We start from the raw sequence: 54,996 nt of genomic DNA, 5'->3' as shown, positions 1-54,996 counted from the left end.
CGCCAGTATTGGGGGAAAGCGCCGGGAAATTTCCCATAACAGAGTCATAATTGAAATGTCATACATTGGCTATCCCTCAGATATGCGGGGGATTTTGTGAGTGAGTGGCGGCAGTTCCTGCCGGTAACGAGTGAACGTGAGGCAAGATTGTTGGGTCTCACGCTGTTCAGGCCTAATGAAGGCCGATAGCGTCGCTGTTGTAGGCGCAGGGGTTCCATCCCCAAAGAGCCTGTGCTCGACCTTTGCAACTGCAATGGCGGCGTCTATTTTTTCAGGTGTTTTTTGAAGTCTTGTTCCGTACGCCGATGCGATTTAGACCCGGCCCATGGCAAAGCTGTATTTTAACTATTCAACCATGAACGCGGGCAAATCGACCGTGTTGCTGCAGGCCTCGCACAACTATCGTGAGCGCGGCATGGAAACTTACCTGATGACGGCAGCCGTTGACGGGCGCGCCGGCCAAGGACGTATCGCATCGCGTATCGGGATTTCGGAACAGGCAGACACCTTTCGACTCGATGATGATGTGTTTGTGATGATTGATGCCCGCCTAAAACGCGGCGCCGTCGCCTGTGTTTTTATTGATGAGGCTCAGTTTTTGTCTGAGGATCAAGTCTGGCAACTGGCCCGCGCCGTCGATGACCTGAATGTCCCGGTTCTGGCCTACGGGCTGCGCGTCGACTTTCAGGGCAAGTTGTTTCCCGGTTCTGCCGCACTGTTGGCCCTGGCCGATGAAATGCGCGAGGTTCGCACCATCTGCAAATGCGGGCGCAAAGCCACTATGGTGATTCGTCAGGACGCGAACGGCAATGCAATCACCGAAGGCGCGCAGGTGCAGATCGGCGGGAATGAGACCTATGTCTCACTTTGCCGAAAACACTGGCGCGAGGCTGTCGGCGACTAGTTTCAGACACAGACCCAAAGTGTGTTCAGTGCATACGGCCGCCCAACGGCACCTTGCCATCCGGTCCGATCAGCATGATCTCACCGTTTTCGTCGGGTAGACCCAGAACCAGAACTTCGGACATAAATTTGCCAATCTGGCGCGGCGGAAAATTGACCACGGCCATGACCTGCTTGCCCACCAAAGTGGCGGGATCGTAATGGGCTGTGATCTGGGCCGAGGTTTTTCGCTCGCCAATCTCATCACCAAAATCAATCCACATCTTGATCGCGGGCTTGCGGGCCTCGGGATAGGGTTCGGCACGGATGACCTCACCCACCCGGATATCCACTTTAAGAAAATCATCAAAGCTGATTTCAGGCACGAGACAATTCCTTTGACCGGTCCGTCGCGGCTTTGACCGCGCGGTGCATAAGATCGGGGAAGCCGTCCTTCTCATCCATCAACACCTCAAGCGCAGCCTGAGTGGTGCCGTTGGGTGAGGTGACGTTGACGCGTAGCTGCGCCGGGTCGTCTTCTGCAGCGATGGCCAAAGCCCCTGCGCCGGCAACCGTAGACTTGGCCAGTTTCATCGCCAGATCATCCGGCAACCCTTGCGCTGCACCGGCAGCCGCCAGTGTTTCAATCAAATGGAACACATAGGCCGGGCCCGAACCGCTGACACCTGTGACCGCATCAATCTGCGCCTCTTCCGACAGTCTGACAGTTTCGCCAATCGCGACAAGAAGGTCCTCGGCCAGGTTCAGGTCCTCCTCGCTTACATGCGCATTTCCAATCATCGCCGTGATCCCCCGCCGGATCGCCGCCGGTGTGTTGGGCATTGCACGAATGATCGGGGTGCCTGCGCCCAAAACGCTCTCGAATGTTGCAATCGACGTGCCGGCAGCGACAGACACGAACAGGCTGCCACCACCGCCCAGCACCTGAATGGCAGGCAGAGCATCCCCCATCATCTGCGGTTTAACGGCAACCAGAACAACAGCAGGCGCGTTCGGCAATGTGGTGTTGATATGAACGCCCTGCGCCCGCAGCCAATCTGAGGGATAAGGATCGATCACCCAAACGGATGAAGCGGGCAGACCGTGTTCCAGCCAACCCGCCAACATCGCGGACCCCATCTTTCCGCAACCCAAAAGCACCAGGCCGTTTTCGGCCACGCGCGACATGTCCATGATTGCCCCTCCCCTTACATATCGGTTCGGGGCAAAGCATTACGCCCGGCCGTATGCCTCTGCAATGGCAACCTGTATCGCATCTTCCGGATCGCGATTGCCCCATGTGACCAGTTGAATTGCGGGGTAGTAGCGTTCAGCGCTCATGACCGCAGCTGAGATCATGGTGTTGATCTGATCCGGGCTGGCCATCTGGCCACCAGCCAGAACCAGGCCATAACGGTAAACCATCAGCTTCTGGTTTGCCCAGTAGGTAAACGCACCCGCCCAGCACTGATCGTTCATCTTGTTCAGCAGCTCATAAAGCTCACTCTCACGCTCGGATGGGGGTTCCATCTCGAACGAACAGACCATGCGCAGTGTTTCGTCATAGTTCGACCAGGCCAGCGTGATTGAATATGTCCGCCACTGTCCTTCAACCGCCATGGCGATCTGGTCGTCACCGATGCGATCAAAATCCCAGTCGTGATGTTCGGCCAGGTGCTCAACAATATCGATTGGATGAAGGTCTTCTTCGAGAAACTGCTCGGAAAGGGCCATAATGCCACCTCACTAATCTCTAGCATGTTGGGGCTGGCAGCGCCCCAGCGCTAGTTGCCTGCTCTACAAGCCGGGCTTCCCCCGTAGGCCTGTACTAAATATGGTGCGACGCGAGGCGAGTTCTGGCAACCCTATTTCTTGGGGATAACAGCAATAAGTTGTGGACAGCTGGCAACGACGATCAAAATATTGGCGTTGGATGCAGCTTTGTCTTGATTAAATCCTGCAAGGCGGCAAGATACACAGCACCGCACAAACCGGGAAAGGTCTGCGCGGTGCTCGGTGTTTTCAGAAAATCAAACGTGTGGGCGCTATTTGTCCAGTTTCGCCTCAAGCGCGGCGATGCGGGCTTCGAGCGCCGTGTTCTCCTCGCGCGCTTTCTGAGCCATCGCGCGCACCGCATCAAACTCTTCCCGCGTTACGAAATCCCGGTCTGCCAGCCAGCGGTCCAGCATTGATTTCATCGCGTTCTCGGCCTCTTCCCGCGCGCCCTGCGCCACGCCCATGGCGTTGGTCATCAACTGAGAGACATCGTCGAGGATCTTGTTGCGGGTTTGCATGGCTTTACTCCGATAACGCTGTTGCTCTCTATATGGGGGATGATTGGCGCAGGCTCAAGGTTGACTTGCCATGCAAACCCCGGGCAATGAGACGCACATGCAGGCTGTTCTGAATTTCCCCGATCTGTCACCCGAACTCTTCTCGATCTCATTGTTCGGGATGGAGTTCGCTCTGAGGTGGTACGCATTGGCCTATATCGCGGGCATCCTGATCGCCTGGCGAATGGCTGTCATTGCCTTGCGGCGGCCTGCATTGTGGCGCAACGATGCACCGCCGATGCAGCCCGAACAGTTGGAGGACCTGATGACCTGGATCATTCTAGGCGTCATCCTCGGTGGGCGCCTTGGCTTCGTTCTGTTTTATCAACCAGCCTACTACCTAGCGCACCCGGTGGATATTCTGAAAGTCTGGCAAGGCGGCATGGCATTTCATGGCGGTCTGTTGGGGGTCATCGTTGCGTCTTACCTCTATGCGCGTCGTCATGCCCTGCCGATCCTGTCGCTGGGTGATCTGGTGGCCTATGCTGTGCCGCCCGGCCTGTTGCTGGGACGTTTGGCCAACTTCACCAACGCCGAATTATGGGGTCGCCCGAGCGAGCTGCCCTGGGCCGTGATCTTCCCCGGCACTGCCGCGCAGGATTGCCCAGGCGTCGTTGCGGGCTTTTGCGCGCGTCATCCATCGCAGCTTTATGAAGCCGCACTTGAAGGGTTGATCTTGGGTGCCGTGCTTCTGTGGCTGGTCTATCGCCGCGGTGCCTTTCGCAAACCCGGCCTGATCATGGGCGTGTTCCTCGCGGGCTATGGTGCCTCACGGTTCATTGTCGAGTTCTTTCGGCAGCCGGATGCTCAGTTCGTCTCACCCGGCAACCCGTTGGGCTTGGCCTGGCAGGTCGGAGGCTACGGCCTGACAATGGGCCAGGTATTATCGCTTCCGATGATCGCCATTGGCCTGTGGTTTGCCCTGCGTGCCCGGCGGGCGGCATGACGCTAAAGGACCATCTGATCGGTCGCATTCACCATGATGGCCCGATGAGCGTGGCTGACTTCATGTCTGAATGCCTGCTGCATCCCACGCTGGGTTACTACAGCACGCGCGACCCGTTTGGGGCGCAAGGGGATTTCATTACCGCCCCCGAGATCAGTCAGATGTTCGGAGAACTGATCGGTCTGTCACTTGCACAAAGCTGGATGGATCAAGGTTGCCCGAGCCCGTTTACATTGGCCGAGCTTGGCCCCGGACGCGGGACTTTGATGTCCGATATACTGCGCGCCACCCGGCAGGTTCCAGGGTTTCACGAAGCAGCACAGATGTATCTGGTCGAAGCTTCGCCCGCGCTTAGACAGGTTCAGGCGAAAACGCTGGGCCAGTACACGCCCAATTGGATCGGCGCTACCACCGAACTGCCCGAACAGCCCCTGTACCTGGTCGCTAATGAGTTCTTTGACGCCCTGCCCATTCGCCAGTTCATCCGAGAGGGCGAAGGTTGGCGAGAACGACGGATTGGCGTGACTGAAGACGGCCTTGCATTCGGTCTGGGGCCTAACACGCCTCAGATTGCCTTGAACGACCGGCTGGGCGACACCAACGATGGTGACCTTGTCGAAATATGCGTGGCCGCAACACCGATCGTGACGGATATCGCCACCTGCATCACCTCCTATGGCGGAGTGGCTTTGATCATAGACTACGGCGATTGGCGCTCGCTGGGCGATACGCTGCAAGCCGTTAAAGCGCATGAGAAGGTTAAACCGTTGGACAATCCGGGTCAGTCTGATCTGACCTCGCATGTTGATTTTGAGCCGCTGGCAATGGCGGCCCGTGCTTCAGGATGCGCGCATACCCGGCTGACGCCACAAGGCGTGTTTCTGGAACGATTGGGGATCACCGCACGCGCGCAGGCATTGACAAAAAACCTGAACGTGCCAGAGCAGAAACGCCTTATCAGCGCACATCGCCGGTTGACGCATCCTGATGAAATGGGAAACCTGTTCAAAGTGCTGGGCCTGTACCCTGCACAATCAGCACCACCGCCGGGACTGGAGCCATGACACTGGAAATCTTGACCTCCGACATGCTGTCGCCCGTGCGGCACGGGTTCTTTACACGACGAGGCGGCGCGTCTTCTGGTATCTTTGCCGGTTTGAATTGCGGGCACGGATCGTCGGATCAGACACAAGCTGTTGCGCTGAACCGAAACAGGGTCGCGGCAGCCATGGAAGTGACGCCTGAGCGGCTGATTGGCATTCATCAGGTCCATTCACCAACCGTTCTGACAATTGATGCGCCGTTACAGGGCGAGAAACCCAAAGCTGATGCAATTGTTACCGCAACTCCCGATCTTGCGCTGACCATACTGACCGCCGATTGCCAACCGGTTCTTTTTGCCGATCCCGAGGCTAAAGTAATCGGTGCCGCCCATGCCGGATGGCGTGGGGCGCTGGACGGCGTGCTGGAAGCAACGCTTGACGCGATGGAGGCGTTGGGCGCGCAACGTGCAAACATCCGCGCCGCAATCGGACCATCCATCTCGCAGCGCGCCTACGAAGTCGGCCCCGAGTTTCTGGATGATTTTCTGGCAGAGTCCCCGAATAACAGCCGTTTCTTTGCAAATGGGCAGGAAGATCGGATGCAATTTGACCTGCCAGCATTTGGACTTCACCGGCTGCGCCAGGCGGGCGTTGGCCAGGCCGAATGGACCCGGCATTGCACCTATTCCGACCCTGACCGGTTCTATTCCTACCGACGCGCAACCCATTCGAAAGAAGCGGATTACGGCCGTTTGATTTCGGCGATCCGGTTATAGAAATAGTTCCAATTAAGGCGAAACCGCCACCTTTCCGCCACAATCATTGTGTTTATCTGAGGGCAGAATCGTAGTGTTTTTGCCAGTGTTCAGATCGTTACCTGACGTCCACGCAAGTGGACTCTGGCGCTTCAAATTGGAGGAGTTGCCAAACTTCACTTTCAGTCCTGATTTTATCCCGGATAAGCCACAACTCTGCCGCAAAACGGCGTGATCTTGGTGGCATAAGGGAAAAAGGGCAGTAAGCCCTATCAATACAGGATCAGAGAATGAAATCGAAAACTCGCTTTCTAAACGCGGTCTTAGCCGCGGCGCAGGACCAGAAACTGGAAATGCCATGGAAACGGGTTTCAAGCCATTCTGTCAGGGTCGCCCGCCGGTTGATGGCGCGACGCTGAACCAGAAAACCACCAGGACCAAGCTGCCGGTCCTGCGTTGGAGTGCGTATCGGGAATGCTTCGGCCCGGTTTACGTGGGATCGCCATACAACAGCGATCCTTTGTTCAGGAGTGTGTGTGCGGGCAATTTGCGCCCGCAAAGTACGAGTTTGCCTGGGGGGTCAATGTGTTGACCAATGGAAAGCGAAGGATTTGTCGCTGTGCACCGCCGTCATTGGCAGTGTCCAAGGGTTCCTCATTTATTTCAGGGCAAAGAACTATTCCGTTGGACGGGCCTGTACGGGGGTATGCCTCGTCTGTTCGGATATTAGAAAGGAAGGAATATAAGTGACTATTCCTAGCTCACTGGCCCGTGCGGCCCGCAATGCGGTTGATACATCCGCCTTGCTGCGCGAGGTTCCAAGACAAGCATCAAAGCCAAAGGCGCAACTGCGCCGGTATGAGGTAAGCACTCTGCTCGACAATGGGGATGTCGCGCAAACACGCCATATTGCACCAGCATTGCCCATGTTCGAAGACGCATTTTGCGCCTTCTCGCGTGGATCGCTGGTGGAAACCGAACATGGCCCTCTGGCTATTGAAGACCTTATGCCGGGGGACACCGTTCTGACCCAAGATGGGTCGTCGGAAACCGTGGTCTGGAAAGGGTCAGTCACTCTCATCCCAGGGCGCGAAGATTCGTATGGGCGCACACGTCCTCTGACACGGATCATGGCGGATACGTTCGGCATGCAGAAGCCTTTGTCCGGTGTGATCGCCGGCCCGGCGGCGCGATTGCTGGGCACGCCGGGGCATCTGCGGCACATTTATGGGGACGGGCCGGTTCTGACACCAGCGTCAGAGTTTCAGGACGGCATGAACGTCATTGAAACAATGCCGCCAACTCCGGTAGAGTTGTTTCACATTTGCCTGAAGAAGCATTCGGTCATTCGCGTTGATGGGTTGCAGTTTGAAACCTATCACCCGGGGGTAAACGCGGTTCGTTTGATCAGCCATTCCCTACGGTCGATCTATTTGAATCTGTTCGCGCATGTCGAAACACTGAACGATTTCGGCCCGTTGCTGATGCCGCGCGCCGGTGACGGAGAGGTCGACGCTCTGACGGCGTGAAATTTACATACTACTGCAGAGCGGGGGCATCATGCAGATTTTACTAAGCTGGATTGTATCCTTGGCGGTGGCGGCAATGCTGCCACCCTGCCAGCCACATCCAAAACAGACGCGGTTCACGCGGTACGGTTCATACGCTCTTCCAGAACGTCGAATGGTACGCCTGGCTCGTCTTTTGCGCCTCGGATAACGAGCGAGGTTTTTACGCTGGCCACGTTCGGCGTCGTCAGCAGTTCACCCGTCAGGAATTGCTGAAAGCTGCTCAGGTCGGGGGCGACGCATTTCAGAATGAAATCCACCTCGCCGTTGAGCATGTGGCATTCACGGACCAGCGGCCATTCGCGGCAACGTTCTTCGAATGCGCGCAGTTCGGATTCAGCCTGGCTGTCCAGGCCGACCATGGCAAAAACCTGAACTTCAAATCCCAATTCACGCGCGTTTACCGCTGCGTGGTAGCTGTTGATATAGCCTGAGTCTTCCAAAGTGCGCACGCGGCGTAAACACGGCGGCGCTGAGATACCGACACGTTTGGCAAGCTCAACATTGGTCATCCGACCGTCAGCCTGCAGCTCTGCCAGAATCTTGCGATCAATCTCATCCAGCCGTGTGGTGACCATAAAGTGCTCCTGATTTTTCGGTTCTTATATCAGCACCCTCCGCTTGCGCAATAATCTTTCGCTGTTGCGCAATATTCTTTGTTTTCAGATCGCAACTACCACCAAGCCCCTGCCCCGTTCGTGAACAGGAAAGGGCTTTAAGCCCTGCGCGCACGCCGCTATATCGGTGCGACGGGCGAAACGCCCAAGTCAGACAGTTCGAGCGGGGGTACCATGGCCGAGACACGACACACCAAGGTTCTGATCATCGGATCGGGACCTGCAGGATATACCGCAGGCGTTTATGCCAGCCGGGCCATGTTGGAACCCATTCTGGTGCAAGGTATCGAACCGGGTGGTCAGCTGACCACCACGACCGAGGTCGAGAACTGGCCCGGCGATACCGAGGTTCAGGGCCCTGATCTGATGGTACGCATGCAGGATCATGCCAAAGCCATGGGCTGTGAGGTGATCGGTGATATCATTAGCGATCTGGACCTCAGCAAGCGCCCCTTTACCGCCAAGGGCGACAGCGGCACCATCTATACCGCGGATGCGGTTATTCTGGCCACAGGCGCCCGCGCCAAATGGCTTGGTCTGCCATCGGAAGAGAAATTCAAGGGCTTTGGCGTCTCGGCCTGCGCAACCTGCGACGGTTTCTTCTATCGCGGGCAAGAGATCGTTGTGATCGGAGGCGGCAACACTGCTGTGGAAGAGGCTTTGTTCCTGACCAACTTTGCCAGCAAAGTGACCCTGATCCACCGCCGGGATGAACTGCGCGCCGAGAAAATCCTGCAAGATCGCCTGTTCAAAAACGAAAAGATCGAGCCCCTTTGGTTCCACCAATTGGAAGAAGTCGTTGGAACGGATGCGCCACTGGGTGTTGAAGGCGTTCGGGTCAAAAACGTTCAGACCGGCGATATCACCGAGATCCCTTGCAAGGGTGTTTTCGTCGCCATCGGCCACGCACCCGCCAACGAGTTGGTCAAAGACACACTGGAAACACACATGGGCGGCTATGTCGTGACCAAGCCGGGCTCGACCGAAACCTCAATCCCAGGTGTGTTTGCTGCGGGCGATCTGACCGATCACATCTACCGCCAGGCCGTCACCAGCGCGGGCATGGGCTGCATGGCCGCCCTGGATGCCGAGCGTTTTCTGGCCGAACAGGAATAGAAAGGCGCGCAGAGGTTTCGGGGCACGTCGAACTCTCTGCCCTTTTACCTTCTGCGGTTCAGGTCGGCTTGACCCGTGCAAGCCTGCCCCTCACACTCCACCCTAACGAAGCATTCGCGGGTACCGGCATTGGATAACGCACTTTGGCGCGGCGGGTGGGCAGCCCAGCTACGGATTGGCAGCGGCCTGATCCTGTTTGTTTTCGCGTTTTTTCACTTTATCAATATCGGGCTGGGCCTGTTTCACACCGACTATCTGCACGGGATGCAGGATGGTCGCAAGGCGATCACCCGACACAATGCCGTCAGCCTGCTGTTCTATGCCGCGCTGATCCTTCACGCGGCCCTTGCGGTGATCTCGGTCATCCAGCGCAGAACATTGCGGATGCCGTTCAGTTCAGCATTGCAGATTGTGCTGGGGTTATTGATCCCGCTGCAATTGATTTCGCACATCGTGCATACCCGCATCGCGCATGAGGTGTTCGACGTCAACGATGAGATGGGGTACATCATCATACTGATGTGGCCCAGCTCAGCCATCTGGATGCAAAGCCTGCTGCTGCTGATCGTCTGGATACATGGCTGTATCGGCCTTCATATGTGGCTGCGCCTGACCAGTTGGTGGTCAAAAACCGTTCCCTATCTGATCGGCGTAGCTGTTTTTGTGCCCTCTTTCGCATTGGCCGGTGTCTTAACTGAGGGCCGGCGCATCTGGGTGGATTTCGCAGATGAGTTTCTGCGTGAGCAATACATTGAGCACTATAACTGGCCATCGCCTGAAACCTTCGGCGTCCTGCTTACTATGAAGAACAACGCCGTTCTGGGCTTTCTGATCACGCTCGGCGCATGCGGGGTCTTCTTTCTGGGCCGCAAGCTTTGGCGTCGCAGGCATTCGGTGCGGATCGCCTATGCGCAAGGCCCGGATGTGGTTGCAGAAAAAGGCATGACATTGCTTGAAATATCTCAAGCCAACGGCATCCCACACACGGCGCTGTGCGGAGGCAAGGGGCGTTGCACCACATGCCGTGTCATTGTCGAAGATGGCAGCGAAGGGCTGGATGCCCCCAGTGAGGTCGAGGCCCGCAGCCTGGCTGCGGTGGGTGCCTCGCCCCAAACCCGACTCGCCTGCCAAATCCGCCCAACCGATCCTCTAACTGTGTTTCGCGTCTTTCGCCCGGATGGCGAGCGGAATCGAGGGCATGCCAGCCAAGGACAAGAACGGCAATTGGCCGTGCTGTTTTTGGACATGCGGGGTTTTACGGCGCGTACGACCGGGCAGCTTCCTTACGACATCGTCTTTCTGTTGAACCGGTTCTTTGACGCCATAGTCCCGGCCATCACCGATGCGGGCGGCGTAGTCGACAAATACATGGGTGATGGGTTGTTGGCCGTGTTTAACAAAGCCAACGCCGCCGTCTCTGCCAAATCAGGGCTAGACGCTGCGATTGAAATCAGCCTTGCTCTGGAAGGTTTCAACCAACGCCTCGCAGCCGAAGGAAGCCCGGGCATTCGTATCGGAATGGGCCTGCATCTAGGTGATCTGGTGCTGGGTGAAATCGGCGCCGCAGGGCACGCATCGCACACCATTATCGGCGATGCTGTCAATGTCGCCAGCCGCCTTGAAAGCGAGACCAAAGCACTTGGGGTCGAACTGCTGGTGTCGAAGGAATTGCTGCAAGCGGCAGAAGTGGCAATCAATCCCGAGCAGATCCAATTGTTCCAGCTACGTGGCGTGACCGAACCGGTTCCCGCCGTGCCTGTTACACGTGCCGCAGAGCTAAGCGACCTCACCACCAGAGAAGAACAAGCATCCTCTGCCTGATTGCATCGCGCTACCGAAACAGAACCACGGTCGCCTTTGGTATTGTGTACGGGAAAATCCTTCCATTTCCGGGGAAATCAGCGCATATCGTCCTTTGTTTCGCGACGGTGGTGGACTTCGGGTAAGAGTCGGGGCAAATCCGCCTCGAAACGGCCGAGAATCACCGGCAAATTTACACTGTGACAAGAGTATTCTGATGACGATGTTAAGTAATCTGGCTCCGATCCCCGAACTGTATGTATCGTATGACTCGGCCCAGAAGTTGAAAGTTGAAGCCGCCGATCTGACAAGCTGGGACCTGAGCCCGCGCCAGATCTGCGATCTGGAGCTGTTGATGAACGGCGGGTTCAACCCGCTCAAAGGTTTCCTGAGCGAAGCCGACTATGACAACGTCGTCGAGAACATGCGCTTGGCCGATGGCACCTTGTGGCCCATGCCCATCACGCTGGACGTTAACGAAGACTTTGCCCAAGGGATTGAGCTGGGCCAGGATATCGCCCTGCGCGATCAGGAGGGCGTGATCCTTGGCACCATGACTGTGACCGACCGATGGACACCGGACAAGTCGCGTGAGGCCGAGAAAGTCTTTGGCGCTGATGACGATGCACACCCTGCGGTTAACTACCTGCACAACGCGGCTGGCAAGGTCTATTTGGGCGGTCCCGTTGTCGGCATCCAGCAGCCGGTGCACTATGATTTCCGCGCCCGTCGGGATACACCGAATGAACTGCGCGCCTATTTCCGCAAGCTGGGCTGGCGCCGCATCGTGGCCTTCCAGACACGCAACCCCCTGCACCGCGCGCACCAGGAACTGACCTTCCGCGCCGCCAAGGAAGCGCAGGCAAACCTGCTGATCCATCCGGTTGTCGGCATGACCAAGCCGGGCGACGTCGATCACTTCACCCGCGTCCGCTGCTATGAGGCGGTGCTGGACAAATACCCGGCCTCGACCACGTCGATGAGCCTGCTGAACCTGGCCATGCGCATGGCTGGCCCGCGTGAGGCAGTGTGGCACGGCCTGATCCGCGCAAACCACGGCTGCACCCACTTCATCGTCGGGCGCGACCATGCAGGGCCTGGCAAAAACTCGGCTGGTGAGGATTTCTATGGGCCTTATGACGCACAGGACCTGTTCCGCAAACACCAGGATGAAATCGGCATCGAAATGGTCGACTTCAAACATATGGTCTATGTGCAGGAACGCGCCCAGTACGAACCAAATGACGAGATTCTGGATAAGGATAATGTCACCATCCTGAACATCTCGGGCACCGAGTTGCGCCGCCGCTTGTCCGAGGGGCTTGAAATCCCAGAATGGTTCAGCTTCCCCGAAGTTGTCACAGAACTGCGCAAGACCAAGCCGCCGCGCAGCCAGCAGGGCTTTACCGTGTTCTTCACAGGTTTCTCAGGGAGCGGAAAATCCACCATTGCCAACGCGTTGATGGTCAAGCTGATGGAGATGGGTGGCCGCCCGGTAACCCTGCTGGATGGTGACATCGTGCGGAAGAATTTGTCTTCGGAACTGGGCTTCTCGAAAGAGCACCGCGACCTGAACATTCGCCGCATCGGGTATGTCGCGTCTGAGATCACCAAAAACGGTGGCATCGCCATCTGCGCGCCGATTGCGCCCTATGCCACTACCCGTCGCGCCGTGCGCGAAGAGATCGAGCAGTTCGGTGCCTTCTGCGAGGTCCATGTGGCGACCAGTATCGAGGAATGCGAACGCCGCGACCGTAAGGGGCTCTATAAGCTGGCCCGCGAAGGTAAGATCAAGGAATTCACCGGGATCTCAGATCCTTACGACGTTCCCCAAAACCCTGAACTGAGCGTCGAGACCGAGAATGTCGAGGTCGACAATTGCGCCCACCAGGTCCTGCTAAAACTGGAAAGCATGGGCCTGATCGCCGGGTAACATACCAGAATACAAAAAGCCCCCGCCTAGACCGGGGCTTTTCTTTTGGCTGAACCCAAAATGCGGTCACATCTGATCGGGCAAGTCCACCTGTCCGCGCATCAGCACATGTCCACGCCCTGCGACCTTGATTCCGGTCATCGCCTCAGATGGCCCAACGCGGGTTACGGTCGCCTGACCGGGGCGGCCCATGTCATGCCCCTGCTCTGCGATGAAACTGTCTTTTGCCATCAACCCGTGTTTCCAAAGATAGGCGGCCATCGCACCAGTCGCTGATCCGGTAAACGGGTCCTCGGGCGGGCTGGGAGGGGCCAGCAAGAGACGCGAGAATGTATCGCCCTGAGGCGTTGCACCCTGCAAGGTCACCAGAAACGGCTCGGCCATGTCCGAACCGGAAAACCCGGCAGCGGCGGCAACTTTGCGCAATGGCCCTACATCAAGCCGTGCTGCGCGCAACGCCTCGTGATCTCGCAGAACCGTTATGCAAAAGGGCAGCCCGGTTGAAACGAACTGAGGCGGAGATACAATGGCACTTTCTGGCACCCCGATGGTCGTGGCAACGAGGTCAGCAGGTACATACGCACCGAACTCTGGCGCGACCTGGGTCATCTCGATCTCGTCCCCATTCAACTTGATCGCCACAAGCCCCGCACCTGTTTCAAGTGTCAGAGCATCGCCCGAGATCAAACCACGCGACCGCATCGCAGCCACTGTTGCGATTGTCGGATGTCCGGCAAAGGGTATCTCGCGACTGGCCAGAAAATACCGCACCTGAATATCGGCAACATCAGATGGCCCGGTGAAGGTGCATTCCACCAGTGAGGTCTCGCGGACATAGGCCATGCAAACATCCGCTGGCAGAACCGCGCCATCGTGGACAACGGCGCATCCGTTGCCTCCAAAGGCGCGGTCACTGAAGGCATCCACCCAATCAAAGTCAAACCAGCTCATCACGCGGCCTCCGAACACAGGAAAAAACGGCGGGGTTCGCCGGTTTCAAACCATCGCGCGTGTCATTGGGATTGTCACGCGCAAATCAGGCGTAAAGGGGGCCCTCAGTGAACGGCCACCGGAGACAGATCATGCTGTCGCGCCAGAACAAAGGCCAGCTTGCGGTCGGCGACTAGCGCCAATTGCTGACCATCGGAATCGTGCACGGCATAAAGCTGATCCAGATCACCTGCCTGATCCTGCAGATCGCTTGGCAGATCGGCAACCTCGACCGTTTTGACATAAACGATACGGTCGCCTTCGGTGTTGATTTCAATCGGTGTATTCATTGCTCTTACCCCTTCCGTATGTTGATTGTCTGCACCACGGTTTCCGGCACGGCGCGGGTTAGATCCACATGCAGCAGACCGTTCTCCATGATCGCCTCGCCCACCTCGACACCATCGGCCAGCACGAACATGCGCTGAAACTGGCGCGCCGCGATGCCACGGTGCAGGAAGATGCGCCCCTCGCTATCGTCACGCTGACGGCCACGGATCACAAGTTGGCGATCCTCGATGGTGATCGACAAGTCTTCTTCGGCAAACCCGGCCACAGCCAGAGTAATCCGGTACGAAAAATCCGACGTCTGTTCGATATTGTAGGGCGGGTACCCTTCATTGCCGGCCTTTGCAGACCGTTCCAAAAGGCGTTCCAACTGCTCGAACCCCAAAAGATGCGGGTATGAGCCAAGAGTAAGTTTTGACACGTTTTCTCGTCCTTTATTGCCAAAGCGACGTGTGGTGCGGCCCCGTTCTGGCAACCGCGCACTATAGAATATGGGAAGAATCCAGGATGTCCACAAGGTCTGGCGTGATAACGTCTGACACACTATCTTGTTGAGTAAGCACCACAACCAGCCCGAGTCGCCAATGAACGCGCCCACCGATCTTTCGATGAAAACCGATGACGTTTTGCGGGTTGAGCTTGAGGTTTTCCGGCGGCAGCACCGTGATCTGGACGAAGCCATCGAAGCACTGCATGACCGCGGCACGGCAGATCAGCTGACCTTGCGGCGGCTGAAAAAGGAAAAACTGCGCCTGAAGGACATCATCCGCCTTATCGAGGATCGCCTGACGCCGGACATCATCGCCTGATCCAAGCCTAACGCATTGCCACGAAGGCGGATTTGGATATATTGCGCGCGCTGCTAACGGGCGGGGATCAAGCGGATGAGCAACGTCAATGTCGGGATCATCATGGGCAGCCAGTCGGACTGGCCCACCATGAAAGAGGCCGCCGATATTCTGGATGAGTTGGGCGTATCTTACGAAAAACGCATTGTTTCAGCCCACCGCACGCCAGATCGTCTGTGGGAGTATGGCAAAACTGCTGTCGAGCGCGGCCTGAACGTGATCATCGCAGGCGCAGGCGGCGCGGCGCATCTGCCGGGCATGATGGCCTCGAAAACGCGGGTGCCGGTGATTGGAGTTCCTGTGCAGACACGGGCGCTGTCCGGGGTTGATTCGCTGTATTCCATTGTGCAGATGCCCAAGGGTTTCCCGGTTGCCACCATGGCCATCGGATCAGCCGGTGGTGCAAATGCAGGGCTGATGGCCGCAGGGATTCTGGCACTGCAAGATGACGCGTTGGCCATGCGGCTGGACGCATGGCGCGCGGCACTGTCAGCCTCTATCGCAGAAGAACCCGAAGGATGAGCCGGATCGGCTTTGTCGGAACCGGCCATATCGCGGCCCCAATGGTGCGCTTTCTGGCGGCCAAAGGTCATGACATCTGGGTCACGACACGCAATACAGAGGTATCCGGGCAACTCAAATCAGAACTGGGTGTAACCGTCGCGGATGCACAATCCGTTGTCGACGCATCGGACATCGTGTTTTTGTGTCTGCGCCCACAGGTGGCCGCTGATGTTCTAACACCTCTGATCTTTCGCGCGGATCAACAGATTGTTTCTGTAATGGCCGCCGTTTCGACAGATCAATTGGCAAAGCTCTGTGCGCCTGCGTCGGATTTCGTGCAGACCATCCCGCTGGGTTTTCTGGCAACCGGTGGTTGCCCATTGGCCGCCCTTGGCAATGATCGCCTGTTGGCCGATCTCTTCGAACCGGAAAACCCGGTGATCAAGGTTGCAGACGAGGCCGCGTTGAACGCCCATTTCGCGATCTGCGCCATGGTTCCTGGGATGCTGGATTTGATGGCGACCGGAGCAGATTGGTTGGCCGATCAAACCGGAAATGCAGACGGTGCAGAATTTTATACGACACAGCTGATCTCGGGCTTTCTTTCTGCGATGGAAAAGGGCAAAGCGGGGCGACTTGCGGTTGAGCGCGATGCGCTGGCCACGGACGGAACGCTAAGCCTGCAGATGACCGATGCGCTACGGTCAGGCAGGGCACATGACGCGCTGAAAGCAGCCCTGGCCGCGATCGGCAAACGGTTGGAGACCTGATGATGACACAGATGCTGGCCCCCGGTGCAACGATTGGAATTCTGGGCGGTGGTCAGTTGGGCCGCATGCTGTCAGTCGCGGCGGCGCGGCTGGGCTTTGTCAGCCATATCTACGAGCCCGGCGCGAACCCACCTGCCGGTCAGGTCGCAGATCGGGTGACAACGGCGGCATATGATGATGCCGAGGCGCTGAGGGCCTTTGCAGAGTCGGTCGATGTCATCACCTATGAGTTCGAGAACATCCCGACCGAGGCGCTGGATACCCTGGAAGCGCACCGCCCTATTCGCCCTGGACGCGAAGCCTTGCGCGTCAGTCAGGATCGGCTGACCGAAAAGCGGTTCTTGCAAGATTTGGCTCTGAACACGGCGCCTTTTGCGGATGTGTCAGATCTGAGCAGCCTTGAGGCCGCAATTGATCAGATCGGAACCCCGGCCATACTGAAAACCCGCCGGTTCGGTTACGACGGCAAAGGCCAGGCGCGTTTGCGGACACCCGAGGATGCCAGCGCCGCGTTGGCGGACATGAACGGCGCGCCCTCGATCCTGGAAGGGTTCGTTGATTTCAGCCATGAGGTGTCCATTATTGCCGCGCGCGGGCTGGACGGTCAGGTCGCATGTTTCGATCCGGGCGAGAACGTGCATCGGGACGGCATCCTGCACACGACCACAGTACCTGCCCGCCTACGTCCGGCGCAGCGCACAGATGCGATCCTGCTGGCCGCCAATATCCTGAATGCGCTCGACTATGTTGGAGTAATGGGGGTCGAGCTGTTTGTGACGCCCAAGGGTTTGATCGTGAATGAGATCGCGCCGCGCGTTCATAACTCGGGCCATTGGACGCAGAATGGTTGCGCCGTCGATCAGTTTGAACAACATATCCGCGCTGTGGCTGGCTGGCCCTTAGGTGATGGGCAGCGGCATTCGGATGTGGTGATGGAGAACCTGATCGGTGCCGATATGGACCGCGTACTTGAGCTGGCTCAGGAACGGGACGTCGCCCTGCATCTCTACGGTAAGGCCGAAGTAAAGGCAGGCCGGAAGATGGGACATTTCAACCGGATCGCGCGCGAATAGAAATCACGCTAGCGCGTGATGCCTCCGGCGGAGGTATTTGTGAACAAGAGAAGGGGGCCGGGTTCAAGAGATGAACCGGGCCGCGATGTCTCCGGACATGTAACTGATGCGCCCTCCGGCCAGCGTAGCGGCGACGCGGAGGGTCTTCCGATCCAGAATGACAAGGTCAGCGCGTTTGCCCGGCTCTAACGTGCCACGGTCTTCAAGACCCAGAACACGCGCGGGGCCGGAGGAGATCAAATCCCAGGCGGCAGCCAAATCCTGAACGCCGCTTTTGGCCAGCATCAACGCCGCACGGCGCGGGCTGGGGTAGTGATAGTCAGACGCCAAAGCGTCACACAGACCCATGGCAATCAGTTCAACCGCGCTGGCATTTCCTTTGTGTGACCCGCCCCGGACCACATTGGGTGAGCCGAGAATAATGTGATCGCCTGCTGAACGCGCAGCCTCAGCCGCCTCAAGTGTTTCGGGGAATTCAGAGATGTGAATGCCACGATCCCGCCACCAGCCCCGGATTTCAGCGGTCGCGTCATCGTGGCTGCCGAGGCGAACACCCAGCCCCACTAGCTCAACGCACAGCGTTTCGATCGCAGCGGGAACCTCTTCTCGGCGGGCATGCATCTCGAGCAGCATCTGGAAATGAGCGTCTGGATTACGTCCCGCTTTCAGTGCCTGTCCGGTCAGGCGCGGCGGTTTCTTGCCCTGCGCAAGGCGATCATGCGGCAGGTGGTCATTAAAGACCACGTAAGGAACCTGCCAGTCTCTGATCCGCGCAACCAGGTTCCCATAGTCGTCCAGCATATGGGTTTCGAACCTTAGCTGAGGGATCAAGTCGGTGACAATGCTGTTCTTAACCGCAGCAATCGCGTCAAAGACCTGCGCAGCAAATTCGGGGCCGCGCACGCCGCCTTCCCAGCTGTAGAATTGTGCCAGTACTCCGGTGGTGATCCCGTTTGCCGCCAGCTCTGCCTCGACCGACAAAATGCCTTCGTTCATTTGCTTCATGGCCCCCCGGCGCGGGGCGATGTGACGTTCGAAACCGTCACCATGCAGGTCGATGATTCCCGGAAGAACCATATAACCGGTCAGGTCAATCTCTCGACCCGCGCGTGACGCCTGCACCTGCCCATCAGCTATTGCAACTGGCTCCTGTGTCAGCCCTGCACACGGCAACAGCACTTCGGCGTTGCACAGCGTCAGTTCCAGCGTTGTCATCTGGTTGGCTCCGACTCTGGTTCAGAGCAATCCTGCCCGATGCAAATCTCGTCAATGATGTCAGTGACCCCATCCAGCCAAGTGATCTGCGGATCAAATTGGCCGAACTCGATGAAATGCAGGGCCTGCGCCATCACGCGCGGATTGTTCATCATGAACGTGTGCGTCACCGGCAGAACGATATGATCCGCCATGCCATCCACCTTGGTGGTTCGGACTGAAACCTTACCATCGTCCCGCCCATCGATCAGTGAAGAAAACACTGGGTTCAACGAATTCTCACCTGCGATCACGCCCAGTTCGAAATCCACCGCAGGCAGCTTCCTTGGGATGCCTTCAGATCCAGTGCCAAGCTGCAATCCCGCGGGTCCGTTCAGATACCCAAACACTTCCCAAGCGCTGAGCTCATCAACAAGTTGGCTGCCTTGATTAGGCGGGCCTAACATGACGACGCGGCCTAGGTTTTCAGGCCTGTTATCCTGAAGCCAATACCGCAACAGGATACCGCCCATGGAATGCGCGACAACGTTAGCTATATCTTCGCCACAGGCTGCAACCGCATCGGGCAGTGTCTGTTCAGCCAGTTCGGGAATGCCCATATCTGTCGACGGATAGCCAGGGCGTATGACGGTGTAGCCATGCGCCTTGAACAACTGCTCCATCACCGAGAACGACGCCTCAGTCCGCGCCAGCCCATGCAACAGGATGACACATTTGGCGCTGGCCGCCGCAGGCAGGCACAGGAAAATGAGGGCAAACAGAATTCTCATGACCGCCCAATAATGCCAATGAAGGTCTGAGGGAAGACCTACCCTTGGGTCCGGCGCAGAACGGCCAGGGCAATGCCACCCAGTACCAAAGCTGCCCCGGCCAACAGCCGCGCGCCTGCAACTTCACCCAACAGGACCACGCCGCCGACAATCGCGATCACCGGCACACTCAACTGAACCACCGCGGCAACCGAGGGCGCGAGTTGCGGCAAGACCCGATACCAAAGCGCATATCCCAGGCCCGACGTGACCCCGCCTGACAAAATAGCCAACGCACATCCGGTTACATTGATCTGCCAGTCGCCCCCCAAGAAAACCAGTGCCAACGTCGTTACGGGAAGCGCGACAACAAAGTTCGCCGCTGTCCCGGCCAAGGCGTCTGACTCGGACCGTCCGACCAAAGAATAGATCGCCCAACCAAAACCAGCGGCGACCATCAGCGCAGCTCCCGCTGCGTCTACCTGAACCGCCTCGGTCGGCCATAGTACAAAGGTCAAGCCGCCCAAAGCGACCGCAGCACCTGCAATTTGGCGTCCTGTGGGTGTCGTCCCAGTCAATGCGCCAATCACAAACATGGATATCTGCACAACCCCGAACAGGATCAGCGCCCCAAGACCCGCATCCAGCGTCAAATAGGCCACCGAAAACCCAATCATGTACAAGGATAGGGACCCTGCCCCCAGAACCCGCCGCCTAGAACGCAGCGGCATTCCACCCTTGCGCCCCCACACCAATAGGCTCAGAACCACCGCGCCAGCCAGAACGCGTACAACTGCAAAGCTGGCAGGATCGCTGGCACCACTGTCAATCGCCAGCCGGTTCAGGATCGAATTCGCCGCAAAGGCGCACATGGTCAGGGCGGTCAGCAAAAACAACTTCATCCCAATCGCATACCTGCTTCTGTCAGCTTTGCACACTCACATTCCTGCAAACGCACCGCAGCTTCTTCTGTTCAAAAATACCTCCGCCGGAGGCATGTCCGCAAAGCGGGCATTCAAAACGAAACGGGGCCGCCCGAAGGCGACCCCGTCGATAAGCACTAAGGCCTAAGCAGCTTACATCATGCCGCCCATGCCGCCCATGTCGGGCATACCGCCGCCAGGGGCCGCGCCCTCTTTGGCGGGCTTGTCAGCAACCATCGCTTCGGTGGTGACCAGCAGGCCAGCAACCGATGCCGCGTCTTCCAGAGCGGTCCGGACAACTTTGGCAGGGTCGATCACACCGAACGAGAACATGTCGCCATATTCTTCGGTCTGAGCGTTGAAGCCAAATGCCGCGTCCGAAGATTCACGGACTTTGCCCGCAACAACCGCACCGTCAACACCTGCGTTCTCGGCGATCTGGCGCAGCGGCGCTTCGATGGCCTTGCGAACGATGTTGATGCCAGCGTCCTGATCGGCGTTTGCACCTTTCAGAGCTTCCAGTGCTTTACCGGCCTGAACCAGAGCAACACCGCCGCCCACGACGACGCCTTCTTGTACAGCAGCGCGTGTTGCGTTCAGAGCATCGTCCACACGGTCCTTACGCTCTTTCACTTCAACTTCGGTCATGCCGCCGACGCGGATAACAGCAACACCGCCTGCCAGTTTGGCAACGCGCTCTTGCAGCTTCTCACGGTCGTAGTCGCTGGTGGTTTCTTCGATCTGAGTGCGGATCTGGCCAACGCGTGCTTCGATCTCAGCTTTCTCGCCAGCACCGTCAACGATGGTGGTTTCGTCTTTGGTGATCTCGATCTTCTTGGCGGTGCCCAGCATGTCCATGCTGACAGACTCGAGCTTCATGCCCAGATCTTCGCTGATGACCTGACCGCCGGTCAGGATCGCGATGTCTTGCAGCATGGCTTTGCGGCGATCGCCGAAACCCGGTGCTTTGACAGCAGCAATTTTCAGGCCGCCGCGCAGTTTGTTGACAACCAGAGTTGCCAGCGCTTCGCCTTCAACATCCTCAGCAATGATCAGCAGCGGCTTCTGCGACTGAATCACCTGCTCGAGCAGCGGAACCATTGGCTGCAGCGAGGACAGTTTCTTTTCGTGCAGCAGGATCATGCAGTCGTCGAGTTCTGCGATCATCTTGTCTGCGTTGGTGACGAAGTAAGGTGACAGGTAGCCACGGTCGAACTGCATACCTTCGACAACATCGGTCTCGGTTTCCAGGCCTTTGTTTTCTTCGACGGTGATAACGCCCTCGTTGCCAACCTTCTGCATCGCGTCTGCGATCTGGCTGCCGATTTCAGCTTCGCCATTGGCCGAGATGGTGCCAACCTGAGCAACTTCTGCCGAGTCTTTGACTTCACGCGAAGCAGCTTTGATGCCTTCAACAACTTTGGCCGTTGCCAGGTCGATGCCGCGCTTCAGGTCCATCGGGTTCAGGCCGGCAGCAACCTGCTTCAGGCCTTCTTTGACGATGGACTGAGCCAGAACGGTTGCAGTGGTGGTGCCGTCACCGGCTTCGTCATTGGTGCGGCTGGCGACTTCTTTCACCATCTGCGCGCCCATGTTTTCGAACTTGTCTTCCAGTTCGATTTCCTTGGCAACCGAAACACCGTCTTTGGTGATGCGCGGTGCGCCGAAGGATTTGTCCAGCACCACGTTGCGGCCTTTGGGGCCCAGGGTCACTTTGACAGCATCGGCCAGGATGTTCACACCGGCCAGCATGCGGTTACGGGCATCGGTGTCAAATTTGACGTCCTTTGCAGACATGTTGTCTCTCCTTGAGAAAATCTATTGAGATGAAGATCAGAGTGAAGCAAGCGCTTACTCGATGATCCCCATGATGTCGCTTTCTTTCATCATCAGCAGCTCTTCGCCGTCGACCTGAACCTCGGTGCCCGACCATTTGCCGAACAGGATCTTGTCGCCAGCTTTGACCGCCATTGCGATCAGCTCGCCGCTGTCTTTGCGGGCGCCTTCGCCGGTCGCAACGACTTCGCCTTCACTGGGCTTTTCTTTTGCACTGTCGGGAATGATCAGTCCGCCTGCGGTTTTTTCGTCGCTTTCGGTACGGCGAACCAGCACACGGTCATGAAGCGGTTTCAATGCCATCTTTGTAGCTCCTTGGGCTCAAAGTTTATCTATCCTCCCCTCACCTGTCGGTGAGGCGTTAGCACTCAGTGGGTTCGAGTGATAACGCGGCATAGCTAGGGTGTCGAAAGAAGCGAGTCAACAAGTTGAAGCGAAATTTTTTGGCCAAACCTGATCGGTCATGTGGTTGTTTGCGAAGACCAGCTGCATAGGTAGGCCACGACAAAAACAATATGGGGCAAATTCGATGCGCAGATTTCAATTTCTTGCTGTCGGTCTACTACTTTTGACTTATGTGACCACAGGTCCGGCCACGCCGGTTCAAGCGCAGAGCCTGACTGATACTGTTAAGGCATGGGAGCGCGAACTTGACGCACGGATTGGGGTGCTGCTGTACGAGGTCGACAGCGGATTGGAGGTTGCCTATCGCGCGGATGAACGGTTTGCGATGTCCAGCACATTCAAACCTCTTTTGTGCGGCGCGATTTTGGCAGGGGTCGACACAGGTACCCAAGCGTTATCGGAACGCGTTACCTATCAATCATCTGACCTCGTCGACTACTCGCCTGTCACCAGTAAGCACGTAGAAACCGGCATGACCGTGCGAGACCTGTGCAAAGCAACCATAACGATCAGCGACAACACCGCAGCCAACCTGTTGTTGCAGCGATTGGGCGGACCCAGTGAACTAACCGGCTTTCTGCGGACTACAGGCGACACCATCACCCGCCTTGATCGCTGGGAAACCGCGCTGAACCAAGCCACACCAGGTGATCCACGCGATACAACAACGCCCCGGGCGATTTTGGAGACGTTGGAACGGCTGCTGGATGGCACGCGCCTTTCACCAGCCTCCGCCGCTCAACTCAGGCAATGGATGATCGAAGATCAGGTCGCCGACGAACTCATCCGCCCTCATGTCCCAGAAGGTTGGACAATCGGGGACAAGACCGGCGCTGGCGGCCACGGTAGCCGCGCGATCATCGCTTTTCTCCAAACCCCAGAGCCACGCACCTATCTGACGGCCATCTATCTCACCGAAACAAACGCATCCTTTGCAAAACGCAACGCTGTGATTTCCGATATTGGCCGCGCAATGATCGCCGAGATCGAAGCGCATGCTGAGTGAATAAGCCCATCCGCGTGGCTAGATTTCATCCGCATCTTCCCAGCTATATGCCCAGTGCTTCAGCCCCTCTTCACCCGCAGAGGACAGGCCATAAACACCTGTCTCAACCTTATCGAACCAGCCATAATGGTTTTCACGCATCAAGCGTGTGGCGACAGAAACACCGGTCGCAACCGCAACCTCAGAACCTTTGGTTGCGCCGTGCTCTGCCAGATGCGCGGCGCATTTTAGTGCGTCCTGCCGATATGCAGTCACAATCCCGTACCGAGTCGCACCACCAGCGTTGGGATCACCCTCCAGTCGATCAAATTCCCGCAGCATGCGCGCTGCTTTGACCTTGTTCTTTCGCGGCGCGTAGAGCCCGGGATCACACTGCACTTCGACCGCGCCATCGGCACGAACAGTGATCAGCCCCAGACCCAGACGACGGCACATCGCCAGATTGTCCTTCAGTGCCCGCCGTGCGGTGCGTCCCTTTGGCTTGCACACCCCGATATAGACCTGATCGGTGATCTTTAGCCGCGCAATGGCCTGATGAAACAAGGCCAGAGAAAACCGCAATTTCAGCTCGACAATCACGGGGTCAGATCCGTCGCGCACCGCCATGATATCCGCCGGGCCCACTTCGCCCTTCACGGTATAACCCTGACGCTCCAACAACGCCTTGATCGGGGGATAAAGATCCTGCTCGCGCTCCATGACCCGATGCTATGGGTTTCCGACAGAAATACCAGATGCGTCGCCTTGAATATGCTGCATTTGCATGACTAAGTCCTTGCCTGACCCATCCCGGAGGATCGCACATGCGCCTGTTGGCCCTGATCGGATTTATGCTGCTGCCCGCTGCGGTACACGCCACCTGCGAAGGGCACGACCTGCGCCCGCTGATGTCTACCGCACAGCAGGACCGCCTGGATCAATCCCTCGCCAACATTCCCTATGCGGAAGGCAACCATTGGGTTGCCCGCAAAGGGGACACCACGCTGCACCTGATCGGAACGCTCCATACCAATGATCCTCGCATGGATGCGGTGGTTGAACGCCTGGCCCCTGCCCTCAGCCAGGCCGATGCCTTTTACTTCGAGGTCACTCAGGCCGAGATGAAAACATTTGAACAAGGTCTCGCACAGGATCTCAGCCCGGTCATGATCACCTCAGGGCCCACACTGATCGACCTGATGAGCGCTGAAGACTGGGCGAATTTATCCAACACACTAGCGGAACGTGGCATCCCCAGCTGGATGGCGGCAAAGATGCGCCCCTGGTTTCTCAGTATGATGCTGGGCATCCCGCCCTGCCTGATGCAGAGCCCAGATGCCAAATATGGAATGGATGCGCGGCTGACCGATCTGGCCGAGGCCCATGACATCCCGCAGCATTCCCTTGAACGGGTCGAAGACCTTATGACCATGTTTGACGATCTTCCGATGCAAGATCAGGTGGAATCACTGGTTCGGATGACCGGTGCGTTGCAAAGCGACGCCAATCACCTGACCACGATTGCCAACGCCTATCTAGAAGAAAAGCATGCCCAGATTCTGCAACTTGCACGGCTACAGGGGCTTGAGGCTTCGGGATTGTCTGAAACCGAATACGCAGCGGAATGGGACCGGTTCGAAGATAAGATGCTGATAGAACGTAATGCCAATTGGATGGAGCACATCCTGAGCATTCAGAACCAGACCGCCGTCATCGCGGTGGGCGCTGGCCACCTGGGTGATGATTTCGGGCTATTGGCCTTGCTGGAACAGGCCGGATACACGCTGACCCCCGCACCCTTTTAGCCATTCGGTCTCTACCCAACACGCGTCAGACGAACCGTCGCATGCGCGAAGCTCTTGGTGACAATTGGTTTGGACCAACCTATAAGGCGCGCAAAATTACAATCCTCAGGATACAATCATGACAACCCTTGTATTTGGCCACAAATCTCCGGACACCGATTCCACAGGCTCACCGATCCTGTGGTCCTGGTATTTGAACGAAATCAAAGGCGAACAGGCCGAGCCCGTCTTGCTGGGCGAACCCAACACCGAGGCTGCCTTTATGCTGCAGCGTTGGGACCTGCCCAAACCGCGCATCATCTCGGATGTGGAGGCAGACGCACCAGTTGTCATCGTCGACACCAACAACCCGGCCGAACTGCCCGCATGCGTCAACAACGCCGATATCCGCGCGATCATCGACCACCATAAGCTGGTTGGCGGTCTGGAAACCAAAGGCCCGATCGACATCACCGTGCGCCCGCTTGCGTGTACCGCGACGATCATGGTCGACCTGATCGGTGACGACGCGGCCAAGATGCCAGACGCCGTCAAAGGTGCCGCGCTGACCTGCATCCTGTCGGACACACTGGAATTCCGCTCACCCACCACCACTGCGCATGACCGCGCCGTGGCCGAGAAACTGGCTGCGGAACTGGGCTTGGATGTCTCGGCCTATGCGGCCGATATGTTCGCAGCAAAATCGGATGTTTCGTCTTTCTCGGACGCCGAGTTGATCCGCATGGATAGCAAGGAATACGAAGTTGACGGCACCAAGTTTCGCGTCTCGGTTCTGGAAACAACAGCGCCCGGAGTTGTGCTGGACCGCAAAGACAGCCTGGCCGCTTCGATGGTAGATGTCGCCAAGGAAGACGGCGTCGATCAGGTGCTGTTGTTCGTCGTTGATATCCTGAACGAAGAAGCCACCTTGCTGGTGCCCAACGATCTGGTCAAAAGCGTTGCCGAAAAGAGCTTTGACGCTGCCGTTGAAGGAGACATCGTGGTCTTGCCCGGCGTCATGAGCCGCAAAAAGCAGATCATCCCAAATCTGAAAGTTTGATCGCAGACAACCTGAGATACCAAGGCGCTCAATTGGGCGCCTTTCTTCTTTTTGCGAGGCTCTGCCTCGCGCTCCGGGATATTTAGAGCCAGATGAAGATTGGATCCCTGCTTCATCTGGCCGCAAATATCCCGGGGGAGTCGCCCAAAGGGCGGCGGGGGCAGCGCCCCCCCTCTGGCAAAACCTGTTTCTGTCTGCCATAGCCTAGGCAACCCGCGCCCCATCGCTGAAAGAGAGCCTATGACCCAGATCATCTCCTCACTGACCGAGATTTCGGACCGTTACAAGGCGCTGTTTGTTGACCTCTGGGGATGCGTCCACAACGGTATTACGGCGTTTCCCGAAGCGGTGGCTGCGTTGCAATCCTATCGCGCGGCGGGCGGTTTGGTCGTTCTGGTAACCAACTCGCCCAAACCACGGGCCGGGGTTGCCTCGCAATTGGCGCAGTTCAACGTGCCAGACGATGCCTATGACACCATCGCGACCAGCGGAGATTCTGCTCGGTCTGCCATGTTCCGCGGTGTTGTTGGGCACAAGGTCTATTTCATGGGAGAATGGGAACGCGACGCTGGTTTTTTCGAACCGTTGAAACTGTTGGATCATCCGATCCATATCGACCGCGTTCCGCTGGATCAGGCTGAAGGGATCGTATGTTGCGGGCCCTTTGATCCCATGGCGGACCCGGATGTGAACCGCGCGGATTTCCTATATGCCAAGCAAATGGGAATGAAACTGCTCTGTGCGAACCCAGATATCGTGGTGGATCGGGGTGAGGTGCGCGAGTGGTGCGCAGGGGCCCTGGCGAAGCTTTACACTGAAATGGGTGGCGAAAGTCTCTATTTTGGCAAACCTCATCCCCCGATCTACGATCTGGCCCGTCGCAGGCTACAGGAACTGGGCGCGGACATTCCCGATGGAGACATCCTGGCCATTGGTGATGGCCCCCACACCGACATTCTGGGCGGCATGGGTGAGGGAATCGATACGCTGTTTATCTCGGGCGGTTTGGCCGCAGCTGAAACAAAAACAACACATCATCCGCACGAAGAATCCCTAACTGGCTATATTCAAAAAGAAAAGATCAACCCAACCTACACGATTGGCCGTTTGAGATAGAAATTTTGGGCTTGATTTTCTGCATCTGCGAAGTAATAAAGTTGCCATCTTAGGGCGATCAGTGGATTTTTGTTTCACGGTCGATGTCGAGTGAGGGCAACATGTTGGATAATCTTCCACGCGGAACGATCTGTATCGAAGACATCGAAATGGGCATGACCCGTCACCTGCGCAAAGTGGTGACAGACGAAGATATCGAGATGTTTGCTCAGGTGTCCACCGACCGGAACCCGGTGCATCTGGATGATGACTATGCGCGCGATACGATCTTTGAGGGCCGTATTGCACATGGGATGCTAACAGCGGGTCTGATCTCGGCCGTGATTGGCGAGCAGCTGCCGGGCCATGGCACAGTTTACATGGGCCAGTCGCTGAAGTTCCTGGCCCCGGTGCGTCCCGGCGATATGGTCTATGCCGAGGTCAAAGTGATCGACATCGAATTCTCCAAGCGCCGCGTCAAGCTGGATTGTCATTGCTCGGTCGACGGGAAGAAGGTTCTGATCGGCGAAGCCATGGTGCTGGCCCCGTCGCGTAAATTCGACTGATCAGCACTATTTTCTAAGATGCCGTTGAGCACAGTTGATCTGTGTCATTCGCCTCAGATGCAAAACCGATAGCCTCTGCGCAATCCACAGGTTTCGCAATAGGGGTTATCTATGGCCGCAACAAGCAAAGAAGAATTGCTAAGCATTACGCAGAAAGAGTTCCTGAAACTGAAGACACTGATCGCCCCTATTTCGGCGGCCGGTGCACTGCGCAAGGATGATGAGGATACATCCATCAAGGATGTAATCGCGCATAGGGCACATTGGATCGAGTTGTTCTTGGGTTGGTACACCGATGGTCAGGCCGGAAAGACAGTGTATTTTCCGGCAGAGGGCTACAAATGGAACGATCTGCGCCGCTACAATGCTGAACTGCGTCAGCAACAGTCACACATCTCTTGGGAAGATGCCCTGGTGGCTTTGGATCACGCCGCGGAAAAGCTGGATGCATTCTTGCAATCCTGTTCAAACGCCGAACTTTATGATGGCCCTATGAAAGGGGCGAAGAACAACTGGACAACAGGCCGTTGGGCTGAGGCAGCAGGACCCAGTCATTTCCGGTCAGCCGCCAAGTACATTAGGGCAAGGCTGAAGCGCTCCGACGCTCTGACTAGTCAGAAAGACCCGCAGCGTTCCTAGCAGGAATTTTTCAACCACTCGGATGAGGTGCTTGAACATAGCTGGGATGAACAGTACCCACTTCGCATGCAGATCATCCGAGACTTCCAGTTTGTTGAGCCAAAAGATCGCGGCGCGAGCGTGGCGATCGGGAATTTTGATGGCGTGCACCTTGGGCATCAGTCCGTCATCGCGCTGGCCCGCAACGCGGCCCCTGATGCGCCGCTGGGTGTTTTGACGTTCGAGCCACATCCGCGTGAGTATTTTGCCCCCGACACACAGCCCTTCCGGCTGATGCGCGGGAATGCGCGGGCGCACCGGCTGGAAAAGATGGGCGTGGAGAAACTGTATGAACTGCCCTTCAACGCTGCACTCGCTGGTCTTTCACCCGAGGAGTTTGCCCGCAATGTGATCTGCGATGGCCTCGGCCTGTCGCATGTCGTTGTCGGCGCCGATTTCTGCTTTGGCAAAGGGCGCAGCGGAACGGCAGACGATCTGGTCCGCTTTGGGCAGGATATGGGATTTGGCGTGACCATCGCACCGCTGATGGAGCGCTCCGACAACGTGGTATCCTCGACCGCGATCCGCACAGCACTCAGCGAAGGCCACCCGCGGGACGCTGCCACCATGCTCGGCCACTGGCACCGGATCGAAGGTGAAGTGATCGGGGGTGAGCAGCGCGGGCGCGAGTTGGGTTTTCCCACCGCCAATATGTCCATCGAAGGGCTGCACCCACCAAAATTCGGTGTCTATGCCGTATTGGTCGATGTGCTGGATGGCCCGCATCGGGGCAGCTATCACGGCGCTGCGTCGGTTGGGGTACGGCCTATGTTCAACGGTGAGGTTCCCAATATTGAAACCTTCCTTTTCGACTTTTCAGGCGATCTCTACGGGGCGACTCTGTCGGTGGGTTTGATTGATTTCCTGCGCCCGGAACTGACCTTTGACGGGCTGGACGCCCTTATCGCGCAAATGGATACGGATTGCGAAAAGGCGCGCAGCATTCTGGACAGCCTATGAGCACAGATCCGATTGAACGCACAGGCTTGCCCGCCCGGTTCTGGGAACGCAAACCCCTGCGCAAGATGAACCAGCGCGAGTGGGAAGCTTTGTGCGACGGCTGCGGCAAATGTTGCCTGAACAAGCTGGAAGACGAGGACAGTGGTGAGGTTGCCCTAACCTGCGTTGCTTGCCGATTGCTGGATGACGAAAGCTGCCGGTGCACGCAATATGATATCCGACATCAATTTGTGCCCGAATGTATCGTTATGACGCCCGACAACATCGACGATCACGCCTATTGGCTGCCACAAACCTGCGCCTATCGTCTGCTCTGGGAAGGCAAGCGGTTGTACGACTGGCACCCACTGATATCCGGCACGCCGGACAGCGTGCACGCGGCGGGCGTTTCCGTTCAGGGGCGCACTGTCTCCGAGTTTGAAACCCCCTTGGAAGAGTGGGAAGATCACATTATTGAGGAGCCAACTTAATGTTCTTTGCCTCTGACAATTCCGGCCCGGTCCATCCCAATGTTCTGGCCAAACTGGCTGAAGCCAATCAGGGCTATCAGATGGCCTATGGGGCGGACACGATGATGGATGAGGTTCGCGCACGCATTCGCGAAATCTTCGAGTCTCCGAACGCTGCAGTCTACCTGGTGGCAACCGGGACGGCGGCGAATTCGCTGGCTCTGGCCACCTTGTCCAACCCGTGGGAGACGATCTTTTGCTCACCAGTTGCCCACATTCACGAGGATGAGTGCAACGCGCCCGAATTCTACAGCGGAGCCAAGCTGACGCTTGTTCCGGGCGGTGACAAGATGGCGCCCGAAGCGTTGCGGGGTTCGATCCTTGGAGAGGAAACACGCGGCGTTCACGGCCCGCAGCGCGGGCCCGTGTCGATCACGCAGGTGACTGAACGCGGATCGGTCTATACGCTGGAAGAGTTGCAAGCGCTCTGCGCCGTGGCCAAGGAATTCGAGCTGCCGGTGCATCTGGACGGCGCACGTTTCTCCAACGCTTTGGTTGCTTTGAACTGTTCTCCAGCCGAAATGACATGGAAAGCTGGCGTAGATGCGGTCAGTTTTGGCGGCACCAAGAATGGGTTGTTGGGTGTCGAGGCTGTTGTATTCTTTGACGAAAGCAAGGCGTGGGAGTTTGAGTTGCGCCGCAAACGCGGGGCGCATCTGTTTTCCAAACACCGCTACCTGTCTGCCCAGATGGCGGCCTATCTGGATGATGACCTGTGGCTGAAACTGGCGCGACAGGCGAATGCAAACGCAGCCCGGCTGGCCGATGGTCTGCGTAAAAAAGGGGCCGAGTTTTTGCATGAACCGCAGGCCAATATGATCTTCGCCTCATTCTCACGCGCGCAGCACAAGCACCTGCACGAGGCGGGTGCCGCCTATCACCTCTGGGGTGATACGCTGGACGGTGAAGATGAGAGCGAGTTGCTCGCCTGTCGGCTGGTTTGCGACTGGTCGATCGGGGCTGAGGATATCGATCGCTTTCTCAATCTGCTTTGAGCGGGCTTCGGCTTTCCCAAAACTCATCAAGCAGCGTCGCTGTTTCGAACGGATGTGAAATCGGCAGCATATGCCCTGCGCCAAACACTTTGGTGTGGGTTGCGTCGGGCAAGCGCTGTTTTAGCCCATTGCAAATGGCTGGCATCACCGGATGACTTTCGGACCCGCTCAACAGCAGGATTGGCATTGAGGCGCGCTTTAGGGTTTCAGGGGCGAGCAACCCAAACGCGTCATCATAAAGCGCCGCATGAACAGCGGGGACTGCATCAATGCCCCGAACCATACTGGCCCGCGTTCGTTCAGGCAGATCCGACCACTTGGCGCTGTTCTGTGTGCTCCACATCCGGTTGAACAGCCGTGCCGCCAGGGTCTTGTCGCCTGCGGCAAAGGCCGCAGCAATGGGTGACGCATCCCGCTCATGTTGATCAAAAGCAGCGTGCGCGTCCTGTTTTGCAATGGCAAAGAAAACTGGTTCAATCAGAACCAAACTACGAATGCGTTCGGGATGTGCAATTGCCAGCCGAAGCGCGATCATGGCCCCGAACGAATGACCGATCACATCCGTGGGTTCAGGCAACTCTGCAGCAGACAATCGGCTGACCAGGTCGAAATAATCACCCTGCCCGTCCCAATCCGGACTACGACCATGTGACAGCATATCCGGTGCAGTAGTGCAGACCTTTTGGCTCAGCGCTGCGGCCAATCCGGACCACACGCCAGAATGTGCGATGGTGCAATGAAGGGCAAACAGCTTTCGCGGGCCCTCCCCTATTCGTCTGACATAGATCGAGGGCTGTGGTTCGGAAGGCAAAGTCACCCTTTCAGTTCAGCCAGGTGCTGGTCGAGGTCGTCCAATCGGTCTTGCCCCCAGAACCTTTGATCATCTGGTGTGATATAGAACGGTGCACCGAACACACCTCGGTCTACGGCCTCTTCCAGATTGGCGGCATAAGTTTCTGCCCCAACCAATAGCCCACTATTGGCTAGATCCGGGTCAAACCCGGCATCGGAAAGGCAGGACCGGATCACATCATCTTGTGCCACATCCCTTTCTTCAGCCCAGCACGCGCGCAACAGCGAATGGCACAGCTTACCTACATCGCCTGATCCATCCTTGATCGCCGCGATCACCGCATAGGAAGACGGTGCCATATTGGTGGGCCAATGCGCCGGTTGCAGATTGAAATCCATGCCCAGATTTCTGGACTGCCGCAGCAGCTCTTGCGCGCGGTATTCGATGCGAGAGATATGCCTGTCTTTCGGCGGAATACCCCCGGTGCGCGCGAACAAGGCCATGATATCCAGCGGTTTGTAGTTAATCGTCGCTCCATGCTTCGCCGCGACCTCCTCCAGTCGGGTGCCGGCAAGGTAGCTATAGGGCGAAATTGTCGCAAAATAGTAGTCAATCTGAGTCATGTTCACTTTCTCCGCTGCGTTACCTTTGCGGGACGGTAGACCCATGCTAAGCGGTGTCAACATCACGAATCTGTCACATGCCAAAGCTGCCCGGGGACCTCAGCCGATGCCGACACTTCACGAACCCAAGCTTATCGCTGGGAACGCAAACCTTCCGCTTGCCGAAACAATCGCACGCCGCATGAGCCTGCATCGCGGTGTTGACCAGGGTCTGGTCGATGCGCGGGTCGAACGGTTCAATGATGGCGAGATTTTCGTCGAAGTTTTTGAGAACGTGCGCGGTGAGGATATGTTCATTATCCAGCCGACCTCGAACCCGGCGAACGACAACCTGATGGAGCTACTGATTATCGCCGACGCGCTGCGCCGATCCTCTGCTCAGCGCATCACCGCAGTGATCCCGTATTTCGGCTATGCCCGCCAGGATCGTCGCACCAAGGCGCGTACGCCTATCAGCGCCAAACTGGTGGCCAACATGCTGACCGGCGCCGGGATCGAACGTGTTTTGACCATGGATCTGCACGCCGCCCAGATTCAGGGGTTCTTTGATATCCCAGTAGATAACCTCTATGCATCACCGATTTTTGCGTTGGATGTGAAAACCCAGTTCAAGAGCAATCTAGACGAGATCATGGTGGTCTCACCCGATGTCGGCGGCGTGGCCCGCGCGCGGGAACTGGCCAAACGGATCAACGCGCCGCTATCGATCGTGGACAAGCGCCGTGAGAAAGCCGGTGAAGTCGCAGAAATGACAGTGATCGGGGACGTGAAGGACAAGATCTGTCTGATAGTAGACGACATGTGCGACACCGCCGGAACGCTCTGTAAAGCAGCGCAGGTGCTGCTGGATAACGGTGCCAAGGAAGTCCATTCCTACATCACCCACGGCGTCATGAGCGGCCCGGCGGTCGAGCGTGTGACGAACTCGGTCATGAAGTCGCTTGTGCTGACCGATACGATCCAGCCGACGCCCGAAGTTGCGAAAGCCCCGAACATCCGCGTCGTACCGACTGCACCGATCTTTACGCAGGCCATTCTGAATATCTGGAACGGCACCAGCGTATCGTCGCTGTTTGAGGACAAGACGCTGACGCCGATCTACGAGTCGCTCTATCACATGGACTGAGATCGAGGTTGGGCGCAGACCCATCACTCGACCTATATTGAACAGGAATTCGGTGAGATGACCGCAGTCAAACGTATCGTCCTTTCCAGCGACCATGCCGCAATCGATCTGCGACAGGCCGTTGCAGCCCATGTCTCGGCGCAGGGCTGGGATGTTTTGGATATCGGTCCGACGACGCCGGAAAGCACGCACTACCCCAAACACGGCAAGGCCGCCGCGCAGGCCGTTGCGTCGGGCGACTGTCAGCTGGGCATCATCCTCTGCGGTACTGGCCAGGGTATCATGATGGCGGCCAATAAAGTACCGGGCATTCGTTGTGGCGTGTGTTCCGATACCTTTTCGGCCCGCATGATCCGCCAGCACAACGATGCCAACATGCTCTCCATCGGCGCCCGCGTCGTAGGCGAAGGTACGGCACTGGATATCGTGGATGCGTTTCTGGGTGCTGAATTTGAGGGCGGCCGACATGCGGCCCGCGTGGACATGATTGAAGACTGAGCGCTTATTTATCGCCATCAGTCAAACGCCACGGTTGTAGCTCTAGGCTAAAGGCAAATTGCATCAACCTGGGCTTCGAACCTTATCACCATAGCATCTTCGGATTGCCACCAGATATCCCAGATATAAGTGCACGCAAAATCTGCTTTTCTGAAGCGTGCAAATCGGTTCTCGAGGTCGACGGAAATACCTTGTAGCTGCAACTGATGAACCAGTTCCACCTCAGGAAACGGTGGTGCGAACTCATCGTCTAGGCGGGCTTGAAGTTGATCCCCTGCTTCTTCGAAGTTGGCCGGGAGTCCCTGCAGTAAAGCGGGCAAAGATTCATTCGTTCGATCAAATGATAAGATGTAGCCGGTCGTCAAAGCGAGCATGACCAGCAGCGGGACGAGTGTTCGACGCACAGCTACCAAACTCATCACGAACGCTCGCGTCTGACCATAGTCTGAACCTCAGGATATGTTCCAATCATCTGGATGCGCCACTTCACCGAAGGCTGTCCAACTCACCCGAATGCGTGCGATCCGGGTATCAGACCAAGTGCGGAACACCGCAGTAAACCCCTCGGGCGTCACATCCACAGCTTTGACTTCGGCGCGCAGTGCGGACGATGTATCCACATCCCAGAGCGAGATTCCTACCTGAACCACTGGCGCCGAGCGGAAGGCTTCGGTGAACCGGATCGCAGATCGGCGTTCGCGCGGGCCCTCGCCCGTCCACATGTCGCCCCCTTCGGCGAACTCGGAAAACAGCACCTCTTCGCCCTGATCGATGCCGATGGGATGGGTTAGAAATTTCTTCATTCTGTCATCATTGTTCTTGAATTCCAGAAACCTACTCTGCCTTTTTGGCGAAAGCACGACAAAAAACGGCCCCGCAAAAGCGAGGCCGTTCAAGTGTTGCGCTGTTGAACCTGTTATAGGCTCATATGCGTTCCAAGGGCTTCCATATCGGCCAGCAGCTTGGCGGCATCGTCGACGATGGTCTGATCGTCACCGGCCTTGGCGGCCTCGTGCGAGGCGCGCGCCTCTTCGATCATCTCATCCAGATGCGACCGGGTCACTTCCGAGACCGGGATGGCCTTTTCGGCCAGAACCGACAAGCTGTCGCCGTTGATCTGGGCAAACCCACCGGTGACTAGGTATTCGCTGGACCCTTCGGGTGCCTCGACCTTCAGCAGACCGGGGCGCAGCGTGGTGATGGTGGGGGCATGATCAGGCATCGCCGTCATGTCCCCGTCCGCGCCGGGAATCTGGACCGCGCTGGCCTCAAGCGAAGCAAGGCTCCGCTCGGGGCTGACGAGGTCGAATTGCATCGTGTTTGCCATCAGGGATACTCCTTAGGCGGCTTCTGCGGCCATCTTTTCCGCTTTGGCGATCACTTCGTCGATGCCGCCAACCATCAGGAAGGCCGCTTCGGGCAGGTGATCGTATTCGCCAGCCACAACCGCTTTGAACGATGCGATGGTCACGTCCAGAGGAACCTGAACGCCCGGCGAACCGGTGAAGACTTCGGCAACGTCGAACGGCTGCGACAGGAAGCGCTCGATCTTACGGGCGCGGGCCACGGTCAGTTTGTCTTCTTCCGACAGTTCGTCCATGCCGAGGATGGCGATGATGTCCTGCAGCGACTTATAGCGCTGGAGGATCTGCTGAACGTCGGTCGCAACCGCGTAGTGCTCTTCACCAACGATGGCCGGGTCCAGCAGACGCGACGACGAGTCGAGCGGGTCAACAGCCGGATAGATACCCTTTTCCGAGATCGCACGGTTCAGAACGGTGGTCGCATCCAGGTGCGCAAACGATGTTGCCGGCGCGGGGTCGGTAAGGTCATCCGCAGGTACGTAGATCGCCTGCACCGAGGTGATCGAGCCCGACTTGGTCGAGGTGATGCGTTCCTGCAGGGCGCCCATGTCGGTCGCCAGTGTAGGCTGGTAGCCCACCGCCGAAGGAATACGACCCAGCAGAGCCGAAACCTCGGAGCCCGCCTGTGTGAAGCGGAAGATGTTGTCGACGAAGAACAGAACGTCGGTACCGGACTGGTCGCGGAACTGCTCGGCCAGGGTCAGACCTGTCAGAGCAACACGGGCACGCGCACCCGGAGGTTCGTTCATCTGACCGTAAACCAGGGCCACCTGCGATTCCGACAGGTTGTCGGGCTTGATCACGTTGGATTCGATCATCTCGTGGTACAGGTCGTTCCCTTCACGGGTCCGTTCACCAACACCCGCGAACACCGAGAAGCCCGAGTGCACTTTTGCGATATTGTTGATCAGCTCCATGATCAGAACGGTTTTACCAACGCCGGCGCCGCCGAACAGGCCAATCTTACCGCCTTTGGCGTAAGGGGCCAGCAGGTCAACAACCTTGATGCCGGTCACCAGAACTTCCGACTCGGTCGACTGTTCTGCAAAAGTCGGTGCAGGCTGGTGGATTGCGCGGGCTTCACTTGCCTCAACCGGACCTTTTTCGTCGATCGGCTCGCCGACCACGTTCAGGATACGGCCCAGGGTGGCGTTGCCGACCGGTACCGAGATCGGTGCGCCGGTGTCCGTGACCGCTTCGCCACGAACCAGACCTTCGGTCGCGTCCATCGCAATGGTACGGACTGTGTTTTCACCCAGGTGCTGAGCAACTTCCAACACTAGGCGCTTGCCGTTGTTGGTGGTTTCCAGCGCGTTCAGAATTTCAGGCAGCGCATCATCGAACTGCACGTCAACGACGGCCCCGATGATCTGTGTGACTTTGCCTTTTGCATTCGCCATGTTTCGTCTCCGGTTTGTCTCTACAGCGCTTCGGCGCCGGAAATAATTTCAATCAGCTCGTTGGTGATCACGGCCTGACGTGAGCGGTTGAACTGGATGGTCAGCTTGTCGATCATCTCACCCGCGTTGCGTGTCGCGTTGTCCATCGCGGACATCCGTGCACCCTGTTCGGACGCTCCGTTTTCGAGCAGAGCCGAGAAGATCGCAGTTGCAACCCCCTTGGGCAGCAGGTCGGCCAGAATGGCCTCTTCGCTGGGCTCGTAGTCGAAAACGGCACCGCTGTCGTCCCCTGCCGCGTCGTCTTCGAACGAGGCGGGAATGACCTGCTGCGCCGTCGGGATCTGGGTCACAACGTTGACGAACTTCGAATAGAAGATCGTGGCAACATCGAACTCACCCCCGTCAAAGCGGGACAGGACGTCCTTGGCGATGTCTTGCGCGTTGGTGTAGCCAATGCGCTTGACCTCGCTCAGGTCGACATGTCCAACGAACAGGTCGCCAAAATCACGCTTGAGCGCGTCGCGGCCTTTTTTGCCGACCGTCAGAACTTTGACCGTCTTGCCCTGGCCGCGCAGCTCGTCCGCCTTTTGGCGGGCCAGCTTGGCAATGTTCGAATTGAAGCCGCCACACAGGCCGCGTTCAGCTGTCATCACAACCAGCAGATGGACATCATCACTGCCCGTACCCCGGAGCAGCTTGGGGGCGCTGTCGCTGCCCCCGACCGACGCCGCCAGCCCCGCCATCACGGCATTGAATCGCTCGGCATAGGGGCGCGAGGCTTCGGCAGATTCCTGGGCGCGGCGCAGTTTTGCTGCCGCGACCATCTGCATGGCCTTGGTGATCTTGCGGGTCGATTTGACCGACTCGATCCTGTTTTTAAGGTCCTTCAGACTAGGCATCGGAACCTCCTATCAAGCGAAGGTTGCGGCGTATTCGTCGATCGCTGCCTTGATCTTGTCGGACGCTTCACCTTTGACCTTCGGATCTTCGTCGGTGATCCACTTCAGCAGGTCAGCATGCTTGCCACGCAGGTGCGCCAGCAGACCGGCCTCGTAGCGGCCAACATCTGAGACGTCGATCTTGTCGAGGTAACCGTTGGTGCCTGCGAAGATGACGCAGACGATTTCCGCGTTGGTCAGCGGCGAGTACTGCGGCTGTTTCATCAGCTCGGTCAGACGCGCGCCACGGTTCAGCAGCTGCTGAGTTGCGGCGTCCAGGTCCGAACCAAACTGCGCAAAGGCCGCCATTTCGCGGTACTGAGCCAGTTCCAGTTTAACCGGACCAGCAACCGATTTCATCGCATCAGTCTGAGCCGAAGAGCCCACACGCGAAACCGACAGACCGGTGTTCACAGCAGGACGGATGCCCTGGTAGAACAGTTCGGTTTCTAGGAAGATCTGACCATCGGTGATCGAGATCACGTTGGTCGGAATAAAGGCTGATACGTCACCACCCTGAGTTTCGATAACCGGCAGAGCGGTTAGCGAGCCTGCGCCGAAATCTTCGTTCAGCTTCGCCGAACGTTCCAGCAGACGGGAGTGGAGGTAGAAAACGTCACCAGGATAGGCTTCACGTCCGGGCGGACGGCGCAGCAGCAGCGACATCTGACGATAAGACACAGCCTGTTTCGACAGGTCATCATAAATGATCAGAGCGTGGCGGCCATTGTCGCGGAAGTACTCGGCCATGGCAGTCGCGGCGTAAGGCGCCAGGAACTGCATCGGCGCCGGGTCGGACGCGGTCGCGGCAACAACGATCGAGTATTCAATCGCGCCGGATTCTTCCAGCTTCTTCACCAGCTGCGCAACGGTCGAACGCTTCTGACCAACCGCAACATACACGCAGTACAGCTTCTTCGACTCGTCGTCGCCAGCAGCTTCGTTGTAGACCTTCTGGTTCAGGATGGTGTCCAGAGCCACAGCGGTTTTACCGGTCTGACGGTCACCAATGATCAGTTCCCGCTGGCCACGGCCAATCGGGATCATCGCGTCAACCGATTTCAGGCCGGTTGCCATCGGCTCGTGCACCGATTTACGCGGGATAATGCCTGGGGCTTTAACGTCTGCAACGCCGCGCTTCGACGCGTTGATCGGGCCTTTGCCATCCAGCGGGTTGCCCAGACCGTCAACAACACGGCCCAGCAGCTCATCCCCGATCGGAACGTCCACGATCGAGTTGGTGCGTTTAACAGTGTCACCTTCTTTGATGTCACGGTCAGAACCGAAGATAACGACACCGACGTTGTCGCTTTCCAGGTTCAGCGCCATGCCCATGATGCCACCGGGAAACTCGACCATCTCACCGGCTTGCACGTTGTCCAGGCCGTATACACGGGCAATCCCGTCACCGACGCTCAGCACGCGGCCGATTTCGGCCACTTCGGCTTCCTGACCAAAATTCTTGATCTGGTCCTTCAGGATTGCAGAAATCTCTGCAGCTTGGATTCCCATTTATCCGACCTCTTTCATTGCATTCTGTAGGGAGTTCAGCTTCGAACGGATCGAGCTATCGATCATTTTCGAGCCCACTTTAACGACAAGACCGCCGATGAGGCTTTCATCAACGGTCGCATTGATTGTCACGGTCTTGCCCACACGCTCGGACAGCGTCTTGGACAGTTTTTCCAGTTGTGTCTTGGTCAGCGCCTTGGCCGAGGCGACATCGGCGGTCACTTCGCCACGCTCTTCTGCCAGCATCTCGCGCAGAACCTGCACCAGTTGAGGCACCACGAACAGACGGCGCTTTTGTGCCATCAGGCCCAGCGTATTGCTGAGAAGGGTATTCAGACCCATTTTTGAAGCGATTGCTGCAATCGCGCCCTCTTGCTCGGCGCGGGAAACAAGCGGCGAAGCAATCAGATCGCGCAAATCGGCGCTTTCGCCCAAAGCTGCTGCCAGATCGTTGATTCCGGTTTCCAGACCTGCAAGGTCGTTATTCTCTTTCGCGATCTCGAAGATCGCAGTGGCATAGCGCTCGGCGATGCCTGTGGAAATCGAAGCTGGTTCGGACACGTCCACCCTTCCGATATTTGAGGCCCCGATTTTGAGTAGCGGCCGCTACCTTGGGGCGTGAGGAAACCCCGTCCGTAAAGGGCGGGGATCAAAATCACCGGGGATGTAGCAGAGGTGAACCAACCTAGCAACATAATATAGTGACGATGAATTTATCCACAAAACGTTTAAATTCAGCAAGTTAGAAAAAGTGCGACGCTTTGAACCTGTCTGACCGTTTGAAAAATGTTTCGAAACTGTAGGTTTTTGCGATTCCTGCGGCCTATTTGCCGCGGATTTACACCTGAATTCGCCTCAAAACGACGACATTGTGTCAGGCCGGTCTCAGCAATCCGTCGGATGCTTTGATCGGCCGTCTCACCGCATCTTTTGTCACGCTGCCGCTAGGTGGGCGCAGGTGTTTGCTGACCTCAACCATCAACACGCCGCCCGCCATGATTGTTGGCAAGCGCTGACCTGTTTTTTCAATCAGCCCGCTGGATTTCAGCCAGTATTTTCGAAACGAGGGTAGCAGATACAAAGCAGAACAGTGATTTTCGGGCACGAAATGATGGGCCTTCAGCTGATTTTCCAGCTGTGTCGCAGAATAGGGTCGCCCATATCCAAACGGGGTTTTATCCGACCGAGACCATAACCCCGCCCGGTTCGGCACCACAAAAAAGGCCCTGCCACCGGGACCTAGCACACGCCAGCATTCCTCAAGTAACTGACTTGGCCGCTCTGATGTCTCAAGCCCATGCATCACCACCAACTTGTCCACATGTCCGGTCTCAATCGGCCACATGGTTTCTTCAGTCAGAACCGAAACATTCGGCATCCCTGCGGGCCACGGCATCACCCCCTGTGGCCCCGGCATCAGGCCGATCACACGACGCGCATCCTTCAGGTATGGCCGCAGGAGCGGCACTGCAAAGCCAAAGCCGGCAACCGTTTGCCCCTTGGCCTCGGGCCACAGGTCCAGCAGGCGACCGCGAATTGCGCCCTGTGCCGCGCGCCCCAAAGTGCTGCGGTAGTAAAAATTCCTGAGATCCTGCACATCAAGATGCATTGCGGTGACCTGATCAATCGGCTTAGCTGGGCGCAGTCTAGCAACGAAAGGGCAAAAGACCATGCCTCTTGAGATCGTAACTATCCCGTGTCTCAGCGATAACTACGCTTTTCTGGCGCATGATGCCGCCTCTGGCCAGACCGCGTTAGTGGACGCGCCAGAACCCGGCCCGATTCTGGCCGAACTGCACCAACGTGGGTGGACTTTGAGCCACGTGTTGCTGACGCATCATCACTGGGATCATGTCGATGGCCTGCCGAGCATTCTAGAGAAGCACTCAGCAAAAGTAATTGGTGCGGCCGCAGATGCCCATCGTCTGCCACCACTGGACCAACAGGTGTCGGAAGGAGATATTTTCGAACTGGGTGGCGAACCGGTCGAGGTGCTGGACGTCTCAGGGCACACGGTAGGTCACATCGCATTTTACCTGCCCGACAGCGCAACTGTCTTCACCGCAGATAGCCTGATGGCTTTGGGTTGTGGCCGCCTGTTCGAGGGGACGCCCGCACAAATGTGGTCATCACTCAACAAGCTGGCGGCGTTACCCGACGAAACAATCGTCTGCTCGGGCCACGAGTATACACAATCCAACGCCAAATTCGCCCTCACGGTCGATCCTGACAACGCAGATTTGCTGCAACGCGTGGCGGATATTGAGCGAGCAAGGGCTGCGGGGCAACCAACAGTGCCCTCAACATTGGCGCTGGAAAAAGCAACAAATCCGTTTCTGCGTGCAGCAGATTCTGCGATTCAGGCGCATCTGGGCATGATTGGCGCTGATCCCGCTTTGGTTTTTGCCGAAATCAGGGCTAGAAAAGACCGGTTCTGATGCCTATTTCCCCCTCTTCACGGCCACGGTCACAACAAATGTGACTGTCAAGTGAAAGAAAACCCTTGAAGCCGGGCCACGATCAACCAAACTCTAATACTATGAGGACATGGTTGGGATGGGGATCCGGCCGACAGCCCGCCCCCTTCTGACCCAAGACAGAGGAGCACCCGCGTGCCTTCATTCTCGAGCACATTAGAACAAGCCATCCACGCGGCCCTGGCGGCTGCGAATGAACGGCGACATGAGTTTGCAACACTGGAGCATCTGCTTCTGGCGCTTCTGGAAGAACCCGACGCGATCCGCGTCATGAAAGCCTGTAGCGTCGATCTGGATGAGCTGCGTAGCACTTTGGTCGAGTTTATCGACGAAGATTTGTCGAACCTTGTTACCGATATCGACGGATCAGAGGCCGTTCCAACGGCTGCTTTCCAGCGCGTGATCCAGCGCGCCGCGATCCACGTCCAAAGCTCTGGTCGTACCGAAGTAACAGGCGCCAACGTGTTGGTGGCCATCTTCGCTGAGCGCGAAAGCAACGCAGCTTATTTCCTGCAGGAACAGGACATGACCCGTTACGACGCGGTCAACTTCATCGCGCATGGTGTTGCCAAGGACCCTGCCTATGGCGAAAGCCGTACAGTTTCGGGCGCGGATCAGGCCGAGGAAGAGGTTCAGGCCAGTGCTGGTGAGGGCGAGCAGAAGGAAAGCGCTCTGGCGAAATACTGCGTCGACCTGAACTCCAAATCGCGGGCTGGCGATGTGGATCCGCTGATCGGGCGTTCGGATGAGGTTGAACGCTGCATCCAGGTCCTGTGCCGTCGTCGCAAGAACAACCCGCTCCTGGTGGGCGATCCGGGTGTTGGCAAAACCGCTATTGCCGAAGGCCTGGCCCACAAGATCGTGGGCGGTGAGGCACCCGATGTGCTGTCTGAAACCACTATCTACTCGCTCGATATGGGTGCCCTACTTGCTGGGACGCGCTATCGCGGCGATTTCGAGGAACGCCTCAAAGCGGTTGTGACCGAGTTGGAAGATCATCCCGACGCAGTCCTGTTTATTGACGAGATTCACACAGTCATCGGCGCCGGGGCGACCTCTGGCGGCGCGATGGATGCGTCCAACCTGCTGAAACCTGCGTTGCAGGGCGGCAAGCTTCGCACCATGGGCTCGACCACCTACAAGGAATTCCGTCAGCACTTCGAAAAAGACCGCGCGCTGAGCCGCCGGTTCCAGAAGATCGACGTGAACGAGCCTTCGGTTGAAGACAGCGTGAAAATCCTGCGTGGCCTGAAACCGTATTTCGAAGAGCATCACGACATCAAATATACCGCAGATGCAATCAAGACTGCGGTTGAATTGGCAGCACGCTATATCAACGACCGGAAACTGCCTGACAAGGCCATCGACGTGATTGACGAAGCAGGTGCTGCTCAGCATCTCGTTGCCGAAAGCAAGCGTCGCAAGACCATTGGCGTCAAAGAGATTGAGGCTGTCGTGGCCAAAATTGCGCGCATCCCGCCGAAGAATGTCACCAAGGACGATGCTGCGGTTCTGAAAGATCTCGAAGCCTCGCTGAAACGCGTCGTGTTTGGGCAGAATTTGGCAATTGAGGCACTGTCCAGCGCGATCAAATTGGCCCGCGCCGGTCTACGTGAGCCCGAAAAGCCCATCGGCAACTACCTGTTCGCTGGTCCGACTGGTGTGGGTAAAACCGAAGTTGCAAAACAGCTGGCCGATACGTTGGGGGTCGAGCTGCTGCGCTTTGACATGTCGGAATACATGGAGAAGCATGCAGTCAGCCGCCTGATCGGTGCACCTCCGGGCTATGTCGGGTTCGATCAGGGCGGTCTGCTGACCGACGGCGTCGACCAGCATCCGCATTGTGTGCTGCTGCTGGATGAGATCGAAAAGGCGCATCCGGATGTGTTCAACATCCTGCTGCAGGTCATGGATCACGGGGAGCTGACTGACCATAACGGCCGGACGGTGAATTTCCGCAATGTGGTGCTGATCATGACCTCGAACGCAGGCGCGCAGGAACAGGCCAAGGCCGCCATCGGCTTTGCTCGCGACCGGCGCGAAGGTGAGGATACAGCCGCGATTGAACGTATGTTCACGCCCGAATTCCGCAACCGTCTCGATGCCGTGATCTCCTTTGCGCCGCTGCCGAAAGAGGTCATCTTGCAAGTGGTCGAGAAATTCGTGCTCCAGCTAGAGGCTCAATTGCTGGATCGCGGAGTGACCATCGACCTGACACCCAAAGCGGCAGAGTGGCTGGCTGACAAGGGATACGACGACAAGATGGGCGCCCGCCCGCTTGGCCGCGTGATCCAAGAGCACATCAAGAAGCCTCTGGCCGAGGAGTTGCTGTTTGGCAAATTGGCCAAGGGTGGCGTGGTGCGCGTGTCGGTTAAGAAAGGTGAGCTTAACCTTGAAATCCTCGGCCCCGATCAGCCGCGAATTCCGGGGGACAAGCCGCCATTGCTGACAGCTGACTAACGGCTGGCTACATTTATCCACGAAGTTGAGCGCCCGATGACCATCCGTCGTCGGGCGCTTTTTCTGCGGCTAGGGAGTGGAACAAAGATAATCTCATATAGCTCTGGTAGCTCAGGCGACGGAAAAACCTCGCTCTTGCGTTTCAATTCCATAACACATCAGCAAGGGAGAACGGTGTGACCACCAAGATTGCCATTATCTGGAGCACCGCGTTTGCCATCTCAGCCGTTGCGGTTGTTGCCACAGCTCAGCATCGGTTCCGTTATCATGACGAAACACAGACCAGACCACTGGATTTGGTTCCGGCAACCGTTGACCCAGGCAAAAGCCAATCGAAAGTAAATATGACCGGCTCGAACATCAAACTGTCGGCCAACGGTATCCCGGATCATCTGGTGGGACAGTTTCCAAATCGCGGCAACCCACACAAGATCTCAACTCAGAAGGTCAAGCTGAGCGTTCCTGCCAACCCCAAAAGTACCGAAAACGCAACACCGCTGCGCATGGGGTGGATTTTTGGTGTTTCATTGAACGGCGTTGTGTTCGACCCGCTCGCTGCGGAATTCTGGCATGGCGATCCAAATTCGGGCTGGTCTTACAATGCCCTAGGCGGTGCGATCACCTTAGGTCTGGATGCCAACTATGCGCATGTCCAACCGAACGGTAAGTATCACTACCACGGCATCCCAACCGGTCTGATCGAGCTGTTAGACTGGTCACCTGAACGGCATTCTCCCCTGATTGGGTACGCTGCAGACGGGTTTCCGATTTACGCCATGACGGGGGTTTTCAACGGGCGCGTGACCGAAATGACCTCATCTTACCGCTTGAAATCCGGCAACCGCCCCGGCGGGAACGACCCAAGCGGACGATACGACGGTACGTTCAACGAGGATTACGTTTATACATCTGGCCATGGCACGCTGGATCAATGCAACGGCGCATTAACGGTATCTGAAGAGTATCCCGACGGGACATATGCCTACTTTCTAACCGAGGATTACCCGGTGGTTCCGCGCTGTTTCAAAGGGACACCTGACCAAAGCTTCAAATTCGGAAGACGTTGAAGCCCCAAGCCCCGCATTGGACAGGCTGAAGCTATCTTTCGGTCAGCTTCAGCTCGATCCGCCGGTTCTGTGCCCGCGCTTGTGGCGTATTGTCTGGGTTTACCGGCTGGAACTCTCCAAACCCATTGGCCGCAAGACGGTTCGGCGGGATGCCCAAAGCGTCGACCATATAGCGGACCACCGACAACGCGCGGCCCTGGCTTAGCTCCCAATTGTCGCGATAGCGTCCGGACCCGGCAAGCGGGACGTTGTCAGTATGCCCGTCGACCCGAATGACCCAGTTCAAACCCTCAGGGATTTCTGCGGCCACAGTGCGCAGGATCGCAGCGACTTTCGCCACCTCTTGCCTACCTTCCGGCGACAATACGGCTGAACCTGTGTCGAATAATACTTCGGACGAGAACACGAACCGGTCGCCTTCGATCCGCACGCCTTCCTGATTGCCCAGAACGTCGCGCAATCGTCCAAAAAACTCAGACCGATAACGTTGCAGATCTTCTGCCTGCGCTGTCAGCTCCTGGTTCTGATCCGTCAGTTCCTCGGCCTCAGCCTCCAGCCGGATCCTCTCTGCCTCTTCCAGCAATCGGCGGCGGCGCTCCTCTGAGGCCGCCCGGGCCAACGCTGCGTTCAGGTCTTGACCGAGGGTCTGAATCTGAATCTCAGCAGCCGTATTGCGGTCTTCATAGTCATCCAACAGCGCCTGCAATGATCCCAACTGACCACGCAAGGCCGCGATCTGCTGATTCAGCAAGGCCGCCTCGCGCTGTGCCTTGGCAGAAATCGCTTGCTCTGCCGACAGCGTCTCGCGCGCGACATCAAGAAGGGCGGCTTGTTGTTCGACCAGCGATCGTTGTTCTGCCGCGTCTGCTTGCGCTTCGGTTTGGGCCTCCAAAGCGGCTTCTAACTGGGCCCTAAGCTCCTCGGTGTCCAGATCACCAAACTGACGTTCCAGTTCCGCACGCGCAGCCCTCGCTGCGGCCAGCAATGTCAGGGTTTCCTCAGCCTCTTTGCGCTGCGCTTCAAGCGCAAGGGTCATGGCTGTCAACTCAGCATCGGCGTCCTGCAAACGGTTGCGCAGGTTCTCGGCTGCTGCGGCCTCAGCAAGGCGCGCGGCCTCTTCTTCAGTCAGTTGTTGTTCCAGCTTTGCGATCTGCGCAGCACGCTCCTCACCGGTTTGTTCCAGATCGGCAATCAATGCTTCGAGCGCTTCACGGCGGGCGGCGGCAAGTCGCGCGGCCTCGGCCTGCACGTCAATCTCCGCGCGACTCTGAGCCAAGGCCTGGTTCAAGGCATCCCGCTCGCCTACCAGCTCCGCTCGCTGGGATTCCAATACGGCAATATCCTCTTGCGCTTGGGCCTGATCGGCCAACAGCGCCGCGACCTGGGCTTCAAAATCGGTGATGCGACCCTGCGCTTGAGCCAGATCTTCTTCGGCCTGCGTCAGGGTTGCGTTCAAGGCCCCCAACCGCGCTTGCAAACGGCTGTTTTCGCGTTCTTCCAGACCCAAGGCACCCGCCAGAGCAGCCACCTCGTCCGCGAGTGCGGTCAGTTCATCTTCTTGCCCAGAGATCGTTTCTCGCAGAACAAACTGCACGACCATGAAAATGGTCAGCACAAAAGTCAGCACCATCAACAGACCCGTCATCGCATCCACGAAACCGGGCCAGACCGAGCCCTGGAATCGCTGACCAGTACGACGGGAGAGGGCCATGAGTTACTCTCCTTCGTGGGTGCCGCGCACCGCACCGCGAGGAAGTGTCAACGCCTTGACCAGCAATTCGATATCCTTGCGGAATTCATTCATGCTTTCCTGACGTCCCGCCGAAATCTCTTCGAGAATACGCAGCAATTGCACATCCATGGAGCGCAGCCGCATCCGGCTTTCGGCATCAATGCCTTCGCCTGCACCATGTTCGCGCATGTGATCCAGCAGCGCATCCTGCCCAAGCGCCACGCGTTCCAACGCGGCGGTGATCCCCTCATTATCCGTCTGACGCTGGTTCATCTCGCCGATCACGCCGACCAGTTGACCCAGCTTGCCCGATACCTCCGCCCGGTCCTGCTCCTGCGCGGAAAACAGGTCCTGCAGCGCATCCATCTGCTCGGACATCGCGTCCAGAACCGGGGCCAGTACGGCGATTTCCGCACCACCTTCTTCGCCCGAGGCAAAGCCCACACGAGTGATCGATGACAGCCATTCCTCTAGCTCGCGATAGAAACGGTTCTGCCCGTGACCCGCGAACACCTCAAGCAAACCCACGATCAGCGACCCGGCAAGGCCCAGCAGCGAGGACCCGAAGGCCACGCCCATGCCTTGCAGCTGCGCCTCAAGCCCCGTCATGAGACGGTTGAAAACGGTCAAGCCTTCCTCACCCTCTTGCGGGTTCAGGCTGCGGATTGTGTCGACGATCGCTGGAACCGTGGTGGCCAGACCGAAGAAGGTTCCCAACAGACCCAGATAAATCAGGACATTGGTAATGTAGCGCGTGATTTCGCGTTCTTCTTCAACCCGTTCCGCAACCGAATCCAGAATGGACCGGGTTGAAGTCGAGCTGATCTGGGACCGCGCGCCGCGTTCGCGCAGCAGCGAGGCCAAAGGCGCTAAAAGTTGCGGTGTGCGCGCATCTTCGCGGACAACCCCACCGACAAACGCCTCGATCCAGCGGACTGATCCGATCAGCTGCGCAACCTGATAAAAACAGGCAATCACACCAATGACGAAGACCATCAGAATGAAGCCGTTCAGATACGGGTTGGCAAAGAAGACCGGCAACACATAGGGCAACGCCAGAAACACACCCAGCCCGGCCAGACCGATTGCGATCAACATCATCACGATCTGACGAATGGGATGCGAGAAATGGGGTCTCGCGCCCTGATGTGCCTGCGCCATGCGCGTGGTTCCCGATTTTGCCTGCTCTGACTTGAAAATAGCGAAATTCCGCCGGTGACGCCAAGGGTTTATGCGGTAATGCTCCGCACCCGTTGCGACAACCACTCAAGATCAGGGTCATGCAACCCGATCTCGGCCAAATGTTCCGTGGTATTATAAAGATATTCAGTGTTCGGCCCCCGCCCGCCAATTGCGTGGGCAATGATCTGGGCCTGTTCTTCCAGTGGCATCCCCCCGCAATACTGCACATGATGCGCATCGATCACATAAGTGACGGCGTTCACGACGTCGCCGTTGTCCAGATGCACATCCAGCATCCGTTCGACATAGGCAGATGAGATCAACTCGCGCTCGCGCAGCTCGTACAACGTACGGTCTTCGTGGCCGCCCTCAACGGCCAGAGCCAACCCTTTGCAATGGGCCTCAGCCTGTTCATCCAGCGCCAGAACCAGACCCGGATGCTCTTCGGTGCCACGATGATGGATCGAACTCATACAGAAGGACCGCGCGTAACCGTGCAGCGTTGCAAGCTCGCTGCGGGCGACGGGAAATCCCGGATTCCACAACAGCGATCCATACCCGAATACCCACATCGTCATTGCACTGGTCCTTGCCCGTTTGGGCCTATAAACATCAAATCCGAGGCAGGAAAAAGGCCAAAGCGGATGCGCCGTCTGATACGAGTTTTCTTTTTCATCGTCACCCTATGGAGCCTGTATTGGTTCGTTGCAGGTTATGGGCTGCGCAATGCGATCACCAGCTGGTTTGATGCGCAGCAGGCACGCGGATGGCAATCCGAATTCGCCGACGTTGAAACCTCAGGCTTTCCCGGACATCACGTCACCCGCCTGAACAGCCCAGCACTGGCCGATCCCGCCACCGGAACCGCGTGGAGCGCGGACTGGATCGAATTCAAAAGCCCCGCGATTTGGCCCGGTCGCCAAATCCTGCGTTTTGCCGAAACACCACAACGTCTGTCCTATTTTGATCAAACCGCGACCATCACTGCCGATGATCTGCAGGCCGAACTACAGCTACAACCGGGCGTGGCCCTGGTGCTTGAGAAGATGGCGCTAACAGCAGGGCCCTGGCAAATCACCGATGACGCCGATGCGCTGGCCGGTGGCAATACGCTAAGCCTGATGATGAAACAGACAGACGCGCCCGAAGCCTATGCGATCACCGCGCAGATCGATGGCTTTGCACCGGGGAACGACCTGCGCGCACTGATGCATTCCGCCTCATCGCTGCCCCAGCGGTTCGAGACGCTGGAACTGGATATGGTGACCGTTTTTGACAAACCGTGGGATCGAACCGCCATCGAACAGAACCGTCCCCAACCTGTCGAAATCACGTTAAAACTGGCCGAAATCAAATGGGGTGAGCTTCGCTTGTTTGCGGCAGGTGAACTGGATGTGGACGCTCAAGGCATTCCAACCGGTGAAATCGCGATCAAGGCCGAGAACTGGCGCGATATGATCGCCATGGCCAATGCGGCAGGGGCTCTGCCGGATCAAGCCGTTGATCCAGTTACCCGCGCGCTGAACTTTCTGGCCGGGCTGGGCGGCAATCCAAATGCGCTGGATCTGCAATTGAATTTCCGCGACGGGTTCGTGGCATTGGGCCCCCTACCCTTGGGGCCAGCCCCGCGCCTGATCCTGCGTTAGCGACAATAGGCGCCGCTGCGATAACGGGCCGTGTCCAGATGAAAATGATCGCGGTGGTACCGATCTGAGTTTGGGCCCAGAACCGTGCCAAACGGCCCGCAAGCCCCGCGCCAGACCTTCTTGAGCTGCTTTTGCGACGGGTTCTTGCGCCATCCGTTCAGCACGGTCACCACATCTCCGTCCGCCATGACAAAGCCCGAGATATCGATGGCGCGGCCCTTGCCGTGCTCTGAGATACGCGCGCCCTTGCGGTTGTTGCGGGTGCGACAGGCGTAGTGGGCCGCCACCTGCAACTGAACCACGGGCCCGCGTCGCTTGAAGGTCGGTTTAACGGACTTGTCTACCCATTCGTTCAGTGCAATCGCCGTGCCGCAATCCATCGTCGACGCGCGGCTGAGCGTGACACCCGAGACCGAGGTGATCTGTACAGCATCCTTGACACCACAAGCCTTGGTCTTGCTGGTTACACGGCCCATAGGCTTGCCCTGTATCGCAATATCCCCACAGACAGAGCCTTTGCGCAGCTTGCGTTTCTTGAACAAAATCTGCTGTTCCAAAGCCTCTGGCCGCGCAAACGGCGTCAAAGAGGTATCCGGGCTGAGCAGCGGCAGATCAGATGGTCGCGCCGCAATGGCGGCGATCTGAGGCGATACAGGTCGCGGGACGGGCCGCATGTTTGGGATGCTCAACGGGGTTGCCGTCCGACTGGTAACAGCCACCAGATCGACGGTGTCTGATGGGCGCGCGATGGGGACCAACGATTGCTCGGGCGCCGACGCGTGGCCAATACCGCACCAGAGTGCAGCCACCACGATCAGAAGGTGTCCCGCAATCGGCCTCATGATCCAATCTTTCCCCGGCCAAAATCTGGTGCGTCCGTATCCTGGCCCGCATCAATAATGCCCCGCCGGATCGCCCGTGTGCGGGTGAAATAGTCGAACAGGTGCTCTCCATCCCCGGTGCGAATGGCGCGTTGCAAGGCAAAAAGCTCCTCGGTGAACCGCCCCAGAATTTCCAGTGTCGCGTCTTTGTTGGACAGGAAAACATCTCGCCACATCGTCGGGTCCGAGGCTGCGATACGCGTAAAGTCACGGAAGCCGGCAGCCGAGTATTTGATGACCTCGGTATCCGTGACCCGACGTAGATCATCTGCAACCCCAACCATCGTGTAAGCGATCAGGTGCGGCGCATGAGAGGTGACGGCAAGAACCAGATCATGGTGATCCGCGTCCATCTCATCGACATTCGAGCCCATACCCTCCCATAACGCGCGCAAGCGGGAAATCGCATCTGGATCAGTGCCTTCAACCGGAACCAGCAGACACCACCGATTGTCGAACAGCTCAGCAAAGCCGGACTCGGGCCCGGAATGCTCGGTCCCTGCCAATGGGTGTGCAGGGATGAAATGCACGCCTTCGGGAATATGCGGTTGAACGCTTTGGATCACATGTCGCTTGACCGAGCCTACATCAGAGACGGTGGCACCGGGCTTCAAAACCGGCGCAATCTCCTCGGCCACCGCTCCCATCGCGCCGACCGGAACGCAAAGCACCACCAGATCGGCCCCGTCCACGGCCTCGCGCGCCGTGTCGCAAACACGATCGCATAGGCCGATCTTGCGGGCCGTGCCGCGGGTTGCCTCGGACCGCGCATACCCAGTGACCTCACCGGCCAAACCGGCGCGCTTGATGGCCCAGAACATGGACGAGGCGATCAGGCCCAGCCCAATCAGCGCAACGCGGTCATAAATCTGGCTCATACGGCACCCTCTTTGAATGCAGTGATCGCAGTAACAACGCGACGACAGCCTTGTTCATCGCCCACGGTGATCCGCAAAGCGTTTGGCAGGTTGTAGCCTGCAACCCGGCGCACAATCAAACCCTGCGTTTTCAGGTAGTCATCGCAGGCCTCAGCCTCAGCCCTGTCGGCAAAGCGCACAAGGATGAAGTTGGTACAGGACGGATCCGAGTGAACCCCGATCTTGGCCAACTCCTCGGCCAGCCACGCACGCAACCGCGCGTTTTCAGCCTGACAGAAGGACAGGAACTCCACATCGTCTACCGCTGCCTCTGCCGCAGCCAATGCAGTCAGCGAGAGGTTAAAGGGCTGCCGCACCCGGTTCAGCACATCGATGATGGTCTGGTGCGCATAGCCCCAGCCAACTCGCATCCCACCCAGCCCGTACACTTTCGAAAAGGTCCGGGTCATGATGACATTCTCATGGGCATCCACAAGTGAGGCACCGCCGTCGAAGCCATCCACAAACTCGGCATAGGCCCCGTCCAGTACAAGCAGACAGCTGACAGGCAGACCCTGCGCCAGACGCTCCAGCGCTTCATTTGAGATCATGGTCGAAGTTGGATTGCCGGGGTTGGTGACAAATACGATCCGCGTCTGCCCAGTGACAGCGGCCAAAATGGCATCTACATCCACCTTGCGGTCCCGCTCGGCCACCATAACGGGTGTCGCCCCGGCCATGCGCGCGATGATCGGGTACATGGAAAACCCATGCTCGGTATAGATCACTTCATCCCCCGGCCCCGCATAGGCCTGAGCGACGAATTGCAGCACCTCATCACTGCCGACACCACATATGATCTGCGCTGGGTCCAACCCGTGCCGCGCGCCGATGGCCGTACGTAGGCTGGCGTGATCGGTGCTGGGATAACGGTGCAAAGTGGCGGCGCTGTCACGTACCGCTTCAATCGCCTTGGGGCTTGGCCCGAACGGGTTTTCGTTCGAACTCAGCTTGATCACATGCTCCATACCGGCCACATGCGACTGCCCGCCCTGATAGAGCGCGATATCCATAATGCCGGCTTGTGGGGTGATCTTGGTCATGAGAGGCTCCGTTCAATGAGCCTCTCATACCCGTCTCAAAGGATTGAGAAAAGCAGCAATTCCCCTATGCCGCCTTGAAACGCGCCGTCGCCGGGTCAGCGTTGTAATAGGGCGCAAACTCCTCGGTCCGGCGAGATAGGTCATTGACGCTATCGATGATGAACTGAACCGTCTCTTCGCTCATGAGGTAGGAGAAGTTCAAACGCACCCAACCCGGCTTTTTCATTTCTTCCCCGGCCGAAAGCGCTGCATGCAGTTCGTCCGATGCGGCGCGTTCGATCCCCAGCAAACGATGCGCATAAGGCCCCGCACAGGCACACCCACCACGCGCCTGAATGCCATAGACATCGCTCAGCATCCGAGTGAACAGCTGTTGATGCACGGGTTGACCCGCATTGTCGCGGATCAGGAACGAGAAGATCGGCAGGCGATGCGCGGCTTCGACCCCCAACAAGGTCAGATTGGGATTGTCTTTCCAACCGTTCAGCGCCATCTGATTGAAATGCACTTCGCGCCGGGCGATCTCATCCGTGCCGACAACATCCTTGACAATAAAGGCCAACGCGGCACGGATGTCGCCGATCACATTGGGCGTTCCGGCCTCTTCCCGTACCGACAGATCGTCGCTGTAGTCATGACGCCAGGGCGAGACAAAACTGACGGTTCCCCCGCCCGGCCAACTTGGGCGTCGCCGCTGCACCGCGAGCTTGTTCACGATCAGGACACCCGACGCGCCCGGCCCTCCCGGAAACTTATGCGGGGACACCACCATCGCATCCTTACGCGCCTTCTCGGGGCCCATATCCATCGGCAGATAGGGCCCGCCCCCGGCATAGTCCCAAACAGCCATCGCTCCATGTGCCTTGAGCATCCGTGTGACCGGATCCGGGTCAGTGATGATGCCCGTGACATTCGAAGCCGCAGAAAAGGACCCAATCACCAGATCAGCATCGGCATGTGCCGCTAGCGTTTCTTCCAATACGCCCAGATCAATCCCACCACCTTTAGCTTCGGGGATTTCGACGACCCGCGCTTTGCTTTCCCGCCAAGGCAGAATGTTCGAGTGGTGCTCGTATGGACCAATCAAAACAACCGGCTGCGCTGCGTCCTCTACGCCCAGCAAATTAACCAGACGGTTCAACCCTGCTGTCGCGCCCGAGCCAGTGAAGATCACCGCGTCGTTCTCGGCAACCCCAACGATATGGGCAATTTCGGCACGAGCCTCGCGGCGCAGACCGGTCATATATGATCCGCAATACGATGCTTCGGTGTGGCTGTTTGCATAAAACGGCAGAACATCGTGGGCCACATAGTCTTCAACCTGCTGCAACGCACGACCCGAAGCTACGTAATCCGCATACACAAGCGGCACATCCCCATTCAAACCGGGGATCAGAACGTTCTCTCCGATCAATCCATCGCGCAGATCGGAATGTTTAGTGGTGGAACAGAGTTCCGCTCGAAATCTGGACAGGGTCATGGCATTGCTCCTAGTTACGCCACTAAGATGATTGATCCAGTTTGGAAGAAACCACTCTATTTTTGCGTATACCTCTCAAAATTTGTGTCATATGATAAATTATGGCACTAAAATTAGATCAAATAGACATACGCATCCTTAAGGAACTGCAAAAAGACGCCACCCTGTCTCAGCGTGAGCTAGCAGATCGTGTCGGGCTGTCTCAAAACGCCTGCTGGCGACGATTGAAGGCTCTGAACGAAAACGGGGTGCTGATCGGCTCAACCGCCTGGATTGCACGCGAAAAACTGGGCCTGACCCTTGTGGTATTCGTCATGCTCCGCACGCGTCACCACTCGGCTGACTGGCTACAGGCCTTCCGACGTCACGTATTGACGATCCCCGAAGTTGTGGATTTCCACCGGATTGGCGGGGATTATGACTATCAGCTTAAAGTCGTCACGCAGGACATGGCCTCCTACGACAAAGTCTATCAACGCTTGATCGAAAAGGTCGAGCTGGACAGCGTTACATCATACTTCGCCATGGAGGCCATTGCCGAAGGGCGCCCGCTCCCCCTCTGATCCCAACTTCATCTGGCCAGAAATATCCCGGGGGAGTCGCGCAGCGGCGGGGGCAGAGCCCCCCTTCA

Annotated in this window: 60 protein-coding genes; 29 read left to right on the top strand and 31 right to left on the bottom strand. The window is 57.6% G+C overall.

The window, feature by feature from the left end; genetic code table 11:
* Positions 1-325 precede the first annotated feature (325 nt).
* Positions 326-904: a thymidine kinase gene (locus tag ACR0KG_RS17890; RefSeq protein WP_480828019.1), complete on the top strand. Its 579-nt coding sequence runs from the start codon at positions 326-328 to the stop codon at positions 902-904.
* A 25-nt stretch (positions 905-929) separates the two neighbouring features.
* Here the strand turns inward: ACR0KG_RS17890 and ACR0KG_RS17885 are convergent, their stop codons facing one another.
* From ACR0KG_RS17885 to ACR0KG_RS17870, 4 genes are all read right to left on the bottom strand, one after another.
* The gene (locus ACR0KG_RS17885; RefSeq protein WP_480828018.1) at positions 930-1,268 is read right to left on the bottom strand and encodes a tRNA-binding protein; all 339 of its coding nucleotides are present in this window, start codon (positions 1,266-1,268) and stop codon (positions 930-932) included.
* Positions 1,261-2,076: a pyrroline-5-carboxylate reductase gene (proC, locus tag ACR0KG_RS17880; protein ID WP_480828017.1), complete on the bottom strand. Its 816-nt coding sequence runs from the start codon at positions 2,074-2,076 to the stop codon at positions 1,261-1,263. The genes ACR0KG_RS17885 and proC overlap by 8 nt, the downstream gene beginning before the upstream one ends.
* 39 nt (positions 2,077-2,115) lie before the next feature.
* The gene (locus ACR0KG_RS17875; protein WP_170536283.1) at positions 2,116-2,616 is read right to left on the bottom strand and encodes a type III secretion system chaperone family protein; all 501 of its coding nucleotides are present in this window, start codon (positions 2,614-2,616) and stop codon (positions 2,116-2,118) included.
* 311 nt (positions 2,617-2,927) lie between these two features.
* Positions 2,928-3,176, bottom strand: a complete 249-nt coding sequence (locus ACR0KG_RS17870; protein ID WP_353010465.1) for an accessory factor UbiK family protein — start codon at positions 3,174-3,176, stop codon at positions 2,928-2,930.
* Positions 3,177-3,273: 97 nt separating this feature from the next.
* Here ACR0KG_RS17870 and lgt point away from each other — a divergent pair, with 97 nt between their 5' ends.
* The 5 genes from lgt to ACR0KG_RS17845 all read left to right on the top strand — a co-directional run bounded on the left by lgt (position 3,274) and on the right by ACR0KG_RS17845 (position 7,488).
* Positions 3,274-4,161 (top strand): prolipoprotein diacylglyceryl transferase, encoded by an 888-nt coding sequence (gene lgt / locus ACR0KG_RS17865; protein ID WP_480544191.1) that lies wholly within the window; start codon positions 3,274-3,276, stop codon positions 4,159-4,161.
* A complete protein-coding gene (locus ACR0KG_RS17860) occupies positions 4,158-5,225 on the top strand; it encodes a class I SAM-dependent methyltransferase (protein ID WP_480548851.1) in 1,068 nt (355 codons plus the stop codon). The genes lgt and ACR0KG_RS17860 overlap by 4 nt, the downstream gene beginning before the upstream one ends.
* Positions 5,222-5,980 carry a peptidoglycan editing factor PgeF gene (pgeF, locus tag ACR0KG_RS17855; RefSeq protein WP_480544193.1) on the top strand — a complete coding sequence of 253 codons (759 nt, stop codon included), beginning with the start codon at positions 5,222-5,224 and terminating at the stop codon, positions 5,978-5,980. Before ACR0KG_RS17860 ends, pgeF begins: the two co-directional genes overlap by 4 nt.
* A gap of 269 nt (positions 5,981-6,249) precedes the next feature.
* Positions 6,250-6,378: a hypothetical protein gene (locus tag ACR0KG_RS17850; protein ID WP_480548849.1), complete on the top strand. Its 129-nt coding sequence runs from the start codon at positions 6,250-6,252 to the stop codon at positions 6,376-6,378.
* Positions 6,379-6,705: 327 nt separating this feature from the next.
* Positions 6,706-7,488: a Hint domain-containing protein gene (locus tag ACR0KG_RS17845; RefSeq protein ID WP_480548847.1), complete on the top strand. Its 783-nt coding sequence runs from the start codon at positions 6,706-6,708 to the stop codon at positions 7,486-7,488.
* A gap of 116 nt (positions 7,489-7,604) precedes the next feature.
* On the opposite strand, the gene ACR0KG_RS17840 is transcribed toward ACR0KG_RS17845, so the two are convergent.
* A complete protein-coding gene (locus ACR0KG_RS17840; protein ID WP_170536272.1) occupies positions 7,605-8,105 on the bottom strand; it encodes an Lrp/AsnC family transcriptional regulator in 501 nt (166 codons plus the stop codon).
* Between the two features lie 213 nt (positions 8,106-8,318).
* Here ACR0KG_RS17840 and trxB point away from each other — a divergent pair, with 213 nt between their 5' ends.
* From trxB to ACR0KG_RS17825, 3 genes are all read left to right on the top strand, one after another.
* Positions 8,319-9,260, top strand: a complete 942-nt coding sequence (trxB, locus tag ACR0KG_RS17835) for a thioredoxin-disulfide reductase (protein ID WP_480828016.1) — start codon at positions 8,319-8,321, stop codon at positions 9,258-9,260.
* Between the two features lie 129 nt (positions 9,261-9,389).
* Complete coding sequence (locus ACR0KG_RS17830) at positions 9,390-11,081, top strand: adenylate/guanylate cyclase domain-containing protein (protein ID WP_480548843.1); 1,692 nt, start codon at positions 9,390-9,392, stop codon at positions 11,079-11,081.
* A gap of 196 nt (positions 11,082-11,277) precedes the next feature.
* Positions 11,278-12,993 carry a bifunctional sulfate adenylyltransferase/adenylylsulfate kinase gene (locus tag ACR0KG_RS17825; protein WP_480544198.1) on the top strand — a complete coding sequence of 572 codons (1,716 nt, stop codon included), beginning with the start codon at positions 11,278-11,280 and terminating at the stop codon, positions 12,991-12,993.
* A 66-nt stretch (positions 12,994-13,059) separates the two neighbouring features.
* Here ACR0KG_RS17825 and ACR0KG_RS17820 read toward each other — a convergent pair whose 3' ends face one another.
* The 3 genes from ACR0KG_RS17820 to ACR0KG_RS17810 all read right to left on the bottom strand — a co-directional run bounded on the left by ACR0KG_RS17820 (position 13,060) and on the right by ACR0KG_RS17810 (position 14,692).
* Entirely contained in the window at positions 13,060-13,944 is an 885-nt protein-coding gene (locus tag ACR0KG_RS17820; RefSeq protein WP_480828015.1) for a PhzF family phenazine biosynthesis protein, read from the bottom strand.
* 104 nt (positions 13,945-14,048) lie between these two features.
* On the bottom strand, positions 14,049-14,273 hold the full coding sequence (locus ACR0KG_RS17815) for a DUF1150 family protein (protein ID WP_170536263.1): 225 nt from the start codon (positions 14,271-14,273) through the stop codon (positions 14,049-14,051).
* Positions 14,274-14,278: 5 nt separating this feature from the next.
* Positions 14,279-14,692 (bottom strand): Hsp20 family protein, encoded by a 414-nt coding sequence (locus ACR0KG_RS17810; protein ID WP_058275530.1) that lies wholly within the window; start codon positions 14,690-14,692, stop codon positions 14,279-14,281.
* Positions 14,693-14,855: 163 nt separating this feature from the next.
* On the opposite strand from ACR0KG_RS17810, the gene ACR0KG_RS17805 reads away from it, so the two are divergent.
* The 4 genes from ACR0KG_RS17805 to ACR0KG_RS17790 all read left to right on the top strand — a co-directional run bounded on the left by ACR0KG_RS17805 (position 14,856) and on the right by ACR0KG_RS17790 (position 17,466).
* Positions 14,856-15,080: a YdcH family protein gene (locus ACR0KG_RS17805; RefSeq protein ID WP_170536261.1), complete on the top strand. Its 225-nt coding sequence runs from the start codon at positions 14,856-14,858 to the stop codon at positions 15,078-15,080.
* Between the two features lie 75 nt (positions 15,081-15,155).
* Positions 15,156-15,641 (top strand): 5-(carboxyamino)imidazole ribonucleotide mutase, encoded by a 486-nt coding sequence (purE, locus tag ACR0KG_RS17800; protein ID WP_480828014.1) that lies wholly within the window; start codon positions 15,156-15,158, stop codon positions 15,639-15,641.
* Positions 15,593-16,393 carry an NAD(P)-binding domain-containing protein gene (locus ACR0KG_RS17795; protein WP_480828013.1) on the top strand — a complete coding sequence of 267 codons (801 nt, stop codon included), beginning with the start codon at positions 15,593-15,595 and terminating at the stop codon, positions 16,391-16,393. Before purE ends, ACR0KG_RS17795 begins: the two co-directional genes overlap by 49 nt.
* 2 nt (positions 16,394-16,395) lie before the next feature.
* The gene (locus ACR0KG_RS17790; protein ID WP_480828051.1) at positions 16,396-17,466 is read left to right on the top strand and encodes a 5-(carboxyamino)imidazole ribonucleotide synthase; all 1,071 of its coding nucleotides are present in this window, start codon (positions 16,396-16,398) and stop codon (positions 17,464-17,466) included.
* A 63-nt stretch (positions 17,467-17,529) separates the two neighbouring features.
* Here the strand turns inward: ACR0KG_RS17790 and ACR0KG_RS17785 are convergent, their stop codons facing one another.
* The 5 genes from ACR0KG_RS17785 to groES form a co-directional block, all read right to left on the bottom strand.
* Positions 17,530-18,681: an alpha-D-ribose 1-methylphosphonate 5-triphosphate diphosphatase gene (locus tag ACR0KG_RS17785; protein WP_480828012.1), complete on the bottom strand. Its 1,152-nt coding sequence runs from the start codon at positions 18,679-18,681 to the stop codon at positions 17,530-17,532.
* Complete coding sequence (locus ACR0KG_RS17780; protein ID WP_480828011.1) at positions 18,678-19,451, bottom strand: alpha/beta fold hydrolase; 774 nt, start codon at positions 19,449-19,451, stop codon at positions 18,678-18,680. Before ACR0KG_RS17780 ends, ACR0KG_RS17785 begins: the two co-directional genes overlap by 4 nt.
* Positions 19,452-19,489: 38 nt before the next feature.
* Positions 19,490-20,332, bottom strand: a complete 843-nt coding sequence (locus ACR0KG_RS17775) for a DMT family transporter (RefSeq protein ID WP_480548832.1) — start codon at positions 20,330-20,332, stop codon at positions 19,490-19,492.
* Between the two features lie 174 nt (positions 20,333-20,506).
* Entirely contained in the window at positions 20,507-22,150 is a 1,644-nt protein-coding gene (groL, locus tag ACR0KG_RS17770) for a chaperonin GroEL (RefSeq protein ID WP_480548830.1), read from the bottom strand.
* 54 nt (positions 22,151-22,204) lie between these two features.
* Positions 22,205-22,492: a co-chaperone GroES gene (gene groES, locus ACR0KG_RS17765; RefSeq protein ID WP_170536247.1), complete on the bottom strand. Its 288-nt coding sequence runs from the start codon at positions 22,490-22,492 to the stop codon at positions 22,205-22,207.
* A 226-nt stretch (positions 22,493-22,718) separates the two neighbouring features.
* On the opposite strand from groES, the gene bla reads away from it, so the two are divergent.
* Positions 22,719-23,600, top strand: a complete 882-nt coding sequence (bla, locus tag ACR0KG_RS17760) for a class A beta-lactamase (RefSeq protein ID WP_480548828.1) — start codon at positions 22,719-22,721, stop codon at positions 23,598-23,600.
* Positions 23,601-23,618: 18 nt separating this feature from the next.
* Here bla and ACR0KG_RS17755 read toward each other — a convergent pair whose 3' ends face one another.
* Positions 23,619-24,299 carry a DUF2161 domain-containing phosphodiesterase gene (locus tag ACR0KG_RS17755; protein WP_480548826.1) on the bottom strand — a complete coding sequence of 227 codons (681 nt, stop codon included), beginning with the start codon at positions 24,297-24,299 and terminating at the stop codon, positions 23,619-23,621.
* A 104-nt stretch (positions 24,300-24,403) separates the two neighbouring features.
* On the opposite strand from ACR0KG_RS17755, the gene ACR0KG_RS17750 reads away from it, so the two are divergent.
* The 8 genes from ACR0KG_RS17750 (at position 24,404) to ACR0KG_RS17715 (ending at position 31,226) form a co-directional block, all read left to right on the top strand.
* Complete coding sequence (locus ACR0KG_RS17750) at positions 24,404-25,384, top strand: TraB/GumN family protein (RefSeq protein WP_480828010.1); 981 nt, start codon at positions 24,404-24,406, stop codon at positions 25,382-25,384.
* A 118-nt stretch (positions 25,385-25,502) separates the two neighbouring features.
* Complete coding sequence (locus tag ACR0KG_RS17745; protein WP_480828009.1) at positions 25,503-26,423, top strand: manganese-dependent inorganic pyrophosphatase; 921 nt, start codon at positions 25,503-25,505, stop codon at positions 26,421-26,423.
* 240 nt (positions 26,424-26,663) lie between these two features.
* Positions 26,664-27,539, top strand: a complete 876-nt coding sequence (locus ACR0KG_RS17740) for a TIGR01459 family HAD-type hydrolase (RefSeq protein WP_480828008.1) — start codon at positions 26,664-26,666, stop codon at positions 27,537-27,539.
* A gap of 101 nt (positions 27,540-27,640) precedes the next feature.
* On the top strand, positions 27,641-28,084 hold the full coding sequence (locus ACR0KG_RS17735) for a MaoC family dehydratase (RefSeq protein WP_480828007.1): 444 nt from the start codon (positions 27,641-27,643) through the stop codon (positions 28,082-28,084).
* A 111-nt stretch (positions 28,085-28,195) separates the two neighbouring features.
* Positions 28,196-28,723: a ClbS/DfsB family four-helix bundle protein gene (locus ACR0KG_RS17730; RefSeq protein WP_480828006.1), complete on the top strand. Its 528-nt coding sequence runs from the start codon at positions 28,196-28,198 to the stop codon at positions 28,721-28,723.
* 66 nt (positions 28,724-28,789) lie between these two features.
* The gene (locus ACR0KG_RS17725) at positions 28,790-29,722 is read left to right on the top strand and encodes a bifunctional riboflavin kinase/FAD synthetase (protein ID WP_480828005.1); all 933 of its coding nucleotides are present in this window, start codon (positions 28,790-28,792) and stop codon (positions 29,720-29,722) included.
* Complete coding sequence (locus ACR0KG_RS17720; RefSeq protein WP_480828004.1) at positions 29,719-30,192, top strand: YcgN family cysteine cluster protein; 474 nt, start codon at positions 29,719-29,721, stop codon at positions 30,190-30,192. Before ACR0KG_RS17725 ends, ACR0KG_RS17720 begins: the two co-directional genes overlap by 4 nt.
* Positions 30,192-31,226, top strand: coding sequence for a threonine aldolase family protein (locus ACR0KG_RS17715; protein ID WP_480828003.1), 1,035 nt, complete (start codon positions 30,192-30,194; stop codon positions 31,224-31,226). Before ACR0KG_RS17720 ends, ACR0KG_RS17715 begins: the two co-directional genes overlap by 1 nt.
* Here the strand turns inward: ACR0KG_RS17715 and ACR0KG_RS17710 are convergent.
* Both ACR0KG_RS17710 and ACR0KG_RS17705 read right to left on the bottom strand, forming a co-directional pair.
* Complete coding sequence (locus ACR0KG_RS17710; protein WP_480828002.1) at positions 31,213-32,043, bottom strand: alpha/beta fold hydrolase; 831 nt, start codon at positions 32,041-32,043, stop codon at positions 31,213-31,215. The genes ACR0KG_RS17715 and ACR0KG_RS17710 overlap by 14 nt on opposite strands.
* Positions 32,040-32,642, bottom strand: a complete 603-nt coding sequence (locus ACR0KG_RS17705; RefSeq protein ID WP_480828001.1) for a DsbA family protein — start codon at positions 32,640-32,642, stop codon at positions 32,040-32,042. Before ACR0KG_RS17705 ends, ACR0KG_RS17710 begins: the two co-directional genes overlap by 4 nt.
* Before the next feature lie 106 nt (positions 32,643-32,748).
* Between ACR0KG_RS17705 and ACR0KG_RS17700 the strand changes: the two genes are divergently transcribed.
* Both ACR0KG_RS17700 and rpiB read left to right on the top strand, forming a co-directional pair.
* Entirely contained in the window at positions 32,749-33,768 is a 1,020-nt protein-coding gene (locus ACR0KG_RS17700; RefSeq protein ID WP_480548808.1) for a ribose-phosphate pyrophosphokinase, read from the top strand.
* Positions 33,769-33,825: 57 nt separating this feature from the next.
* Positions 33,826-34,266 (top strand): ribose 5-phosphate isomerase B, encoded by a 441-nt coding sequence (gene rpiB, locus ACR0KG_RS17695; protein ID WP_480828000.1) that lies wholly within the window; start codon positions 33,826-33,828, stop codon positions 34,264-34,266.
* 47 nt (positions 34,267-34,313) lie between these two features.
* On the opposite strand, the gene ACR0KG_RS17690 is transcribed toward rpiB, so the two are convergent.
* The 8 genes from ACR0KG_RS17690 to ACR0KG_RS17655 form a co-directional block, all read right to left on the bottom strand.
* Complete coding sequence (locus ACR0KG_RS17690) at positions 34,314-34,685, bottom strand: hypothetical protein (RefSeq protein WP_480827999.1); 372 nt, start codon at positions 34,683-34,685, stop codon at positions 34,314-34,316.
* A 33-nt stretch (positions 34,686-34,718) separates the two neighbouring features.
* A complete protein-coding gene (locus ACR0KG_RS17685; RefSeq protein WP_480827998.1) occupies positions 34,719-35,069 on the bottom strand; it encodes an H-type lectin domain-containing protein in 351 nt (116 codons plus the stop codon).
* A gap of 113 nt (positions 35,070-35,182) precedes the next feature.
* Positions 35,183-35,593, bottom strand: coding sequence for a F0F1 ATP synthase subunit epsilon (locus ACR0KG_RS17680; RefSeq protein ID WP_353010399.1), 411 nt, complete (start codon positions 35,591-35,593; stop codon positions 35,183-35,185).
* A gap of 12 nt (positions 35,594-35,605) precedes the next feature.
* Complete coding sequence (gene atpD, locus ACR0KG_RS17675) at positions 35,606-37,030, bottom strand: F0F1 ATP synthase subunit beta (RefSeq protein WP_170536211.1); 1,425 nt, start codon at positions 37,028-37,030, stop codon at positions 35,606-35,608.
* A gap of 20 nt (positions 37,031-37,050) precedes the next feature.
* Positions 37,051-37,929, bottom strand: coding sequence for a F0F1 ATP synthase subunit gamma (locus ACR0KG_RS17670; RefSeq protein ID WP_480827997.1), 879 nt, complete (start codon positions 37,927-37,929; stop codon positions 37,051-37,053).
* Positions 37,930-37,941: 12 nt separating this feature from the next.
* Complete coding sequence (atpA, locus tag ACR0KG_RS17665; protein ID WP_170536205.1) at positions 37,942-39,480, bottom strand: F0F1 ATP synthase subunit alpha; 1,539 nt, start codon at positions 39,478-39,480, stop codon at positions 37,942-37,944.
* Positions 39,481-40,041, bottom strand: coding sequence for a F0F1 ATP synthase subunit delta (locus ACR0KG_RS17660; RefSeq protein ID WP_480827996.1), 561 nt, complete (start codon positions 40,039-40,041; stop codon positions 39,481-39,483).
* 313 nt (positions 40,042-40,354) lie between these two features.
* The gene (locus ACR0KG_RS17655) at positions 40,355-41,089 is read right to left on the bottom strand and encodes a class I SAM-dependent methyltransferase (protein WP_170536200.1); all 735 of its coding nucleotides are present in this window, start codon (positions 41,087-41,089) and stop codon (positions 40,355-40,357) included.
* A gap of 61 nt (positions 41,090-41,150) precedes the next feature.
* On the opposite strand from ACR0KG_RS17655, the gene gloB reads away from it, so the two are divergent.
* The 3 genes from gloB (at position 41,151) to ACR0KG_RS17640 (ending at position 45,484) form a co-directional block, all read left to right on the top strand.
* A complete protein-coding gene (gloB, locus tag ACR0KG_RS17650; RefSeq protein WP_480548796.1) occupies positions 41,151-41,918 on the top strand; it encodes a hydroxyacylglutathione hydrolase in 768 nt (255 codons plus the stop codon).
* A 174-nt stretch (positions 41,919-42,092) separates the two neighbouring features.
* A complete protein-coding gene (clpA, locus tag ACR0KG_RS17645) occupies positions 42,093-44,417 on the top strand; it encodes an ATP-dependent Clp protease ATP-binding subunit ClpA (protein WP_353010389.1) in 2,325 nt (774 codons plus the stop codon).
* 176 nt (positions 44,418-44,593) lie between these two features.
* A complete protein-coding gene (locus ACR0KG_RS17640; RefSeq protein ID WP_480827995.1) occupies positions 44,594-45,484 on the top strand; it encodes a YHYH protein in 891 nt (296 codons plus the stop codon).
* 31 nt (positions 45,485-45,515) lie between these two features.
* On the opposite strand, the gene ACR0KG_RS17635 is transcribed toward ACR0KG_RS17640, so the two are convergent.
* From ACR0KG_RS17635 to ACR0KG_RS17625, 3 genes are all read right to left on the bottom strand, one after another.
* On the bottom strand, positions 45,516-47,195 hold the full coding sequence (locus ACR0KG_RS17635) for a peptidoglycan -binding protein (protein ID WP_480827994.1): 1,680 nt from the start codon (positions 47,193-47,195) through the stop codon (positions 45,516-45,518).
* Positions 47,196-47,198: 3 nt separating this feature from the next.
* Complete coding sequence (locus tag ACR0KG_RS17630) at positions 47,199-48,377, bottom strand: biopolymer transporter ExbB (RefSeq protein ID WP_480548788.1); 1,179 nt, start codon at positions 48,375-48,377, stop codon at positions 47,199-47,201.
* A gap of 68 nt (positions 48,378-48,445) precedes the next feature.
* Positions 48,446-48,976, bottom strand: a complete 531-nt coding sequence (locus ACR0KG_RS17625) for a gamma-glutamylcyclotransferase (RefSeq protein WP_480548786.1) — start codon at positions 48,974-48,976, stop codon at positions 48,446-48,448.
* 66 nt (positions 48,977-49,042) lie between these two features.
* Between ACR0KG_RS17625 and ACR0KG_RS17620 the strand changes: the two genes are divergently transcribed.
* Complete coding sequence (locus tag ACR0KG_RS17620) at positions 49,043-50,044, top strand: DUF2125 domain-containing protein (protein ID WP_480548784.1); 1,002 nt, start codon at positions 49,043-49,045, stop codon at positions 50,042-50,044.
* Here the strand turns inward: ACR0KG_RS17620 and ACR0KG_RS17615 are convergent.
* The 4 genes from ACR0KG_RS17615 to ACR0KG_RS17600 all read right to left on the bottom strand — a co-directional run bounded on the left by ACR0KG_RS17615 (position 50,041) and on the right by ACR0KG_RS17600 (position 54,365).
* Complete coding sequence (locus ACR0KG_RS17615; RefSeq protein WP_480827993.1) at positions 50,041-50,886, bottom strand: extensin-like domain-containing protein; 846 nt, start codon at positions 50,884-50,886, stop codon at positions 50,041-50,043. The genes ACR0KG_RS17620 and ACR0KG_RS17615 overlap by 4 nt on opposite strands.
* Positions 50,883-51,803, bottom strand: a complete 921-nt coding sequence (locus ACR0KG_RS17610; protein WP_480548780.1) for a prephenate/arogenate dehydrogenase family protein — start codon at positions 51,801-51,803, stop codon at positions 50,883-50,885. The genes ACR0KG_RS17615 and ACR0KG_RS17610 overlap by 4 nt, the downstream gene beginning before the upstream one ends.
* Positions 51,800-52,885: a histidinol-phosphate transaminase gene (gene hisC, locus ACR0KG_RS17605; protein WP_480827992.1), complete on the bottom strand. Its 1,086-nt coding sequence runs from the start codon at positions 52,883-52,885 to the stop codon at positions 51,800-51,802. Before hisC ends, ACR0KG_RS17610 begins: the two co-directional genes overlap by 4 nt.
* Before the next feature lie 64 nt (positions 52,886-52,949).
* A complete protein-coding gene (locus ACR0KG_RS17600; RefSeq protein WP_480827991.1) occupies positions 52,950-54,365 on the bottom strand; it encodes an aminotransferase class V-fold PLP-dependent enzyme in 1,416 nt (471 codons plus the stop codon).
* A gap of 101 nt (positions 54,366-54,466) precedes the next feature.
* Between ACR0KG_RS17600 and ACR0KG_RS17595 the strand changes: the two genes are divergently transcribed.
* Entirely contained in the window at positions 54,467-54,928 is a 462-nt protein-coding gene (locus ACR0KG_RS17595; protein ID WP_480548774.1) for an Lrp/AsnC family transcriptional regulator, read from the top strand.
* Positions 54,929-54,996: the final 68 nt, after the last annotated feature.

The sequence above is a fragment of the Ruegeria sp. H4 genome, assembly GCF_056533065.1.
The sequence above is the reverse complement of the archived record's forward strand: the minus strand, read 5'-3'. Positions and strand labels throughout refer to the sequence as shown.

What these genes read in the sequence shown, in the direction of transcription:
- ACR0KG_RS17850 (WP_480548849.1), top strand. Translation starts at nt 6,250, where the DNA reads ATGAAATCGAAAACTCGCTTTCTAAACGCGGTCTTAGCCGCGGCGCAG.
- ACR0KG_RS17630 (WP_480548788.1), bottom strand. Translation starts at nt 48,377, where the DNA reads ATGGCGCAGGCACATCAGGGCGCGAGACCCCATTTCTCGCATCCCATT.
- ACR0KG_RS17820 (WP_480828015.1), bottom strand. Translation starts at nt 13,944, where the DNA reads ATGAGCTGGTTTGACTTTGATTGGGTGGATGCCTTCAGTGACCGCGCC.
- ACR0KG_RS17625 (WP_480548786.1), bottom strand. Translation starts at nt 48,976, where the DNA reads ATGACGATGTGGGTATTCGGGTATGGATCGCTGTTGTGGAATCCGGGA.
- pgeF (WP_480544193.1), top strand. Translation starts at nt 5,222, where the DNA reads ATGACACTGGAAATCTTGACCTCCGACATGCTGTCGCCCGTGCGGCAC.
- ACR0KG_RS17600 (WP_480827991.1), bottom strand. Translation starts at nt 54,365, where the DNA reads ATGACCCTGTCCAGATTTCGAGCGGAACTCTGTTCCACCACTAAACAT.
- ACR0KG_RS17790 (WP_480828051.1), top strand. Translation starts at nt 16,396, where the DNA reads ATGACACAGATGCTGGCCCCCGGTGCAACGATTGGAATTCTGGGCGGT.
- ACR0KG_RS17775 (WP_480548832.1), bottom strand. Translation starts at nt 20,332, where the DNA reads ATGAAGTTGTTTTTGCTGACCGCCCTGACCATGTGCGCCTTTGCGGCG.
- ACR0KG_RS17720 (WP_480828004.1), top strand. Translation starts at nt 29,719, where the DNA reads ATGAGCACAGATCCGATTGAACGCACAGGCTTGCCCGCCCGGTTCTGG.
- ACR0KG_RS17890 (WP_480828019.1), top strand. Translation starts at nt 326, where the DNA reads ATGGCAAAGCTGTATTTTAACTATTCAACCATGAACGCGGGCAAATCG.
- ACR0KG_RS17610 (WP_480548780.1), bottom strand. Translation starts at nt 51,803, where the DNA reads ATGAGCCAGATTTATGACCGCGTTGCGCTGATTGGGCTGGGCCTGATC.
- purE (WP_480828014.1), top strand. Translation starts at nt 15,156, where the DNA reads ATGAGCAACGTCAATGTCGGGATCATCATGGGCAGCCAGTCGGACTGG.
- ACR0KG_RS17795 (WP_480828013.1), top strand. Translation starts at nt 15,593, where the DNA reads ATGGCGCGCGGCACTGTCAGCCTCTATCGCAGAAGAACCCGAAGGATG.
- ACR0KG_RS17700 (WP_480548808.1), top strand. Translation starts at nt 32,749, where the DNA reads ATGCCGACACTTCACGAACCCAAGCTTATCGCTGGGAACGCAAACCTT.
- ACR0KG_RS17825 (WP_480544198.1), top strand. Translation starts at nt 11,278, where the DNA reads ATGACGATGTTAAGTAATCTGGCTCCGATCCCCGAACTGTATGTATCG.
- ACR0KG_RS17680 (WP_353010399.1), bottom strand. Translation starts at nt 35,593, where the DNA reads ATGGCAAACACGATGCAATTCGACCTCGTCAGCCCCGAGCGGAGCCTT.
- hisC (WP_480827992.1), bottom strand. Translation starts at nt 52,885, where the DNA reads ATGACCAAGATCACCCCACAAGCCGGCATTATGGATATCGCGCTCTAT.
- ACR0KG_RS17615 (WP_480827993.1), bottom strand. Translation starts at nt 50,886, where the DNA reads ATGAGGCCGATTGCGGGACACCTTCTGATCGTGGTGGCTGCACTCTGG.
- rpiB (WP_480828000.1), top strand. Translation starts at nt 33,826, where the DNA reads ATGACCGCAGTCAAACGTATCGTCCTTTCCAGCGACCATGCCGCAATC.
- ACR0KG_RS17725 (WP_480828005.1), top strand. Translation starts at nt 28,790, where the DNA reads ATGCAGATCATCCGAGACTTCCAGTTTGTTGAGCCAAAAGATCGCGGC.
- ACR0KG_RS17750 (WP_480828010.1), top strand. Translation starts at nt 24,404, where the DNA reads ATGCGCCTGTTGGCCCTGATCGGATTTATGCTGCTGCCCGCTGCGGTA.
- ACR0KG_RS17690 (WP_480827999.1), bottom strand. Translation starts at nt 34,685, where the DNA reads ATGAGTTTGGTAGCTGTGCGTCGAACACTCGTCCCGCTGCTGGTCATG.
- ACR0KG_RS17655 (WP_170536200.1), bottom strand. Translation starts at nt 41,089, where the DNA reads ATGCATCTTGATGTGCAGGATCTCAGGAATTTTTACTACCGCAGCACT.
- ACR0KG_RS17740 (WP_480828008.1), top strand. Translation starts at nt 26,664, where the DNA reads ATGACCCAGATCATCTCCTCACTGACCGAGATTTCGGACCGTTACAAG.
- atpD (WP_170536211.1), bottom strand. Translation starts at nt 37,030, where the DNA reads ATGGCGAATGCAAAAGGCAAAGTCACACAGATCATCGGGGCCGTCGTT.
- lgt (WP_480544191.1), top strand. Translation starts at nt 3,274, where the DNA reads ATGCAGGCTGTTCTGAATTTCCCCGATCTGTCACCCGAACTCTTCTCG.
- ACR0KG_RS17870 (WP_353010465.1), bottom strand. Translation starts at nt 3,176, where the DNA reads ATGCAAACCCGCAACAAGATCCTCGACGATGTCTCTCAGTTGATGACC.
- trxB (WP_480828016.1), top strand. Translation starts at nt 8,319, where the DNA reads ATGGCCGAGACACGACACACCAAGGTTCTGATCATCGGATCGGGACCT.
- ACR0KG_RS17635 (WP_480827994.1), bottom strand. Translation starts at nt 47,195, where the DNA reads ATGGCCCTCTCCCGTCGTACTGGTCAGCGATTCCAGGGCTCGGTCTGG.
- ACR0KG_RS17595 (WP_480548774.1), top strand. Translation starts at nt 54,467, where the DNA reads ATGGCACTAAAATTAGATCAAATAGACATACGCATCCTTAAGGAACTG.
- proC (WP_480828017.1), bottom strand. Translation starts at nt 2,076, where the DNA reads ATGGACATGTCGCGCGTGGCCGAAAACGGCCTGGTGCTTTTGGGTTGC.
- gloB (WP_480548796.1), top strand. Translation starts at nt 41,151, where the DNA reads ATGCCTCTTGAGATCGTAACTATCCCGTGTCTCAGCGATAACTACGCT.
- ACR0KG_RS17685 (WP_480827998.1), bottom strand. Translation starts at nt 35,069, where the DNA reads ATGAAGAAATTTCTAACCCATCCCATCGGCATCGATCAGGGCGAAGAG.
- ACR0KG_RS17735 (WP_480828007.1), top strand. Translation starts at nt 27,641, where the DNA reads ATGTTGGATAATCTTCCACGCGGAACGATCTGTATCGAAGACATCGAA.
- ACR0KG_RS17730 (WP_480828006.1), top strand. Translation starts at nt 28,196, where the DNA reads ATGGCCGCAACAAGCAAAGAAGAATTGCTAAGCATTACGCAGAAAGAG.
- groES (WP_170536247.1), bottom strand. Translation starts at nt 22,492, where the DNA reads ATGGCATTGAAACCGCTTCATGACCGTGTGCTGGTTCGCCGTACCGAA.
- ACR0KG_RS17780 (WP_480828011.1), bottom strand. Translation starts at nt 19,451, where the DNA reads ATGAGAATTCTGTTTGCCCTCATTTTCCTGTGCCTGCCTGCGGCGGCC.
- ACR0KG_RS17840 (WP_170536272.1), bottom strand. Translation starts at nt 8,105, where the DNA reads ATGGTCACCACACGGCTGGATGAGATTGATCGCAAGATTCTGGCAGAG.
- groL (WP_480548830.1), bottom strand. Translation starts at nt 22,150, where the DNA reads ATGTCTGCAAAGGACGTCAAATTTGACACCGATGCCCGTAACCGCATG.
- ACR0KG_RS17860 (WP_480548851.1), top strand. Translation starts at nt 4,158, where the DNA reads ATGACGCTAAAGGACCATCTGATCGGTCGCATTCACCATGATGGCCCG.
- ACR0KG_RS17755 (WP_480548826.1), bottom strand. Translation starts at nt 24,299, where the DNA reads ATGGAGCGCGAGCAGGATCTTTATCCCCCGATCAAGGCGTTGTTGGAG.
- ACR0KG_RS17620 (WP_480548784.1), top strand. Translation starts at nt 49,043, where the DNA reads ATGCGCCGTCTGATACGAGTTTTCTTTTTCATCGTCACCCTATGGAGC.
- ACR0KG_RS17670 (WP_480827997.1), bottom strand. Translation starts at nt 37,929, where the DNA reads ATGCCTAGTCTGAAGGACCTTAAAAACAGGATCGAGTCGGTCAAATCG.
- ACR0KG_RS17745 (WP_480828009.1), top strand. Translation starts at nt 25,503, where the DNA reads ATGACAACCCTTGTATTTGGCCACAAATCTCCGGACACCGATTCCACA.
- ACR0KG_RS17875 (WP_170536283.1), bottom strand. Translation starts at nt 2,616, where the DNA reads ATGGCCCTTTCCGAGCAGTTTCTCGAAGAAGACCTTCATCCAATCGAT.
- ACR0KG_RS17705 (WP_480828001.1), bottom strand. Translation starts at nt 32,642, where the DNA reads ATGACTCAGATTGACTACTATTTTGCGACAATTTCGCCCTATAGCTAC.
- atpA (WP_170536205.1), bottom strand. Translation starts at nt 39,480, where the DNA reads ATGGGAATCCAAGCTGCAGAGATTTCTGCAATCCTGAAGGACCAGATC.
- ACR0KG_RS17785 (WP_480828012.1), bottom strand. Translation starts at nt 18,681, where the DNA reads ATGACAACGCTGGAACTGACGCTGTGCAACGCCGAAGTGCTGTTGCCG.
- ACR0KG_RS17805 (WP_170536261.1), top strand. Translation starts at nt 14,856, where the DNA reads ATGAACGCGCCCACCGATCTTTCGATGAAAACCGATGACGTTTTGCGG.
- ACR0KG_RS17715 (WP_480828003.1), top strand. Translation starts at nt 30,192, where the DNA reads ATGTTCTTTGCCTCTGACAATTCCGGCCCGGTCCATCCCAATGTTCTG.
- bla (WP_480548828.1), top strand. Translation starts at nt 22,719, where the DNA reads ATGCGCAGATTTCAATTTCTTGCTGTCGGTCTACTACTTTTGACTTAT.
- ACR0KG_RS17815 (WP_170536263.1), bottom strand. Translation starts at nt 14,273, where the DNA reads ATGAATACACCGATTGAAATCAACACCGAAGGCGACCGTATCGTTTAT.